Here is a 56,879-nt window from a genome sequence, read left to right on the forward strand (position 1 = left end):
TTCTCGGCCGATTCGATCGCGCCGTCGAAGCTGGGCCAGGTGCTCGCGATCGCCGAGCGCCTGGACACGCTGGCAGGCGGCTTCGCGGCCGGCCTCAAGCCGACCGGCAACAAGGACCCGTTCGCACTGCGTCGCAATGCCTTGGGCCTGGCGCGCACGTTGCTCGAAGGCGGGTTCGACCTGCTGCCGTTCGCGCTGCTCGAACACGCGGTGTCGGTGCAGCCCGTGAAAAACGATGACTTCAGTGCGTTCGAAGTCACGCAGTTCATCTACGACCGCCTGCGCAGCTATTACGCCGAGCGCGGCGTGCCGGCCGAGCAGTTCGCGGCGGTCGAAGCGGTCGCGCACGACTCGCTGCCGGATTTCGACGCGCGCCTGCGGGCGATCGGCGCATTCGCGGCGCTGCCCGACGCCGCTGCGCTCGCCGCGGCGAACAAGCGCATCCGCAACATCCTGCGCAAGGCCGACGAGCCGGTGCCGTCGCGCGTCGATCCCTCGCTGTTCGCACTCGATGCCGAGCGCGCGCTCGCCGATGCGGTCGACGCCGCGATCGAGGAGACCGAGGCCGCACTCGAGCAGCGCGATTACGTCGCCGTGCTGATGCGGCTCGCGCAGCTGCGCCCGCAGGTCGATGCGTTCTTCGACGCGGTGATGGTCAACGTCGACGATGCCGCCGTGCGCGGCAACCGCCTCGCGCTGCTGCAGCGGCTCGGCGACCGGCTCGGCAACGTCGCGGCGATCGAGCACCTGTCGATTTGACCGGCACGTAGCGCACACGCGGCGGCTGCGGTCGCCGCATGCGGTCGTTACCTCGTGCGCGGCCGTGTGCCGCGCGGACGCCGACGCTCCGCGGGGCGTGTGGCGGCAGCAGGCGCCGCGCAACTTGCAGGCGCCCCGGTCCGGCCCGCGCTGCGCGCTGCGTCCAGACCCGCCGGCCGATGGCCCGGCGCCCGTCCGGGCGCGGGCGGCGCAGACCCCGCCCTGCAGCGCGGCCTTAATCGAACGTCGACATCGCCTGCGTATGCTGCCGCGATGCCGCGCCTTCCCGCCTGTCTGATCGCCGCCGTGCTCCTCGCCGTTGCCGGCGCCGCCCAGGCCGCCCGCATCACGCGCGTCGACGTGCAGGGCCTCGACGAGGCGATGACCGAGAACGTCCGGCAGTCGCTGTCGGTCGTCGACGCGATCGACGAGGAGGTGTCCGAGCGCCGGCTCGAGTACCTCGCCGGCGAGATCGAGGAGGAGACCCGCGGGGCTCTGGAGCCGTTCGGGTACTACTCGCCGACCGTGCGCATCACCCGCAGCGGCGCCGACGGCGCGGCGGCGTACACCGTCAGCGTCGATCCGGGCGACCCGGTGCGCGTGCGCAAGACGACGGTGGCGATCGAAGGCGACGGCCGCGACGATCGCTACCTGCGCGAGGAGCTCGCCGAATTCGAGCCGTCCCAGGGCGAGGTGTTCGAGCACCCCGTCTACGAGTCGAGCAAGGCGCAGATCAGCAGGCGCCTCGCCGAGCGCGGGTATTTCGACGCGGACTTCGAGCAGCGCCGCGTCGAGGTCACGCGCGCCGAGCAGGCCGCGGACATCGACCTCGTGTGGAACAGCGGTCAGCGCTACGACCTCGGCGAGATCGATTTTGTGCAGAAGCCGGAGCCGGTCGTCTACGAATCGCTGCTCGAGCGGCTCGTGTACTGGGAGCCGGGCACGTACTACCACCAGCGCCGGCTCGATCGACTGCGCGAGGCGCTGGTGCGGCTGGATTACTTCTCCAGCATCGACATCCAGGTGCGGCCCGAGGACGCGGTCGGCAACGACGTGCCAGTGACGGTGCTGCTCACGCCGGCCAAGCGCAGCGTGTACACCGCGGGCCTCAGCTACGGCACCGACAGCGGCGGCGGTGTGTCGCTCGGCGCGGAGCGGCGTTACGTCAACATGCGCGGCCACAAGGCGCTCGCGCAGCTCGACTACCTGCAGCGGCGCAAGGCGCTCACGTTGCGCTACCGCATCCCGGCGTTCGCGTGGTTCGAGGGCTGGTACACGTTCAGTGCTCAGGTCGCGGACGAGCAGACCGATTACCTCGACAGCCGCCGCATCGAGTTCGTCGCCAGCCGCAGCGGCGAACTCAACGAGTTCCTCACCGCAACCGTCGCCGCACATGCGCTGCGCGAACGCTGGGCGTACACGGTCGAAGACGTCGATGCCGACGATGCATTCGTCGATTACCGCTATGCGACATTCACGTTTCCGTCGATCCGCGCCGAATACATCGACGCCGACAGCCGCCTCGAGCCGCGCAACGGCATCGGCGCGACGCTGATGCTGCGCGGCGGCGTCGAGGGCGTGGGCTCGGACGCGACGTTCGCGCAGGTGCACACGACCGCGCGCTGGTATCGCGAGCTCGACCTGCGCAGCCGTCTGATCCTGCGCGGTGAGCTCGGCCGCACGCTGATCGAAGATCCCGTCGGATCGCTCGCACCGAGCATCCGCTTCCATGCCGGCGGCGACCGCAGCATCCGCGGATACGCGTTTCGCGAGGTCGGCCCGCGCATCGGCCCGGAAGGGCGCCAGTACGCAATCGGCGCGCGCAACGTCGTCACCGGCAGCGTCGAGTACGAGCGCTACTTCACCGAACAATGGGGCGCGGCGGTGTTCGTCGACAGCGGCAGCGCGTTCAACGATTCACCCGATTGGCGCACCGGCGTCGGCATCGGCGCGCGTTGGCGCTCGCCGGTCGGACCGGTGCGCGTGGACATCGCGCGCGGGCTCGATGACCCCGACTCCTCGTTCCAGCTCTACCTGAGCCTCGGAGCCGAGCTGTGACGCTGCCCGACGCGAAGCACGATCCAGACGGCCTCTCGCCTGAAGAACGCGAAGCGCGCATCGCCGAGCTGCGCGCAAAGCGCCATGCGCGTACGAAGAAGCTTGCGATCCGCAGCAGCCTCGTCGCCGGCCTGGTGACGCTCGCGCTGGCGGCGTTTGCGTTCTGGCTGCTCACCACGATCGGCGGGCGTGACCTGCTGCTCGCGCAGATCCAGGCGCGGCTGCCGGAGGGGGCGACCCTCGAGTGGCGTGCGGCCGAAGGCCCGGCGTCGGGCCCGCTCACGCTGCACGACGTGAAGTTCGAGTTCGGCGACGTGCGCTTCGCGGCCGAGCGCGTGATGCTCGATCCCGCGCTCGGGCCGCTGATCGGCCGGCGCCTGCGCCTCGATGCGCTCGCGGTCGAAGACGCGCTGCTCGTGCTCCCGCAGAGCGACGAGCCGTTCGAACTGCCGCGCTGGCCCGAGATCCTGCCGCAGATCGAGCCGCCGATCGCGATCCAGGCCGACGACATCCGCGTCGACAACCTGCGCGTCGTGCGCGCGGGCGAGCCGGTCATTGCGATCGACCGCATGCGCGGCGGTATCACGGCGAGTTCCGGCCGGCTGCACCTGGAGCACGTGGTCATCGACAGCGACCGCGGCCGGTTTGCGGTGCACGGCGATTACGTGCCGGCCGAGCAGTACCGCATGGACCTCACCGCAAGCGCGGTGATTCCACACCCCGAGCGCCGCACGCCGATGCGGCTGGGCCTCGTCGCCCGGGGCGATCTCAGCCATCTCGACGCGGCGGTCGCAGGCGCCGCGCCCGGCCCGGTGCGCGCCACGCTCACGCTGCGCGCGCCCCCGCGCCCGGGCGACGACGACGAAGCCGACACCGAGCGCGCGCGCTGGCAGCTGCGCGTGGACGCCGACGCGCTCGACACCGCGCTGCTCGCCGGCGCCGACGTGGCGAGCGAAACGCTGATGTCGCTGCGGCTGCGCGCCGAGGGCGTGGGCGGCACGATGCAGGCGCAGGGCGAGCTCGAACAGGGTGCGCTGACCGCCCGCCTGCGACCCTCGGAGATCACGATCGCCGAGCAGGTGCTCGCGTTCGATCCGCTCATCGTCGACGTGTTCGGCGGCACCGTGACCGTGCGCGGGCGCGGCGACTTCGGCGACGCCGGCGAGCCCGGCGGGCGCGAGCTCAACTACGCGGTGCGCGCCGAGGGGCTGGAGTGGGGCGGCGACACCGGCCCCGCAGTGGCGGCGAGCGCGCGCTTCGACCTCACTGGCACGCAGGCCGCGTGGGCGGTCGACGGCACCGCGAAGCTGGCGCGCGACGGCGAGAACGCGACGCTGCGCCTGGCCGGCCGCGGTGCCGAGCAGCGCCTGCAACTGACCACGCTGCGCGTCGACATGCCGACCGGCACGCTCGACGTCGCCGGCTCGCTCGCCTGGGCCCCGCAGCTGCAGTGGGACCTGCGCGCGCAGCTCGCCGGGTTCGACCCCGGCTACTTCGCGCCCGCCTGGGACGGCGCGGTGCGAGGCCTGATCACCTCTCAAGGCCGCGCGCTCGACACCGGCGGCTTTGATGCGACCGCCGCGGTCCGCGAGCTCGGCGGCCGCCTGCGCGGTCGCGCGCTCGGCGGCGAGGCCGCGTTTGCGATGCGCGGCTGGCAGGGCGAGGCCGAGGCCGCGCTCGCGCTGGGCGATGGCTCGCTGGCGCTCGACGGCACGTTCGCGCTCGAGCCGCGCCTGCAGTGGAATGCGGAGGCCACACTCGACGACGTCGACCCCTCGCTCGTGCTCGACGGCTGGGACGGCGCCGTCGATGCGCGGCTCGCCACGCGCGGCCGTGCACAGGACGCCCCGCCCGGCGCGCCGCAGCCGCTCGACATCGCGGTGGACGTCGAACGCCTCGGCGGCACCCTGCGCGGGCGCGCGCTCGGCGGCGACGCCCGCGTCGCGATCGAAGGCCTCGGCGGCACCGCGCCAGCGCGCTACCGCGGCGATGTCGACGTGCGCATCGGCAACAGCGTGATCGACGCGGAAGGCACGATCGGCCGCACGCTCGACATCGATGCGCGCCTCGCGCCGCTGCAACTCGCGGATCTGCTGCCGGACGCCGAGGGCGTGTTGCGCGGCACGTTGCAGCTCAGCGGTCCGCGCACCGCGCCGAGCATTGCCGCGGATCTCGAAGGCCGCGACATCGCGATCGGCGCGCTGCAGGCGCAGTCGCTGAGCGCACAGGGCCGGTTGCCATGGGACGCGAGTGCGCCGGCGGGTTCGCTCGATGTACGTGCGCGCGGTCTGCAGGCCGGCCTGCCACTCGACACCTTCAACGTGCAGGCGCGCGGCGCCGTCGAGGCGCTCTCGCTCGAGGCGACCGCGAGCGGTGAGGCCGGCGAGCTCGCGCTCGAAGGCCGCCTGCGCCGCACCGCGCAGACTTGGGCCGGCACGCTCGCCGCGCTGCGCCTCGACCCCGAACCCGGCGGCGCGTGGGCGCTGCGCGAGCCCGCGTCGTTCCGTTTCGGCGGCGGCACCGTCGTGCTCGAACGCACGTGCCTGGCGGCCATCGACGGCGCAGGCGCGCTGTGCGCGAACGCGGACTGGCCGCGCCGCGGCGTCGACATCGACGGACAGGGCCTGTCGCTCGCGCTGCTCGAGCCCTACCTGCCGCAGCGCGACGACCGCTCGTGGCAGCTGCGCGGCGACCTCGCGCTCGATGCGCAGCTCCGCCCCGTCGGCAACGGCTGGCGCGGCCAGGCGACGCTGCGCTCACAAGACGGCGGCGTCGGCCTCGGCGACGGCACCCGCCCCGAGCTCATCGGCTACGACAACCTCGCGCTCGAGGCCGCGTTCACGCCCGAGCGCCTCACCGGCACGCTGTCGACCGCGCTCTCCGGCGGCGGCCGCGTCACCGCGCGCCTGGCGACCGGCTGGGATGCCACGTCACCGCTCGACGGTGCGCTCAACATCGACGTGAACGAACTCACGTGGATGGAGCTGCTGTCGCCCGACATCGTCGACCCGCGCGGGCGCATCAGCGGCGCGCTCACGTTCGGCGGCACGCGCGCGAACCCACGGATCGGCGGCCAGGCGCAGTTGTCGAGCTTCAGCACCGACGTGCCCGCGCTCGGGCTCACGCTCGAAAACGGGCAGGCGCGGCTCAACGCGCAGCCCGACGGCAGCGCCCTGATCACCGGTCGCGTGCAATCGGGCGAGGGCGTGCTGCGCGTCGACGGTCGCCTCGGCCTCGCCTCGGGCGCCGCGCCGCTGGTGCTGCAGGTCACCGGCGACAACGTGCTCGCGGCGGACACGCGCGAGCTCGAAGCGATCATCGAGCCGAACGTGCGCGTGACCGTGCCGCTCGCCGATCCGATCACCGTGACCGGCACCGTCCGCGTGCCGCGCGCGGAGATCAACCTCGAGCGGCTCGACCGCGGCGTCAAGGCGTCGTCCGACGTCGTCGTGCTCGACCCGATCGACGGCGAGACCAACGAGCTTGCGACGCCGGTCGTGCTCGACCTCACGCTGGTGCTCGGTGAGGACGTCGAACTCAACGGCTTCGGCCTAGCGGGCGGCCTCGACGGCCAGCTGCGCGTGCAGACCGCGCCCGGCAAGGACATGACCGCGCGCGGCCAGCTTGAGGTCGACGGCCGCTACGCCGCATACGGCCAGCGCCTGACGATTACGCGCGGGCAGCTGCAGTGGTCGGGCGGTCCGGTCAACGATCCGATTCTCGATATTCGCGCCGAGCGCGAAATCGGCGACGTCACCGCCGGTGTCGACGTGCGCGGTCGCGCTTCGGCGCCGCGCGCATCGGTGTGGTCGAGCGAAGGCGGTTCGCAGTCCGAGGCACTTTCGTATCTCGCGCTCGGCCGCCCGCTGTCCACCGTGACCGGCGACGAGGGTGAGCGGCTCAACGCGGCCGACGCCGCGCTGTCGGCCGGCGGCAGCCTGCTCGCCTCGCAGCTCGGCGCGCGCATCGGCCTCGACGACGCCGGCACGCTGCAGACGCGCACGCTCGGCGGCAGCGTGTTCGGCATCGGCAAGCACCTGTCCCCCAAGCTTTACATCGGCTACGGCGTGTCCCTGCTCGGCACCGGTCAGGTGCTCTTGCTCAAGTACCTCATCGGCCTCGGCTTCCTGCTCGAGATCGAATCGAGTTCGGTCGAAAACCGCGCGTCGGTGAATTACCGCATCGAACGCTGACCCACGCTCGCGGCACGCTTCACTGCCTGTGCGCGCGCGCGATGCTGCCATGGGGCCCCCCGATGCGGAGCCTCCCCATGAGCAAGATCGTCCCGAACGACGATTCTGACGACACCTCGCGCGGCGAGCTGCGCAAGCCGCTCGACTGGGCCAATCAGCCCGAGCAGGGCGGCGACCACACGCCGCCGAACCCCGGCCACGCAAACCCGCTGAACGACCGCGCGCGCCACGAGGAACTTCAACCGCCGCGCACGCCCGCGCCGCCGCACCTGTAAGCCGCGATGCGCATCCACCATCTCAACTGCGGCACGATGTGCCCGCTCGGCGGCCGGCTCATGGACGCGCGCGACGGCACGCTCGTCTGCCATTGCCTGCTCATCGAAACCGAATCGGGCCTCGTGCTCGTCGACACCGGCCTCGGCGTCAAGGACGTCGAGCACCCGCAGCCGCGGCTGAGCCGTGCGCTGCGCTCGCTCGTCCGCCCGCGCCTGCACCTGGCCGAGACCGCGCTCGCGCAGATCAAGGCGCTCGGCTACGCCGCAAACGACGTGCGCCACATCGTGATCACGCATCTGGACTTCGACCACGCCGGCGGAATCGAAGACTTTCCGTACGCGCAGGTGCACGTGTACGCGGAGGAACTCAACGCTGCGACGCATCGCCGCTCATGGCTGGCACGGCGACGCTATCGGCCGCTGCAATGGGACCAGGCGATCCAGTGGAAGACCTACATCGCGCACGGCGAGCCGTGGTTCGGTTTTCGCTGCGTGCGCGAACTCGAAGGACTGCCGCCGGAGATCCTCATGGTGCCGCTCGTGGGGCACACCTACGGCCACTGCGGCGTGGCGGTCCAGGACGGCTCGGGCTGGCTGTTGCACGCCGGTGATGCGTATTTCTTCCGCGGAGAGATGCCGCAGGGCGAGCACACCGGTGAGGCGCCGCATTGCACGCCGGGCCTGAGCTTCTACCAGCGCTTCATGGAGGTCGACCGCCGCTCGCGCCTGCTCAACCAGACGCGCCTCCGTGAGCTTGCGACCCACCACGGCAAGGACGTGCGCATCGTGAGCGCACACGACGCGGTCGAGTTCGAGCGCGCCCGCGACGCACGGCGCGGCCGGCACTGAGGCGCCGGCCGTCCGCTGCGGCGACCGGGCATCCCGGTCGCCGCCGATCGGCTTAGGACTGCGCCGGCGGAGTCGCTGCGGCGTTCGCCGCGCCGCCGAGCTGCGTCTGCAGCTGACGGGCCGCTTCGAGGTGCTTGGCGACCGCTTCACGTGTCTGCGTGAGGAACGTGCGGACGCCTTCGTTCTGCGCACCCGGGATCAGCTGCGTATCGAGCATCGCCAGCGTCTTCTGGTGGCCGTTGACCATTTCCTCGATGTACGCGCGCTCGTAATCCTGGCCTTCCATCGCCGCCAGACGGTTACGCGCGTTCTCCGACTCCGTGCGCAGCGTCGCGACCTGCGGGCCCGTGCCGATCTTCACGTTCGCGCTGCCTTCGAGCGCACGCGCCTTCTCGATGTTCGCGGTGTGCTCCTTGATCATCATGTCCGCGTACGCCATCGAAGGCGCGCTGACCTTCTTCGAACGCGCCTGTTCAGCCGCTGCGATCTCATGCTCGTCGACGACGATCACCATCCCGAGCGCGTCGCCTTCCACGACGGTCGCTGCGGGCGCCGGTGCGCCTTCCGCGAGCAGCGGATCGTTCTCGGTTGCCGTGGCGGTCGGATCATCGACCATCGCGTTCGCGTTTTCTGCGGGCGCGACGATCTCCTCGTCGCCGACGGCGTTGTTCTCGCCCTCGCGCTCGTTGCCGCACGCCGTCAGGATCGCAAGCGACAAGGCCGCGACGGTCAGGAAAGAAGTCTTCTGGTTCATTGCTTGGGTCTCCACTGCAAAAGCGCTCGCGCGCGAATCGCAGCACGCTAGGTCACGCGGTTGCGTACGCACCGTGAAAGCCGCGGGCGTGCGGTCGAGCTGCAAGGGCTGACGCCGCTGGCAAAACTTGCACGCGACACGGAGGTTTCGCGCGCCGATCGAAGGCTGTGATCCGTCTGCAGAAGCCCGCGCCCGACATGGCATGCCGTGTGCTTCGGCTGTGCGTCATCCGCGGGTTGCCGCGGCCGACCACCGCCCTTCGGAGACGTCCATGGCCCTGAGCCTCACCGACATCAAAGGCTGCCCACTCGACCGCCAGCGTTTTACGTGGCGCGACCTGGTGCAAACGCCGATCAGCAAGCTCGACGATGACGCGTTTACCCGCGTGCGCATCATCCTCATGAATGGCATCGAGTTCGAGGCGAACCGCTTCTCGCACGGTGCCGCGCGCATGAACCTTGCGTTGCGCGAGCCGCTCGCCAAGCTGCGCCGCGTCGAGCAGCACCAGGCCACCACGATCAACTGGCTGCTCGGCGCCGACCACTCTCCGCTCGAGACCACCATTGCCTACGAGCAGGTCGCAATCGAGATCACCGCCGCGGTCGCGCAGCGCGAGCCGGACCCATACCTCGCGCAAACCTACCGCTTCGGCTTGCTCGAGGACTTCGACCATCTGTACCGCTACAGCGCCATGCTCGACCGGCTCGAGGGCAAGGATGCGAACAACATCCTGCAGTGCTACACCGACATCCTTCCGGGCCGCCCGACCGTCGTCGAGCACCGCGCGCCCGAGGACGACCTGCGCCGTCCGATGGATGCCAAGACCGCGCATCCGCTGAGCAAGCTGCACGCGCTGACGATCATGGCGGCCGAGCAGCAGACTCACAATTACTACATGAACATCGGGCCGCTCTTCAGCGACCCTGTCGCGCGCCTGCTGTACGCGGAGATCGCCTCGATCGAGGAGCAGCACACCACGCAGTACGAGTCGATCATCGATCCGACGCAGACGTGGATGGAGCAGTGGCTCATGCACGAGGTCACCGAAGCCTACAACTACTTCGGCTGCGCCCAGCAGGAAAAGAACCCGCGCATCCGTGCGATGTGGGAACGCTTCCTCGATTACGAGCTGGGCCACGTCGCCTACGTAATGGAGCTGTTCAAGCAGCACGAGCGGCGCGATCCGATGGAGATCCTGCCCGAGAAGCTGCCCGATCCGATCCCGTTCGATTCGCAGCGCGACTTCGTGCGCGAGGTGCTGTCCGGTGAGGTGGACCTGCGCGCGAACGGGCCGGACTATGTGCCGCTCGACGAGGAAAGCCAGGCGTCGATCGATTACCGCGAGCACATGAATTCGCAGGGCTCGCCGACCGAAGCCGTCGCCGCCGGATACCGCTGGCGCCCCGGCACCGAGCTGTCCACGCGCGTCAACCAGATCGGCCACGCCTGAGCCCGCATTGAGGATCCGACCATGCAAGACAAGATTTCGATGGGCCTGAACCGCACCGGCCTCAAGGCCTCGCCGCTGATCGCCGACGAACTGCTCGAACAGTTCGACCTGCAGGACGACGTGCCCGCGCCGGCCATCGACGTGCATGCGCTGCGACGCGCGTACCGCGAAGACGCCGAGCCCGTCGGCTCTGTTCCGCCGCCGGCCTCGCTCAAGGGTGTGTTCGGCGCGGCGAAGGAGGCGCTGAGCGGCAACCGCATGCATGTGCTGCTCGACAAGCTCGGTGAGCGCCTCGCGTACGAGCGCGCGGGCGTGCGGCTGTACGAAGCGATGCTCGACAAGATCGTCGACGCGCCCGACCTTCCGCCGGGACTCACGATCCAGGCGCTGCGCGAGATCCGTGACGACGAGGCCGCGCACTTCGCGCTGCTGAGCGATGCCATCGAGCGGCTCGGAGGCGACCCGACGACGCAGACGCCGTGCGCGGACGTGACCGGCGTGCAGGGCCTGGGCCTGTTGCAGGCGATGACTGACCCGCGCACGACGACCGCGCAGGGACTGCAAACACTGCTTGCGGCCGAGCGCATCGACACCGTGTCTTGGGAATTGCTGGTCAGCCTCGTCGACGGGTTTGGCCACGACGACCTGGCCAGTGAATTCAGTCGCGCGTACGCGCGCGAGCTCGAGCACGAAGAGCGCGTGCGGGGGTGGCTGGCCGCGGCGGTCAATGAACGCGCGTTTGGCGAGCCCGAGCCGAAATCGTCTTAAAACTCCATCTATCGCATGCGCAGCCAGAGCGCCGCGCGTTGCTCGTAGACGACATGCGATGCCGTCGCCTCCCAATGACCCAAAGGTGAACGCGTTCGGCTATATGTTAGGAATTAATGAAATTTCAAGGCGTGGGTCCACGGGCCGGTAACCGTGTTCGTGGTCTTATGGACTCAACAAATTAGAAAGAGCAAGCCGGGCCCGCATAGGGCGGAGCCAAGAAAGCGCCTCACTGGCGCTCCGGTGCTGCCGTTGGCGCACCGTTCGTGAAGAAGAAAGGAGTACGCAATGAACAACAACAATGATCGTGACCAGAACAAGAACAAGAGCAACGTAAGCGGCCAGAGCCAGCAGAATCTGCAGGGTCAGCGCAACGAGTCCATGCAGGGCCAAGCGCGCGGTCAAGGCGATAGCTCGACCGGTTCGCGCGGCGGCAATGAGGTTTCGGGCAACGATATGTCCCGTGGCGACAGCTCGTCGAAGAGCAACCGGTAAGCACAATTGATGTGCCGCTTCAGCGCCCCCGCTTCGGCGGGGGCGTTCTCGTATGCGCCCCCGCGCAGCCGCAAACGCAGCACGCCGCAATCACATGGCCGCTGCGAACGTGTGCATCGGGTCCCAGCCATCGCCAGGAATCAAAAAATGGACGCCATCCAACTGCTTAAATCCGACCACGAGAAGGTCCGTGATCTGCTCACCCAGCTCAGCGAGAGCACGAGCCGCGCAGAGAAGACGCGCACGCAATTGCTCGAAAAGATCCAGACCGAGATCGAGGTGCACGCCAAGATCGAAGAAGAGATTTTCTACCCGGCGTTCCGAGACGCGGGCAAGAAGCAAGAGCAGGAGATGTTCTTCGAAGCGCTCGAGGAGCACCGCGCCGTCAGCGATCTCGTGCTGCCGGATCTGCTCAAGACCGAAGTGACATCCGACCAGTTCTCGGGCCGCGCGAAGGTGCTCAAGGAACTCGTCGAGCACCACATCGAAGAAGAAGAAACGGAACTGTTTCCGCAGGCGCGCAAGGTGCTCGACAAGGCGCAGCTGCAGGAGCTCGGCGAGCGCATGCAAGAGCGCAAGCTGGAGCTGCTTGAAGGCGGCATGCCGCTGATCCAGCAGCTCAAGCAGCAGAAGCCGTCGATGCAGATGCCGCGCAACCTGCACTGATCCAACCGCGTTCCGGCCCCGCGACGCGGCCGCTGCCTTCTGGTGGCGGCCGTGTTCGTTTGTGCGCGGTCCAAGCGCGCAGCGTGTCGCAGCGGCGGTCGGCCCACTGAACGGCGGTGGGCGTCGGACTCCGGGCAGGAGCCGTCAGCCGTCAGCGGGCAGCGACGGCCGATGGCGGGGTCACGGTCGACGTCGAGACTACCGCGCCTTCCAAGCGCGCTTCACCGTCCACCAGGTCCGTCCACACCGCGCGCATCCCGTCGCCATCGCGCACGAGCCGCGGAAACCCGGTGCCACGACCGCGACCTTGCAGGCTGGCAAGCACGATGCGCTGCGGCGTTGCGGTCGGTTCGTGCCCGTACCGCGCGAGGTGCAGCGTCTGCACCCGGTCGTCCTCGCGCAGCCACAGCAGCCAGGCGGCCGTGTCGCCCAGAGCCACATCGACACGGCCCAGTACGCCGGGGTCGCGCTCGGGCGTCACCGGCGCGCCGAACGTCGCACCGCCGTCGCTGGAGCGGGCAAACCGCAGCGTCGGGGTGTCGCCGGTGGCGGTGTACCAGCCCACGAGGACGTCGCGCGCGTTCGCGTCGATTGATGGGCCATTGACCGGACAGGCCGGCATCCGCCAGTTGTCGGCATGCACGAGGTGCGGCTGGAAGGTGTCGTCGAGCGCGGCGATGCGGATATCGCGGATCTCATCGGCCGTGCGGTCGCGGTACGCAAGCACCGGCCCGGTGGCGGCGACCGCGACATCGGTCTGGCAGCAGTCGCAGGTCGACAGGTCGAGCTCGCGCTCCTGCGTCCGGGCAAGCGCTGCATCGAACCGCGCACTGCGCAGCGTCATCGCGCCCGTGCCGTGGCCCGCGTGCGCCTCGTGTCCGCCCGCACCGGCCGTGCGGCGGCCGTCGAGCCAGGCGATGCCGAGCGTGTCGTGCGCAGCCGGCCACAGCGAGACGAAGCCGTGCTCGGTCGGTGTGCCGTCGTCGTTGACGCGCACCGGCGCGGACCAGGTGGCGCCGCCGTCAGCCGAGCGCACCAGCACCACGTCGTAGGCGTAAGGCGCGTCGGCGGTTTTTTCGAGCCAGTGCGCCCACAGCGCGCCGTCTGCGGTCTGGGCGACGTGCGGGGTGTCGGCCCAGTTCACGAACCAGCGCGTCCCGCGTGCGATGAGCTGCGGCGCGGTCCACGCACCGTCGCGCCAGCGCGCGAATTTCAGCGCGTGTGCATCGCCTTCGCGCTCGAGCCACGACAACAGCAGGCTGCCATCGGGCGCGCGCACAAGGTCGGGCTGCGCGGCGCCGGGCGGCGCGGGCAAGGTCCATTTGCTCGCGACGAGCGCGATGTCAGCAGGCAGTGCGGGCTCGACGCGCGCGGCGGGAGCAGCGGTGCCGGTGGACGGAGCGCCGCGTTCGCACCCGCTGAGCACGCAAGCGACGAGGGCGGCGGCGAGGAACGGGTTTTTCAGGTGCATGCGCGCACGTTACCCGAACGCCGTGGCGCAACCGTCACGTCGCGTCGGCGCGGCCAGGGCGCCGCGGCGCTCGCCGGGAGCGGGGAAGGCATCGGCGAGATCGAGCAGGCTGTGCGCTCGGGCCGACGCAGCCGCGGCCGCCGCGGTTCGGTCAGGCGACCCGGCTGCGCCGCAGTCGCGTGATGTGCACGAGCAGCAGCGAGATCGCGGCCGGCGTCATGCCCGGGATGCGCTGCGCCTGCCCGACCGTCTGCGGCCGCACGCGCTCGAGCTTCTGCTGCACCTCGGCCGACAGCCCGTGCACCTGGGCATACGCAAAGTCCGACGGAATCGCCGTGTCCTCGTGCCGGCGCGCGCGTTCGATCTCCTCGCGCTGCCGGTCCAGATACCCCGCGTACTTGACGCCGATCTCGACCTGTTCGGCGACCGCCGCGTCGTCGACGCCCGGAGCCAGCGCCTCGATCTGCATGAGCTTGGCGTAGTCGAGTTCGGGTCGCTTGAGCAGGTCGCGTGCGCTGGTCTCGCGCGTGATCTCGATGCCCAGCGTGTCGGCGATCGCGCGGCCGAGCGCGTTGTTCGGCGCGGCCCACACGGCTGCCAGGCGCGCGCGCTCGCATTCGATTGCCTCGCGCTTGGCCTCGAACGCCGCAAAACGCGCGTCATCGACGAGTCCGAGCGTGCGGCCGGCGGGCGTCAGTCGCAGGTCCGCGTTGTCCTCGCGCAGCTGCAACCGGTACTCGGCGCGCGACGTGAACATGCGGTACGGCTCGCTGGTGCCGTGGGTGATCAGGTCATCGACGAGCACGCCCAGATACGCCTCGTCGCGGCGCGGGCTCCAGCCGTCCTCGCCGCGCACGAAGCGCGCCGCGTTGACGCCCGCGAGCAGGCCCTGCGCCGCGGCTTCCTCGTAGCCGGTCGTGCCGTTGATCTGGCCCGCGAAGAACAGGCCTTCGATCGCCTTCGTCTCGAGCGTGGTCTTGAGCCCGCGCGGGTCGAAGAAGTCGTATTCGATCGCATAGCCGGCGCGCATGATGTGCGCGCGCTCGAAGCCGCGGATCGAACGCACGAGCTCGAGCTGCACGTCGAACGGCAACGAGGTGCTGATGCCGTTCGGGTAGATCTCGGTAACGTCGAGGCCTTCGGGTTCGACGAAGATCTGGTGGCTCGCCTTCTCGGCAAACCGCACGACCTTGTCCTCGATCGACGGGCAATAGCGCGGGCCGATGCCCTCGATCTGGCCGGTGTACAGCGGGCTGCGGTCGAGCGCGGCGCGGATGATCTCGTGCGTGCGCTCGGTCGTGTGGGTGATCCAGCACGACACCTGACGCGGGTGGTCGGCGTGCGAGCCCATGAACGAGAACACCGGGCGCGGGTCGTCGCCGGGCTGCTCGTCCATCTGAGCGTAGTCCAGCGTGCGGCCGTCGATGCGCGGTGGCGTGCCGGTCTTGAGGCGGTCGATCACGAACGGGCCTTCGCGCAGGCGCTGCGCCAGCGCGACCGCGGGCGGGTCGCCCGCGCGGCCGGCCGCGAACGTCGTTGGGCCGATGTGCACCTTGCCCGCGAGGAACGTGCCGGCGGTGAGCACAACGGCCGGCGCGTGGAAGCGCAGCCCGGTCTGGGTGAGTACGGACGTGACGCGGCCCGCATCGAATTCGATGTCGTCGACCGCGGACTGGAACAGCGTGAGGTTCGACTGCGCCTCGACCGCGCGACGTACGAACGCGCGGTACAGCGATCGGTCGGCCTGGCAGCGCGTCGCGCGCACGGCCGGGCCCTTGCTCGCGTTGAGGCGGCGCCACTGGATGCCCGCGGCATCGGCGGCGCGCGCCATGACGCCGCCGAGTGCATCGATTTCCTTGACGAGGTGTCCTTTGCCGATGCCGCCGATCGCCGGGTTGCAGCTCATCGCCCCGACGGTCTCGATGTTGTGCGTCAGCAAAAGCGTGCGCGCGCCCGTGCGCGCGGCGGCGAGCGCGGCTTCGGTGCCGGCATGGCCGCCGCCGACGACGATGACGTCGTAGCGGTAGAAAGAGTCGCTCATGGCGGGTGGTCTCGCGATCGGACGCGGATTGTAGGCCGCGCGTCGGAGGCCCGACATGCGGGTGGGTCACGCACGCAAACGCGCGTGCGCCGTGCCGGGGATGAACTAGTTCAGCAACATCGCCTGAGACGGCGGCCAAAGTTGGCACGCTTCCTGCGACATCTTCAGTGGCACCCAGCGGGGCAGGCGCTCAGCGCCGGCCGGAATTGGAACAGGGGCTGGCCAAGCGCTCGCGGGGGAAGCCGGGGGGTCGAATGTCGGGGGACATTCGACCCCTTTTTTTGTCTGCGCGCAGCGCAGCCGAGGCGCCGGTGCCGGGGAGAAACGGAACAGGGGGGATCCGCGGGTCTCACCGGACACCGGCATAGGCGCAGGCGGGTCAGGCAGCAGGCCGGCAAGGTCGAAAAGCGACGCAGCCGGTCAGGGGCGCTAGCTTGCTACCCGCGCCGGTGGCTTGGCAAGCGATTGCTTGCGCAAGCCGGGAGTGTGATCACGGTTCGACTTCGGTGTTCGCGCTTCCGCCCTCACGGCCACGACGGATCATCTGCTCCATCCGCGAGCCACCCCGGTCACCGCCATCGCCGATCGATCGCGTCGGGCGGATCGGCTCGGGCGCGCGCATCGAATCGCCGCTGTCGGGCACGGCCATGCGGCGGCGCGCGTTGAGGTCGCGCCACGGCGGACGACGATCGTTGTCGTCGCGGTCGACATGGCCGCCGTCCGGACGCGGCTGCACGATGACCACCGGCGGCCGGTACGGCACGCCGCCGTAATACGGATAGCCGTAATAAGGGTGACCGTAATAGCCGTAGTACGGGTTGCCGTAGTACGGATGGCCGTAGCGGCTCCAAGTGCCGAAGCGGACCGACGGTCCGTACGGGTAGTGGCCATACGGACCGCCGTGATGCCGGTAATCGACACCGGGCCGGCCGTAGTAGTAATCGCCACCGGTGCCGCCGTTGCGGTACTGGTAGTCGGACATCGTCGCGCAACCGCCGGCGAGGGCGACGGCAGCGAGCGGAAGCAGCAGTTTGCGCAGCATGGGTGAGTCCCCGAACGGTACGTTTGCAGCTTCTGCTTGGCGGATTGAACTCGCGCTTAACTTTTCAGGCATGCCCTAACCTCAGCTGAGCCGTTCAGTCAAGCGTGAGCGCGATGCGCATCGCATTCGGCCCAAACGCCACGTCGCGCCGTTGTCGCCCCTGCCGGGCGGTGCCAGCATGCGCGGCCCTGTTCCGCGAGCGCCGCGATGACGTCACTGCACCAAGCCTCGGGTCGGTGGCGGTTCGGCCTGCTGCTGAGCCTGGCGACCGCCGCGTGCTGGGCGACCTTGCCGATCGCGCTCAAGCTCGTGCTCGACGCGCTCGATCCGATCACGCTGACGTGGTTCCGTTTCCTCGTGGCCGCGCTGATCACCGGCGCCTGGCTCGCGGCGCGCGGCAAGCTGGGCGGCTACCGCGCGCTCGGCCGACGCGGCGCGACGCTGCTGCTCGTCGCCGGGCTCATGCTGCTCGGCAACTACGTGTTCTACCTGCTCGGCGTGCAGCACACCTCTCCGGGCAACGCGCAGCTGCTGATCCAGCTTGCGCCGCTGCTGATGGCGCTCGGCGGCATCTTCGTGTTCGGCGAATCGTTCCGCGCCGCGCAGTGGATCGGACTGGCCGTGCTCGTCGGCGGTCTCGCGCTGTTCTTCCACGACCAACTCGCTCAGGCCATGATCCTCGAGGCGCGCACGCCGGGCAGCTATGTGCTGGGCTCATCGCTGATCGTGCTCGCCGCGCTCGTGTGGGCGGTCTACGCGCTCGCGCAAAAACAATTGCTCATGCGGTTGAGTTCGATGCAGGTGCTGTGCGCGATCTATGCGCTCGCCGCACTCGCGCTGTGGCCGTTCGCCACGCCGTCCGCGCTGCTCACGCTCGATTCGACGCACGCGTGGCTGCTGCTGTACTGCGCGCTCAACACCGTGGTCGCGTACGGCGCCTTCGCCGAAGCGCTCGCGCACTGGGAGGCCTCGCGCGTGTCCGCGGTGCTCGCGACGACGCCGCTGCTGTGCATCGGCGCGGTCAGCGTCGTGCACGCGCTGTGGCCGGCGTGGCTCGCGCCCGAGCGCATCGGCACGTTCGGTTGGGTCGGGGCCGGGCTCGCGGTCGCCGGTTCGGCCGCGGTCAGCCTGCTTGGTCGTCGGGGTAGGATCGGCTGATGACCCAGCGCCCCACGAACTCATTCCCCGACGTTGCCGGCGCGCCCGGCTTCGACGACATCCTCGCTGCTGCCGCGCGCATCGCGCCGCATGCGCGCGTGACTCCGGTGCTGCACTCGCGCAGCCTCGACGCGATCGCCGGCTGCGAGCTGCATTTCAAGGCCGAGCCGCTGCAGCGCATCGGCGCGTTCAAGTTCCGCGGCGCGGCGAACGCGGTGTTCGGCCTCGACGACGAAACCGCGGCGCGCGGCGTCGTCACGCAGAGCTCGGGCAACCACGGCGCCGCGATCGCGCTCGCGTGCCGGCTGCGCGGCATTCCGGCCCACGTCGTCGCACCTTCGAACACGCCGCGCATCAAGCTCGATGCGATCCGCGACTTCGGCGCGACGCTGGTGTCGTGCGAGCCCACGCTCGCCGCGCGCGATGCGACGTCCGCGCGCGTGCTCGCCGAAACCGGTGGCGAGCTCGTGCATCCGTATAACGACGCGCGCGTGATCGCCGGCCAAGGCACGGCCGCGCTCGAACTGCTGCACGACGTGCGCGGGATCGATGCGCTCATCGCGCCGGTGTCCGGCGGCGGTCTGCTGTCGGGCACGGCCATCGCTGCGCACGGCCTCGATGCGTCGATCGACGTCATCGGCGCCGAGCCCGAACAGGCCGCCGATGCGCATGCCTCGCTCGCACGCGGCGAGCGCGTCACCGACATGACGCCCGACACGATCTGCGACGGCCTGCGCGCGCAGCTCGGCACGCTGACGTTCCCGATCCTCAAGGCGCACTGCGCCCGCATCGATCTTGCAAGCGAGGCCGAGATCGTGCGCGCGATGCGGTTGATCTGGGAGCGGCTCAAGCTCGTCGTCGAGCCCTCGGCCGCGGTGCCGCTCGCGGTCATCCTGCGCGAGCGCCAGCGGTTTGCCGGCCGCCGCGTCGGGGTGATCCTCTCCGGCGGCAACGTCGATCTCGACGCGCTGCCGGGGATGTACGCGCTGGCGCGCTGAGCCGTCCAGCGCAGTGCCGGCTAGGCGCCGCGATCGCCGCGCCGGGCCCGCAGCACGCGTGGCTTGCCGGACGTCGCGTGCGCCGCCGCCGCGCTGAACAGCACGATCCCGACGATCACCACGCCCGCGCCGATCAGCGCGATGCCGCGCGGCCACGCTTCGCCGAGCCACAACGCGCCGATCAGCGTTGCGAACAAGATCTCCGCGGCCTGCATCGCCTCGGCCGCCGCGAGCGCGGTCGGGTCGCGCCGCACGAGGCCGGTCGCACGGAAGAACAGAACCGTCGCGATCACACCCGCACCGAGCGCAACGCCGCCGGCGAGCGCCACCTGCTCGACGCCGGGCGGCCCCGCGCGCCACCAGGCGAATGCCGCGATCGCGAGCCACAGCGGCTGGCTCGCGAGCGTCATGCCGAACACGCGCTGCGTGGCGTCCAGCTCGACGCCCACGCGTTCGAGATGCAGCAGCAGGCCGCGGTTGCCGAGCGGGTACGCGAATGCGCTGACCGCGACGAGCGCGACCGCGAGCCACGCCTGCGCATCCAGCGCTCCGTCGGCTTCGCCGGCCTGCATGAGCGCAATGCCCGCGATCACGACCGCGCCCGCGAGCAGCGCCGGCATCGGCACGCGCGCGCGGACGTCGCCGCGCGGATACAGGAACGGCGCGCAGAGCATGCCGGCCACCACCGTGAGCTGGAACGTGCCTGCAATCAGCCACGACGGCCCGCTTGCGGCCGCCGCGCTCAGGCACACGTAGAACAGCACGAAGCCGATGCCGCTCCAGGCGAGCCACGGCCCCGGCGACGCGCGCAACGCCCGCCACACCGGTGACGCGCCTTGCGTGCGCAACAGCAACCACAGCAGCGGCAGCGTGATCAGGTAACGCAGCGACGCGATCCACGCCCAGTGCCCGCCGTCGACGGCCGCCGCGCGGTTGAGCACGTAGGTGCAGGTGAAAAACAGCGCCGACACCAGCGCGATGCCGACTGCGACCAGCGCGGTGGCGCGCGACGTGGCCGCCGGCGGCGCGTTCAACGCCGGCGCACCGGGATGTTCGATGCGGGCAGGCGCACCTCATCGACGCCGCCGACGCGGATCGGAGCACCCGGCGGGGGCGCCCAGGCGTGCGCGTAGACCACTTCCCACGTCGCCGGCAGCAGGCCGTTCGCATCGCGCATTGGCTCGTAGGCCTGCGACGCACGGGCGAAGCGTGCGCGACCGGTGAGGCTGCGACGGCGCGAGTCGAGCGCATTCGTCGCGCCGAGCGCGCGCAGTTCGCGCATCAGCGCGGCGAGGTCCGGATGGCCGAGTACGAACGTGTCCCGATCGAGCACCGGATCCTTGAAGCCGGCCGCGATGAGTGCGTCGCCGAACTGCGCCATCGGCGCGAACGCGCTCACGTGCGGCGCGTCGTCGGCATGGGCGAACGCCTCGCGCAGCTCCCACAGCGTGTCGGGCCCGAACGTGGACAGCAGCATGAGCCCGCCCGGCCGCAGCACGCGGCGAAAGCCGGCGAACACCGTCGGCAGCTCTTCGATCCACTGCAGCGCAAGATTCGAGACGAGCACGTCGACGCTCGCGTCCGGCAGCGGCAACGCGCGCGCGTCGGCGACGAGTGCCTGCGGTCGGCGTTTGAAATCGAGCAGGTGCGCGCGCGTGCCGAAGCGCGCGTTTGCTTCGCGCACCATGCCCGGCGCGAGGTCGAAGCCCAGCACCTGTGCCTTCGGCCAGCGGCCCTGCATCGCGAGCGCGAGCGCGCCGGTGCCGCAGCCGACGTCGATCGCGCGCTGCGGCGGGGTCGTGTGGTGGGCGGGATCGTCGTAGTACTCGAGCGACTCGGCAAGCCGCGCGCCGACCTCCCGCTGCAGTGCGGCGGCATCGTCGTAGTGCGCGGCGGCGCGCGAGAACGCGCGGCGGATCTGGCGGGGGTCGAAGAGGGGGCTCACGGGGCTGCGTAATCTTGGTTGTGCGACAGGGTTTGCGTCATGCATCTGCTTGCGCTGCCGCGTGTCCGCAACGGCAAGTGCTTCCGCCTTGCGGCGGGTTACTTTTCTTTGCTGGCCCAAAGAAAAGTAACCAAAAGAAACGGCCTTCCCCGACAAACCTCACGTTTCAACTTGTGCCGGCGACGGGATTTTTCGAAGGGACATCCTTGTCCCTTCGAAAAACGCTCGACGTCCTGTCGAGCGCCCTTTGGGTCTAGCGTGCTTTAAAGCACAGGCCGTTGGGGCTTGGAGGTTCAACGGCCTCAAACAACGCGGGCCGATGTTCTGCTTTGTTGATGTTTTTGCTCAGGCAGTAAGACGAGAGCTGTGTCGGAGCGTTTTGATCGGGGCGATGTGGTGCTGTCCGGGTCCGCGGCAGTCTCGTGGTCGAGCGTGGTACGCGATGGCCGGTGCGCTGGAGCCGCGGAATGAGTGCGGTGACGCGCCGACTGTCGTTCGCACGGAGCATCACTTCGAGCCGGCCTGCATGCGCATTCGCGCCGCGTGCGCCGATCCGCCTCATGCCGTGGTCGACGCGCTCGACACCTCGTCCATGAACCGCACGATCTCGTCGGCGACCGCATCCGCCGCGCCGAGGAACGGTGCGTGGCCGGCACCCGCGATCACGACACTGCGCGCGCTCGGCGCGAGCGCCGCCGCAGCCGGCATCGCGCCCGCAGGCACGAGGCGGTCGCGGCGACCGGACAGCCACAGTGTCGGCACCTGCAGGCGCGGCAACGCATCGCGGACGTCGAACGCATCGAGCAGCTTCAGGCCCTCGAGCAGCGCGTGCGGCGCGGGTTCGCCACGCGCGAACGCCTGCGTGCGCAGTTCGCGCAACTCGGCCTGCGCGCTTTCCGAGCCGAGCGCCTCGAGCGCGAGAAACCCTTCGAGTGTGCCGCGGAAATCGCGCTGCAGCGCATCGCCGAAATCGGAGAACAGCGTCGGGCTCACGCCGTGCGGCCAGTCTTCGCCGCGCACGAACCGTGGCGAGGACGCGACGAGGACCGCGCCGCGCACGCGCTGCGGGTGATCGAGCGCGGCGCGCAGCGCGATCTGGCCGCCGAGCGACCAGCCGAGCCACACCGCATCGGGCACGCGCTCGACGAGCTCGCGCGCGAGCGTGGCCGGATCGAGCGCGCGTGCGTCGTCGCGTGCGTGGCCATGGCCGGGCAGGTCGACGAGGTGCAGGGTGAAGCGATCGCGCAGGCGTTCGACCAGCGGGGCGAACAGGCCGCCATGCATCGCCCAGCCGTGGATGAGCCCGAGCGCCGGCCCGCGGCCGATCGTCTCGACGATCACGCCGGCACCGCGTCGCGGCCCGCGACGGCGGGGCCGCTGCCGGAGCCCGCGCTCAGATCGCGCGCCTTCGCGAGTGCATCGACGAGACCGTCGACATCGCGCGCCGAATGCAGCGCGGACAGCGTCACGCGCAGCCGCGCGCGGCCTTCGGGCACGGTCGGCGGGCGGATCGCCGCAACCCAGTAGCCCGCGCGTTCGACTGACGACGCCATCGCGAGTGCACGCGCGTCTTCACCGCACAGCACCGGCTGGATCGGCGTGTCGGAAGGCAGCAGTTCGAGGTCGTGGAGCGCAGCCCGTGAGCGGAAGCGCGCGACGAGCTCGGCGAGCTTCTCGCGCCGCCAGTGCTCCCGACGCGCAAGGCCGACCGCCGCCAACGACGAGGCGGCCTGCGCGGGTGGCATCGCCGTGGTGTACAGATACGGGCGCGCGGTCTCGGCCAGGTGCGCGATGAGATCCGCATCGCCGACGACCGCCGCACCGACGCCGCCGAGCGCCTTGCCGAGCGTCACCAGCCGCAACGGCACCTGCGCGGTGGTGAGGCCGGCCTCGGCCACGCTGCCCCGCCCGTCCGGGCCGCACACGCCGACGCCGTGCGCCTCGTCGACGTAGAGCAGCGCGCGCTGCACGCGGGTGACGAGCGCGAGTTCGCGCAGCGGGGCGACATCGCCGTCCATGCTGAACACGCCGTCGGTCGCGAGCAGCGCGCACGCGTCGGGTTCGGATTTGAGCTGGCGCAGCGCGCCTTCGGCGTCGTTGTGTGGATAACGGCGCAGCTTGCAGCCCGCCACGCGCGCGGCGTCGATCAGGCTGGCGTGGTTCAAACGGTCCTGCACGCACACGCCGTCGTCGCCGAGCACCGCCTGCACGACCGCGAGGTTTGCGAGAAAGCCGCTGCCGAACAGCAATGCGGCCGGCGCCTCGAGCCAGTCCGCCAGCGCCGCTTCGAGCCGCTCGTGCAGCGCGTGGTGGCCGCAGACGAGGTGGGATGCCAGGCCGCCCGCGCCTTCGCGCGCGGCCGCGTCCTGCAACGCGTTGACGACCGCGAAATGCTGCGACAGGCCGAGGTAGTCGTTGCCGCAGAAGTTCAGCAGGCGGCGGCCGTCGAGCTCGCAGTACGCGCCGTCGCGGTGGGTGACCGTGCGCCGCACCCGCGTGCGCGAGGCCTGGATGCGCGCGGCGCGCGCGGTGTCGATGCGCTCACGCCACGACGCGCGCGTCATGGCTCAGGCCCCGGCCTGCGCGCGCATCGCGCACGCATCGCTGTGCTCGGGCGCGGTCTCGACGATGTCCGCGTGAACGGTGCCGCTGGTCTCGACGAACGGCATCGGCCGCAACCCGAGGCGCGCGAACAGCGCCATGTCGCGCTCGGTGTCGGGGTTGCCCGTCGTCAACAGCTTCTCGCCGTAGAAGATCGAGTTCGCGCCGGCGCAGAAGCACAGCGCCTGCAACTCGTCGCTCATCGACTCGCGCCCCGCGCTCAGTCGCACCATCGACTTCGGCATGAGGATGCGCGCGACCGCAATCGTGCGCACGAACTCGAACGGATCGAGCTCGGCAGTGCCGGCGAGCGGCGTGCCCTCGACCTGCACGAGGCGGTTGATCGGCACCGAGTCCGGATGCGCGGGCAGGTTGGCGAGCGTCTGCAGCAGGCCCGCGCGCTGCTCGCGCGCCTCGCCCATGCCCACGATGCCGCCGCAGCAGGTTTTCATGCCAACGTCGCGTACATGGGACAGCGTGTCGAGCCGGTCTTGGTACTCGCGCGTGTGGATGATCGCGTTGTAGAACTCGGGCGCGGTGTCGAGGTTGTGGTTGTAGTAGTCGAGCCCCGCGTCCTTGAGCGCACGCGCCTGCTCACTCGAGAGCATGCCGAGCGTCGCGCAGGTCTCCAGGCCGAGCGCCTTTACTTCCGAGATCATCGCCGCGACCTTCGGGATGTCGCGATCCTTCGGGCTGCGCCACGCCGCGCCCATGCAAAAGCGCGATGCGCCGGCGGCCTTGGCCTGCTTCGCCTTCTCGAGCACGACCTCGGTCGACATCAGCTTCGTCGCGTCGACACCCGTGTGGTAGCGCGCGGCCTGTGGGCAGTAGCCGCAGTCCTCGGGGCAGCCGCCGGTCTTGATCGACAGCAGCGTGCTGACCTGCACCTCGGCGGGGTCGAAGTTCGCACGGTGCACGCTTGCGGCGCGATGCAGCAGCTCGGGAAACGGCAGGTCGAACAGCGCGCGCACTTCAGCGCGCGACCAATCGTGGCGCAGCGCCGACGCGGCGGTCGGCAGTTCACTGACAACGGGCATGCGGGAATTCCGACGGACGGGGCAGGGCGGAAGCGGCAGTCTGGAAACCATGCCGATGCCTGTCAACCAAATCGCCCTTCCGCCGGTTGACGGCGCCGAGTCGACCGCGCTGCGCGCACGACTTCGCTTCTGGTTGCGGTTGGATGCGGCGCGATTGCTCTGGCCGAGCCGCTGCCTGGTCTGCGACGCGCCGGGCGGCGAGGCGCTGGATCTGTGCGACGCATGCAACGCGGCGCTGCCGCACAACCGCAGCGCCTGCGGCACCTGCGCACTGCCGCTGCCGATCGCCGCGCCCGCATGCGGAAGCTGCCTCCAGCGCAGTGCGAGCCGTGCCCCGACGGCGGCCGTGCACGCACCGTTCGTCTACGCGGCGCCGCTCGACCGATTGCTGGTGCGCTTCAAGTTCCATGAGGACCTGGCCGCCGGGCGGCTGCTGTCACAACTCATGGCGCAGGCGCTCGCAGACGCGCCGAGGCCCGACGCACTCGTGCCGGTGCCGCTGCACCGAGCACGCCTGCGCCGCCGCGGGTACGACCAGGCGCTCGAACTCGCCAGGCCGCTCGGCCGCGCCCTCGATCTGCGCGTGGACGGCGACCTCCTCGTGCGCACGCGCGCGACCGACGCGCAGTCGCGGCTCGACGCCGACGCACGCCGTCGCAACCTCCGCGATGCGTTCGCGCTTCGTCCTGGCGCGGCAGTGCCGGCGCACGTTGCGCTCGTCGACGACGTGATGACGACCGGCGCAACGCTGCGCGCGGCGGCCACCGCATTGCGGCGCGCCGGCGTGCAGCGCGTCGACGCGTGGGTGTGTGCGCGTGCGCCGTGAGCGTCAGTCGCCTGCAGGCGGTTGCGATTCGGGCTTTTGAGCCGGACGCGGCGCGGGCTTTGCAATGTCCGCGTGCGGCCTCGCGCCCGAGCCGATCACCGCGACCGCGCGCATCTCGACCGGCGCACCCGGCTGCAGCAGCGCGGTCGTGCCGACGGCGCTCCACGCGGGATAGTGGTCGGGAAAATATTCGTGGTGGATCGGCGCGAAGCGCTCGAACTCCTTCTGGAACTTCTCGCTGCTGCGCGGCGCGGCATGGAACGTCGTGAGCTCGACGACGTCGGCGAGCGTGGCGCCCGCCGTCGCGAGATGCGCCTTGAGCGCCTCGAACATGTTCCGCACCTTTTCTTCGTACGTCTTACCGCGCCCGGCCGGGATGCCCGACACCGTGACCGTGTCGCCGACCTTTACGACCGGGCTGTAGTGCCAGTCGTGGTAGCTCGGCTCCATGCCGCGCGGCGCGAAGTGCTCGCGTGTCGGCGGTGCGCTCTGCGCATGCGCGAGTGACATGCACAGCAACAGCGGGATTGCGGCAAACAGGCGCATCGTCCGGCTCCGGGTCGGGAACGTGATTGAAGCGCGTCGTCGGCGCGAAGCCACGGGCCGGAAGTCACCGCGACCCGATGACGCGCTCAGCGCGCGGTCAAGCCGCGGTGCGGTGGCTGCAACCGCATTGCACGACGGTCGACGCCCGACGGCGTGGCAGGCGCAATTCGCGCGCGCCCGCGCTCGTGTCGCTCGTGTTTGCCGGTTCGCCTTCAGCGCAGCGCGAAGTCGGCCGCCAGCCCAGCGAACACCGCCGCGCCCACCCAGTGGTTGTGCAAAAAAGCGCGGAAGCACCCACTGCGCGTGCGGTCGCGCGCGAGCATGAACTCGTACACGATGAGCGCGGCCGCGACGCCCACGCCGAGCCACCAGTACGTCCCCAGCCCCGCGCGCTGGCCTACGAGCACAAGCGCGAACACGAACAGCGCGTACAGCACGCCTTGCGCGACGAGGTCCAGATCGCCGAACAGGATCGCCGTCGACTTGCTGCCCATGCGCAGGTCGTCGTCCCGATCGACCATCGCGTACCAGGTGTCGTACGCCGTCGCCCACAGGATGTTGGCCACGTAGAGCAGCCACGCGAGCACAGGCACCTCGCCGCGCACCGCCGCGAACGCCATGGGGATGCCCCAGCCGAACGCGAGCCCGAGGTAGACCTGCGGGAAATGCGTGTAGCGCTTGAGGTAGGGGTAGCTCGCGGCGAGCACGACACCGACGAGGCTCAGCAGCGCGGTGAGCCGGTTCAACGTGAGCACGAGGCCGAACGCGACGAGCATGAGCACCGCGAACACGATGAGCGCTTCGCGCCCGCGCACCGCGCCGGTCGCCAGCGGGCGGTCCTTCGTGCGCTCGACGTGCGGGTCGAGCCAGCGGTCGGCGTAGTCGTTGATCACGCAGCCGGCCGACCGCGTGAGCCACACGCCGAGCGAGAACACCACGAGCGTCCACAGCGGCGGCACCCCCTCGGCGGCGAGCCACAGTCCCCACCAGGTTGGCCACAGCAGCAACAGCCAGCCGATCGGCCGGTCGCCGCGGACCAGTTGCCAATACAGGGCGAGCTTGCGGCGCCACGTCGGGCGCGAATCGAGCGAGGGCGATGCGGCGGTCATCGCGTCAGCGTAGCAAGCGCGGTGTGGTGGTCCACCGCCCGCACAGGACGAGGCAACGTCCGCGAGAGGCGCAAGGTGCAGGCCGTTCCGCGGCCACGGCAACGCCGTCCATCCGCGCGGACGCTGCATCCGCGCACCACTGAGCGCAGGCGCAGCGCGCGCGGCGGACGCGTGCGGCGCGCCCGCGAGTCGCGGGACGGCCCTCAATCCGCACGCGCCGCATCGCATGCCCCGGCGGTTTCCGGCTAGAATGCCCGGCCGCGCGGTCACGCCGCGCGCGCCACGCGCCTGTAGCTCAGCCGGATAGAGTAGTGGCTTCCGAAGCCATTGGTCGGGGGTTCGAATCCCTCCAGGCGCGCCATCCATCGCCTCTCGCGATTGCGCGGCCCTCCACGCGACGGCACCGCGCACGGACTTCGTCACCTGCGTGTGCAGCCGGATGCATCGACCGTTGGCGGCGCGGCGACGGGTTGCGTCTCGGTAGGACGCGCCATCGACATCCGGTCGAATAATCCACGCATCGGCGGATGCATGGTGTTCCGCCGAGTCGGCTCAAGAGCGCGGGCAGCATCGCGGCGTGACCATCGCGCACCGCCTGCGAGGCAAAAAAAAGCCCGGCCGAGGCCGGGCTTTTCAAGCCATCGGGTCTCAGTCGACCCGGGCTTCAAGCGTCACGTTGCTGAAATCACCCGTGCCGTGGACGAGCACGTAGTACGTGCACGGCACCGGGCTGCTCACGCGCACGGTTTCGTTGTTGCCCGGACGCACCGAGCGCCAGCCGGCGTCGGACGTCGTGGGCTGTGCGTCGGCCTTGACGTAGATGCCCACGTTGCCGGTGCCGCCGAACGTCATGACGTTGAGCAGGCTCGTGCCGGCCGGCACCTCGATGCTGAACATCCGGCTGCTGCCGGCCGCGCCGCTGATGCCGGTCACGCGCACCTTGTTGGTCAGCGGCGTCACCGACGTGCCCGGCGGCGCCGTGGCGGCGTCGAGTGCGAGCTTCGCATCGAGCAGGCCGGTGCCGATCGGCGTGCTGGCCGGAATCGCGATCGGGAACGGACGCACCGCCTGCTTGAGCAGGGCTTCCATCTGCGCCGGGGTCTTCGGCGTCGTGGCCACGCTCTGCACCATGGCCGCGACGCCCGCCACGTGCGGCGCCGCCATCGAGGTGCCGGTGAAGCCGCTGTAGGTGTCGGTGCCCAGATCCGGCGACGTGGTCGAGGAGTTGCGCGCCTGCCACACGTAGCCGTTCGGGTTGCCGTCGACGCCACCGCCGCCGCCCGGCGCGGTCAGGTCGATCAACGTGCCGTAGTTCGAATAGCCCGCCCGCTCACCGGTGACGCGGCCTGCCGCAACGCTGATCACGTTGTTGCAGCTGGCCGGGCTGAAGTTCGCGACTTCGGAGTTCGAATTGCCGGCCGCCACGACGACCGTGGTGCCGCGCGAGACGGCGCTGTCGATCGCCGCCTGCGTGATCGACGGGCAGGCCTGGCCGCCGCCAAGGCTCATGTTGATGACCTCCGCCGGCGTGGTGTTCGTCGGCACGCCCGGGACTGCGCCGCCCGACGCCCAGACGATCGCGTCGGCGATGTCGGAGGTGTACCCGCCGCAGCGACCGAGCACGCGCACCGGCAGCACCTTCGCGTTGAACGCGACACCGGCGACGCCGATGCCGTTGTTGCTGACTTCCGCCACCGTGCCGGCCACGTGCGTGCCGTGGAACGAGCTGTTGCGCGCCGTCGAGGTGGCGCTGCATTCGCCGGCGGCAGTCCAGTCGCCGTAATCGTACGCACCGGGCACGCGCGCATTGGTGGCGCGGCGCGACACGAACGGATCGCTGATGAAGTCGTAGCCCTCGAGCATGTTCGCGTTCATGTCCGCATGCGGGACGATGCCGGTGTCGAGCACGGCGACCACGACGCCTGCGCCGGTGGAGACGTCCCAGCCGGCCGTCGCGTTCATGCCGCCTGCCGTGTTCTGCAGGTGCCACTGGTTCGTCGCGTAGCCCGGGTCGCTCGGCGCGAGCTGCGGGGCGGCGATGCCGGTGTGCTGCCACAGGCGGTCGACTTCGACATACGCCACGGCCGGATCGCTCTTGAGCTCGCGCAGCAGGGCGTTCATTTCGGTCGGGCTGAGGCGGCTGTCGAGCTTCAGCAGTTCGGCGCCCACGCCGAGCGTGCGCATGTGGCGTGCCTTCGGCGATGCGCGGCCGCTCTGCGCGGAGGCCGGGGTCAGCGCGCGGGCGCGCGAGGCCGCTGCGTCCACGGTGCGCGCCTTGGCGCTCGGCGAGAGCTTGCCGTCGCGGTACTTCACGATCAGGCGGGCGCCGGCTTCGCTTGAGGCGGCGGTCTGGTTCGAGGCGGGCTGCGAGCGCGGGGCGGCAATTGCGGCCGGTGCGGCCAGCGCCGTGGCGATCGTCGCGGCGAGCAGCGTCAGGCGCAGGAAATGGTCGTTGCGGTTCATGTGATTCCCTTGCTTACGAAGTGGTGTGGTGTGCGAAGTGATGGAAGAAGCGCGTGCGCTTACCAGCCGAAGCCGACGCCGGCGCCGATGGCGGTGTCATCGCTGCTGGCCGAGCCACCGATCGTGACCGTGGCGCGCTCGGAGAGCGCCCGCTGGTAGCCGATCGAGACCGCCGTGGCGCCGTTCTGGAAGCCGACGCCCACGCCCACGCGGTTCTGCGTGCGGATGCCCGCGGCGCTGGTCGCCATGTTGAGCATCGCGGCCGACATCGCGCCCTGCTGGTCGATGCGGTGGTCCTGCTGATCGAGGCGGTAGCCGACATCGCTGCGGAGCGACAGGAAGTCATCGCTCATGGCCGACATGCGGGCGTCGGTGTAGGCATTCGCGCTGGACAGGGTCTGGGCGGAGCGCGTGTCGGTGTACGTGCGCGCCGAGCTCAGCGTTGCGGCATCGCCGGCCTGCATCTGGCGAACGTTCGTCGCGTCCGTGGCGCTCGTGCCGGCGGCCACGTGGGTCACGCGCCGCTGGTTGTCGCTGGAGCCGACCGACACGGTGTTCGCCTGATCGGCGACCGAGTCCTGGCCCAATGCGACGCTGCCTTGCGCGGTAACCGTGGCGCCCTGGCCGATCGCGGTGCCGCCCGACGCGGTCACCGTGGTGTCGGCACCGACCGCCACGGCGTTGTCCGCCGTGTCCGCGATCGCGCTGTTGGCACCGATCGCCGTGCTGTTGGCCGCGTTGACCGTCGCATTGCGGCCGATCGCCGTGTCGGTGGTGTCGCGCGCGTGGCTGTCACCGCCGACCGCGAGCCCGTCGCCGGTGCCGGCGGCAATCCGGCTCGCCATCGTCGTGCGCAGGTCGCTCAGCTGCACGTCGACCGCCGCAAACGCCGCGCCGACATTGCCGAAGCTGCTGCCCTGGATCGAGTACGTCGGCGCGTTCAACACGCCGCCGGTGTAGCTCGCGCCACCGCCGAGCATGCGCGCCACCATGTCCATCTGCATGGTGCTGCTGATCGTCGAAGCCGACGCCAGCGCATTGAGCTGCGCGACGTTGACCGCGTCGGTGTCGGCCGTACCGGCGGCAACATTGACGATCTGGCGCTCGTAGCCGACCCGGCCGACCGAGACGCTGTCGGCGCGGTCGGCCAGCGAATCGGTGCCGAGCGCAACGCTGTTGGTCGCCAGTGCGACCGCATCGGCACCGAACGCCGCACTCAGCGCCGCAACGGCCGCGGAGCCCTGGCCGACGGCGCTGCTGCTCGCACCGGCCGCATACGCGAAGTTGCCGAGCGCAGTGCTGTTCTCGCCCGTGGCCCAGGTGCCGCCGCCGAGCGCGGTGGAGTTCACGCCCGATGCGAGCGCGGTGTCGCCGCCGGACATGCCCCCGATCGCGACCGAGCCTGCACCCGTCGCCGCCGAGCCTTGGCCGATCGCAATACTTTCATCGCCCGTCGCAGCGGCGTTTGCGCCCAGCGCAGTGCTGTTTGCACCGCCGGCGTGGGCATTCGCGCCGCCCGCGAGGCTGTTGGCACCCGTCGCGAGTGAGGCGCTGCCAAAGGCGGCGCTGCCGGCGCCGGTGGCGGATGCATTCGAACCGACGGCCACTGCATTGAGCCCGTCGGCGACGGCATTGAAGCCGGCCGCGAACGAGTAGTCACCGAGCGCGAACGCGCCGCTGCCGAAGGCCGAAGAGCCGAGGCCGAGCGCCGTGCTCGATGCGCCGAACGCGGTGCTGTAGTCCGCATCGGCCAACGCGTCCGAACCGGCGGCCGTCGCATCGAGTCCGTTCGCGAGCGCCGTGCCCTCACCGGAGGCGGTGAAGAACTGGCTCGTGGTCGACGCCGCGGTCGCAACGGCCTTGAGCTGCGCCAGGTTGACCGCGTCGGTGTCTTCCGTGCCGGCGGCGACGTTGACCAGCTGGCGCTGGGTGGTCGCGTTGCCGATCGAGACGCTGTCGGCCCGGTCGGCGCGCGAGCCCGTGCCGAGCGCGACGCTGTTCGTCGCAAGCGCCACTGCGTTCGCGCCAAACGCCGCACTGAGGGCCCCTGCGGCCCAGGACGCTTGACCCACCGCGGTGCTGCTCGCGCCCGCGGCAAAGGCGAAGTTGCCCAGGGCCGTGCTGTTTGCGCCGGTCGCCCAGGTGCCGCCGCCGAGCGCAGTCGAATTCACGCCCGACGCAAGCGCAGTGTCACCGCCCGACATGCCGCCGATCGCGACAGAGCCGGCGCCCGAGGCCTCGCTGCCTGCACCGATTGCGATGCTCTGATCGCCGGTCGCCGCGGAGTTCGCTCCGAGCGCCGTGCTGCTCACGCCGCCGGCCGACGCCGCGCTGCCGAACGCCGCGCTGTTGTCACCGCTCGCCGATGCATTTGCACCCGTGGCAACGGCGTTCAGACCTGCCGCGACCGCGTTGAAGCCGGCCGCGAGCGAGTAGTCGCCGAGGGCGAACGAACCGCTGCCAAACGCCGAAGAGCCGAGGCCCAGCGCGGTGCTCGATGCACCGAACGCGGTGCTGTAGTCCGCATCGGCCAGCGCATTCGAGCCGGCGGCCGTCGCGTCCAGTCCGTTCGCGAGCGCCGTGCCCTCGCCGGTGGCAGTGAAGAACTGGCTCGTGGCCTCGGCGGTGGCCGCAACGGCATTGAGCTGCGCCATATTCACGGCGTCGGTGTCGGCCGTGCCCGCGGCCACGTTGACGATCTGCCGCTCGCTGCCGACGCGGCCGACCGATACGCTGTCGGCGCGATTCGCGAGCGAGTCCGTGCCGAGCGCGACGCTGTTGACGGCCGTCGCTACGGCGTCCGCACCGAACACGGCGCTGAGTGCACCCACGGCCGCAGCGCCTTGGCCGACCGCCGTGCTGCTGACGCCCGCGGCATAGGAGAAGTTGCCGAGCGCCGTGCTGTTGTCGCCCGTGGCCCACGTGCCGCCGCCGAGAGCGGTCGAATTCATGCCCGACGCCAATGCCGTATCAGCGCCCGACATGCCGCCGATCGCGACCGAGCCGGCGCCGGTGGCCCGGCTGCCTTCGCCGATCGCGACGCTGTCGCTGCCGGTCGCCCACGAATTCGCACCGACTGCCGTGCTGTTTGCACCGTTCGCCTGCGCGTTCGCACCGGCCGCAAGGCTGTCGATGCCGGCCGCGAGTGCAGCGCTGCCGAACGCCGCACTGTCGCTGGCCGTGGCCTGAGCGTTCGCACCGGTGGCCACGGCATTGGTGCCGTTCGCCACCGCGTTGAAGCCCGTTGCGAGCGCATTGTTGCCAAACGCGAATGCGCCGCTGCCGAACGCCGAGGCGCCGATGCCGATCGCGGTGCTCGAGGCGCCGACCGCGGTGCTGTGATCGCCTTCAGCGTAGGCGTTTTCCCCGCATGCGAGTGCTTCCGTGCCGCTCGCGAGCGCGGGCCGCGTGGCGTCGCCATTGGTGGTGCACACCTCGGCAGCAAGGGCGGACGCGCTGGCAAGCGTGAGCGCGGCGGCCAACGCGAGGCACAAGGCAGACCGCCGCATGGGCGCTCCGCGGTGCGGTGTGATCGATGAGGCGTGCGTTCCGCGCGGCGCGCGGACAAGGTCCTGCTGGACTGACATGGTTAAAACTCTCTCGGCGTTTCCGTTCAGAGCCGCGCGTCGCGCAGGACTCCCCCTGGCCACCTCGCCGTTCGAGACGCAAGCCGCTGCCCTCCCGACGAAAAACGGGCGGTCAAAAGGGTCTGCGCTGGTGCCCGAATCCCCACCCGGGCTCGAAATCGAAGTGACGGCGGCCCGGATAAACCGGGGCGCGTGTCACATCGATAACATGAAGCTCGACCGTTTTGCACGACCGGTTTTCTTGAGTGCGCTTGAGGCACGCAGAACCGCGCCCGCGCGTCGTAACGCACCCGCCGCCAAGCTCTGTTTGCTGCGGTGCAGCAAGCGGGGTGCGATCTACTCGTCCAGCAACGCCCGGATCGCCGCGAGTCCCGCGGCCGCCCGTTCCTGCTTGCGCTCGGCATCGGCGACGGGATCGGCGCCGTCGCGCTGCAACTCGGACGCCGGCAGCTCGTCGAGAAACCGGCTCGGCTTGAGGCGCAGCGTGTCGCCCCACTTCTGCGCGACCTTCGAATACGACAGCCACAGCTGCTCTTTCGCGCGTGTGATACCAACGTACATCAGGCGCCGTTCCTCATCGAGGCGGCCTTCGTCGAGGCTGGCCTCGTGCGGCAGCGTGCCGTCTTCGAGGCCGACGATGAACACGTAGCGGAACTCCAGACCCTTCGAGGCGTGCAGGCTCATGAGCCGCACCTGGTTGCCGGCATCGCCCTTGTCTGCATGCGAGAGCAGCGCGAGCGAGGCGGCGAGCTCGCCCGGGCCCGCATTGCGTGCGCCGTCGAACCACTCCGCGAGCTCCTCGATGTTCTGCTTGCGGCGCTCGAACATCGCCTGGTCCTTGCACTGCTCGCGGATCGCACGCAGCAGGCCGCTGCGTTCGGCGAGCTCGCGCACGAGCTCGGCCGGCGACAACCTCGCGGCGTCAGCGCGGAGCTTGCGCACGATCTGCATGAAGCCGTCGAGCGCGTTCGCCGCACGCGGGGTGAGTTGCTTGAGCGCGCCGACCGATTCCGCAGCGCGCGACATCGGCATATGCGCGCCGTGCGCAAGTTCCGCAAGTTTGGACAGCGTCGTCGCGCCGACTTCGCGCTTCGGCGCCTGCACGGCGCGCAAGAATGCGGCGTCGTCATCGGGGTTGGCGATCAGACGCAGCCAGCTCAGCGCGTCCTTGACCTCGCCGCGCTCGAGAAACGCGGTGCCGCCGCTCAGGTGGTACGGAACGCGCAGAAGCTGCAGCGATTTCTCAAGCGCGCGCGACTGGAAATTGCCGCGGAACAGGATGCAGAAATCGCTCCACGGCGCGCGCTTGGCCGTGGCGATGAACTGGATTTCGGCCGCGACTTTTTCCGCTTCGTGCGTCGCGTCGCGACACTCCCAGATGCGGATGCGCTCGCCGTCGGCCTGGTCCGACCACAGCGTCTTCGGATGCTCGTGCGGGTTGTTCGCGATCAGCGCGTTCGCCGCGCGCAGCACGCGGTTGGAGCAGCGGTAATTCTGTTCGAGCTTGACGATGCGCAGCGTCGGGTAGTCCTTGCCGAGCTGCAGCAGGTTGTCCGGATTGGCCCCACGCCAGGCGTAGATCGACTGGTCGTCGTCGCCGACGCAGGTGAACAGCCCCTTCGGGCCCGCAATCGCCTTCAGCAGGCGGTACTGCGCGTCGTTCGTATCCTGGCACTCGTCGACGAGCAGGTAGCCGATGCGTTCGCGCCATGCGAGGCGCGTGTCTTCGCTGGCTTCGAGCAACTGCACCGGCAGCCGGATCAGGTCATCGAAATCGACCGCGTTGAACGTGGTCAGTCGACGCTGGTAGAGGTCGTAAACCGTTGCGGCCTCCACCTCGCGCGGGCTGCGCGCTTCCCTCATCGCCTCGTCGGGCGAAAGCCCCGCGTTCTTCGCACGCGAGATCAGGCCGCGGGCCGCATCGATCACATCGGGCTTGCTGCCGGCCGGCATCAGGTCCTTGATCTGCGCGTTCGAGTCGTCGCTGTCGAACACGGAAAACCCGCGACGCAAACCGGCCTTCTCGTGCTCGATCTGCAAAAAGCGCAGGCCGAGCGCGTGGAACGTGCACACGGTGAGGCCGTCGGCCGCGTCGCCCTTGATGCGCTTCGCCACGCGCTCGCGCATTTCCTTCGCGGACTTGTTCGTGAACGTGATCGCGGCGATGCGCTTGGCCGGCATGATCCGCGCGGTGATCAGGTGCGCGATTTTCTCGACGATCACGCGCGTCTTGCCGCTGCCGGCGCCGGCGAGCACGAGCAGGGGGCCGTCGGTGTGCAGGACGGCTTCGCGTTGCGGGGGGTTGAGGCCGTGCATGGCAACTGCGGGGCTGCGGCGCGCCATGGTAGCCGTCTTCGCGTCGCTCGACGCGAGGACGGCGCCACACTTGCAACAGCAGGCCGGAGGGTGTCCGCCCTCAGCGTGCCCGCTGCACCTTGCCCACCTTGACGTTGCCGACCAGCACCGCGCGCAGCGCGACGTCCTGCTGCTTCCAGTAGTCGGCAAAGTTCGTGCGCGCCCGCGCGTAGAAGTCGTTCTGTGACATGGCGGAATCGGGCTTGTTGCCCCGTTGCGGGCAGTCCAAGCGTGGCGGCGGCTGGCCGCCCCCAAAGCTCACGCTCATGATGCCGCTGTCCCCACCTGCGCGGCTGCCCGTCTTGCTCCTTGAGAAGCGTGCGATCTGGTGTTCCGTGCGACGCATCGCAACGGCGTCACCGTAGCGCTCATACACGGCCGGGCCCGCTTCAGTCACGCGCTTCTGCTCCTCAGGGCTCAGCTTGGCCCAGAGTTGCTCCCGATACGCGAGCAGTGGCTCGCTGGTGCCCCGCTCGGCCGCGAGGTCGGCCCAGATATAAGCGAGCACCGGATCGCTTGGGCCGCCTTCGCCGCTCTGGTGCATGACGCTCAACAGGTACTGCGACGGCTTGTCCCCGAAGTAAGCCGCCCGCTCGAAGTACTCCCGCGCTTCGGCATGCCGCCCGTTGCTGTAGGCCCACAACCCATGCCAGCGCGACCGCTCATTGGGGTGGCCGGCCGCGTGGCTGATCGCAGTTTGGTAGGTTTCGAGATCGAGGTGGATGCGTTCCTTCGCAGACGCAGCGGACATGCCGCTTCCGAACGTCACCGACATCAATACGCATACGGCGAGGGCGTGCTTCATGGTCTACCTTTCCTTGTAGAGTGATATTTCGCTTTACCTATAACTAATCGACGTGTCAACAGGGGGCTTTCGGCCGCATCGCGGAAGCGCGGTCCGCCTGGTGCAGACATGGCGGCTGGTGGGCTGCTGGACACACCTGGCCCATATAGCAAAGGGCGTCGGGCCTCTAGAATTTCGCTATGGCCAAGCTCTACTTCTATTTCTCGGCGATGAACGCCGGCAAGACCACGACGCTGCTGCAGTCGGCGCACAACTACCGCGAGCGCGGCATGCGGGCCTTGATCCTCACGCCGAACCTCGACGACCGGGCGGGCGTCGGCGTGGTCGCCTCGCGCATCGGCTTGCGCGCCGACGCGACCGCGTTCGCGCAAGCGCAGGATCTCGAGGCGCTCGTGCGTGCGAACGTCGACGCGCACGGCGCGCTCGGCTGCGTGCTCGTCGACGAGGCGCAGTTCCTCTCGCGCGAGCAGGTCTGGCAGCTCAGCGAGGTGGTCGACGCGTTGCATGTGCCGGTGCTGTGCTACGGGCTGCGCACGGACTTCCGCGGCGAGCTGTTCGAAGGCAGCCAGCACCTGCTCGCGTGGGCCGACGAGATCAGCGAGATCAAGACGATCTGCCACAGCGGCAAGAAGGCGACGATGACCGTGCGCGTGGACGCGCAGGGGCGTGCGGTGCAGGCCGGGCCGCAGGTCGAGATCGGTGGCAACGAGCGTTACGTGTCGGTGTCGCGCGCGGAGTTCAAGAAGGTGACGCGCGGCGAGGGCGCGATTGCGCCGCTGCAGCCGGACCTGTGGTGAGGCGATAGGCCGGCGCGGCCGCGGGGGACCGCCGTGGCGCGGGCGGTGCGCGCAGCGCTTCCGGCCCGACATGCGGGCCCCGGGATTACGTCATGCGCTTGGCTCCCCGCCAGTCGATCGACCATCGCGCTGCGGTCCGCAGCGACCCAGGGGCCGACAGCACGGACTTACGAGCCCCGCGCCTCGACACCTTCCAGCGGCGAATCGACCGCGGCCCGCGCGGTGCCGAGGCTCGCATCGATCTCAGCGAGCAAGCGCCGTGCGGCCACCGTCAACGCGTGCTTCTCGCCGTGCCGCGCACGACGCAGCGCCACCGCCTGCTGCACGAGCGGGCGCGCCAGTGCGTCGCGGCCCGTCGCGTGCAGCAACTCGCCCAGTTCGATCTGCACTTCGGCGACTTGGTCGGGATCGCCGCCGCGGCGGCTGATCGCGAGCGCCTCGCGCAATGAGGTCTCCGCCGCGCCGACTTCGCCGCGCTGGCGCTGCACGCGCGCGAGCGCACGGTGGCTGTTGCGCAGCTCGGCATGGCCGGCGCCGTGGCGTGCCACGAGGGCGCGGTGGTAGCCCTCGAGCTCGCGCGCGGCCGGGCCGTAGCGGCCCTGCACGAGCAGCACGTCGCCGAGTTCGTGACGCACCGCGAGCGTGGTCGGGTGCCGGTCGCCGCTGATGTCGGTGGCGAGCGCATACGCGGCGCGCAGCTCGCGCTCGGCGGTGCAGACCGGCGAGGCGCCGGGCGATCGACACCAACAGCGGATGCCGCTCGCCGGCTTCGCTCAGCAGCTGCTCGCGCGCGGCCTCGTAGGCGCGGATCGCCGCCGCGGTGTCGCCGGCATCGGCGCTGAGGCTGGCCAGATCGAGCCGGCTGTCGACTTCGCCAATGGCGGAGCCCGTGTCGCTCTTGCGCAGCGTGAGCGCTCGTTCGAACAGCACGCGTGCGAGCTGCCGTTCTCCGACGAGCTGCCGGCAGCGGCCGAGCTGCGAATAGAACTCCGCGGCCTGCGGCGGCAGCTGCGCCTGTTCGCGCCGTGCGGTCGCGAGCTCGGGCGCCATGAGGTCCACGCACGCCTGCGGCTCGCCGAGCCGGCGCAGCATTTCGCCGCGCAGCGCGAGCGATTCGAGCTGCAGGCTCACCGGGATGTCCTCGGTGATGTCGATGATCGCCGCCTGCCGATCGAGCAGCGCATGCGCCTGTCGGTAATCGCCGAGCCCGGCGCGCAGGCGCGCGACCACGCCGAGCAGTTCGGCGCGCGCGCGCGGCTGGCGGGCAAGCTCGCGGTCGCCGCGCTCGACGGCGGCGTCGAGCAGGCTCGGCAGGTCGATCGCGCCGTCCTCGGGCATGCCGCCGGCGTGTTCGAACAGGCCGACCATGAAGTCCTGCATCGCCTGTGCACGCGCCGCCTCGGTGACGGCTTCGCGCGCCTGCCACGCGACGATGCCGAGCGCGAGGCCGAGCACGGTGGCGGTCATCGTGCCGGCCGCGAGCGCCCAGCGGTGGCGCACTACGTACTTGCGCATCCGGTAGCCCAGGCTCTGCGGGCGCGCATGCACCGGTCGTCCGGCCTCGAAGCGCTGCAGATCGAGCGCGAGCGCTTCGACGGAGGGGTAGCGGTGCTCGGGCCGCTTGGACAGCGTCTTGAGCACGATGTTGTCGAGATCGCCCGACAGGTAGCGCGCGAGCCGCCGCATCGCGGTCGGGTCCGCGGTCTCGCCCTCACCGCGGCGAAGCACCGTCTGCGACGGGCGCAGCGGGTCGACCGCGAGAATCGCCTCTTCCCACTCGGCGTCGGTGTTGCGCTTGAGGCGGTACGGCTTGCACTCGGTCAGCAGCTCGTAGAGCACGACGCCGAGCGAATAGACGTCGGTCATCGTAGTGACCGGCTCGCCGCGGATCTGCTCGGGCGCGGCGTAGTGCAGCGTGAACGCGCGCATGCCGGTGCGCGTTTGCTCGATCACCGGCGCTTCGCCGTCGAGCAGCTTCGCGATGCCGAAATCGAGCAGGCGCACTTCGCCCGCGGGCGTCACGAGGATGTTCGACGGTTTGAGGTCGCGGTGGACGATGAGGTTCGCGTGCGCGTGGCTCACCGCGTCGCAGATCTGCTGGAACATGCGCAGGCGCGCATCGACTGGGGTGCCGTGCCGTTTGCAGTAATCCGTGATCGGCTCGCCGTCGACGTACTCGAGCGCGAGGTAGGGCACGTTTTCGGCGATGCCCGCATCGAGCAGGCGCGCGATGTGCGGGTGCGCGAGCCGCGCAAGGATTTCGCGCTCGCGAGTGAATCGCAGCCGCAGGTTCGGGTCGGCGATGCCGGGGCGCAGCAGCTTCAGCGCGACCCGGCGCTGGTACAGCCCGTCCGCGCGCCCGGCGAGCCAGACCTGGCCCATGCCGCCTTCGCCGATCATCCGTTCGAGCCGGTACGGGCCGACGACACTGTCCGCGCGCAGCCCGGCGGTGATCTGCGGGACGATCGGTTCTTCGAGGAAGTCGCTCTCCGATTCCTCGAGCGCGATCAGCGCTTCGAGTTCGGCGGCAAGCGCCGCGTCCTCGCGACCGATCTCGGCCAGGCGACGCACGCGCGCGGCCGCTTCGAGCTCGATGAGCTCATCGAGCAGCGGAGACAGGCGTTGCCAGCGTTCGGCGTCCATGGCGTGCGGTCAGCCGACCGGTGCGGTCGTATGCAGCATGCGCGCCCGGCGCGCGTCCAAGGCACGGGCGTTCTGTCGCGAATCGGCCCGGTGCGCAGTGCGTCCGACGAACGGCGCCATGGCGCGTTTCAGCCGGCCGGTTCGTCGCGCAGCGAGGCGAGCAGGAACATGCGCGCCTTCTGCCAGTCGCGTCGGATGCTGCGCTCGGAGCGCTTGAGCAGCGCCGCGATTTCGAGCTCCGACAGGCCGGCGAAGTAACGCAGCTCGACCACCTGCGCGAGGCGCTTGTCGACCTGCGCGAGGCGCGTCAGCGCGGTGTCCAGGCCGAGCGTTTCCTCGTCCAGGCGCAGCCCGCCTTCGATGTCTTCGGGCAGGTCGGTCACGCGGTGCAGGTCGCCGCCGCGCTTTTGCGCCATGCGCTGGCGTGCGTAATCGACGACGACCGAGCGCATCGCCGACGCGGCGTACGCGAAGAAGTGCGCGCGGTCATCGAACTGCGCCTCGCGGCGGCCGATGAGCTTGAGGTAGGCCTCGTGCACCAGCGCGGTCGCATCGAGCGTGTGCCCGTGTTGGCCGGCCAATTGGCGCCGGGCCATTGAATGCAGCTCTTGGTACAGCGTCGCGAGCACGCGATCGAGGGAGCCGCGATCACCGCCGCGGGCAGCGTCGAGCAGCATCGTGATGTCGGCGCTGGCGGTGGTCATAGGGGGGTCCTGCTGCAGTGTGGCGCGGACTATAGCGCGCAAATTTTTCCTTCCCTATGCATGAGCTTCACGCATGGCCGGGCTTGAACGCGTTCAGCGTTGGCAGCGCGCGCACCACACGGTCGCGCGTTGCGCGAGCGGCGCATGGCGCAGTGCAGCGCCGCAACGACGGCATGCCTCGCCCTCGCGGCCGTACACGAGCAGCTCCTGCTCGAAATAGCCCGGCGCACCGTCGGGGCTGATGAAATCGCGCAGCGTCGTGCCGCCGCGTTGAATCGCATACGCGAGGATGCGTTTGATCGCCTGGGCCAATGCGACGTAGCGCTCGCGCGAGACGCGCCCGGCCGCGCGCGTGGGTGAGATGCCGGCCGCGAACAGCGCTTCGGCCGCGTAAATATTGCCGACGCCGACGACAATCGCCTGGTCCATGAGGAACACCTTGACCGGCGCGCGTCGGCCGCGGCTGCGCACGAACAGATAATCGCCGTCGAACGCATCCGACAACGGCTCCGGCCCGAGCCCGGCGAGCAGCGGGTGGACGGTGCCCGTCGGCTGCCAGAGCAGGCAGCCGAAGCGCCGCGGGTCGTTGAACCGCAACACCTCCGGTGCGTCTCCCCGCGGCTCGAGCGCGAGGTCGACGTGGTCGTGCGTGCGCACCGGCGTGGCCGCGGGCAGCACGCGCAGGCTGCCGGACATGCCCAGGTGCAGCAGCGCGCTGCCGGCAGCGGTGTCGAGCAGCAGGTATTTCGCGCGGCGGCGGACCGCGTCGATGCGGTGGCCGGGCAATACGGCCGTGATTTCCGGCGGGATCGGCCAGCGCAGGTCCGGCCGGCGCAGCGTCGCGCCGAGCACGCGGCGTCCCGTCAGGTGCGGCGCGAGGCCCGCGCGCGTGGTTTCGACTTCGGGCAGTTCAGGCATGGGCCGATGCTAGGCGAACGCGGCCGGGCGCACGTCGAGATGCCGCCGCTGCCGCGCCAACCCTCACATAGCTGAGCGCCGCCCGGTGGCGTAACACGCTTTTGAGAGTTGCGATGGCATCATCCTTCACGCACGCGCCATCGCGCGTCGCCCTGTCTCCGGAGTCACGTAATGCCCGCTTCCCTGCTCGACTTCCTTGCCGGCGGCCTGCTTCAGGCCGGCTGGGGTGCGTTGTTGCTGTACCTGCTCGTCGTCACGCAGCTGACGATCTTCTCGGTCACGCTCTACCTGCACCGCAGCCAGGCGCATCGGTCGGTGGACTTCCACCCCGCGCTTGCGCATTTCTTCCGCTTCTGGACGTGGCTGACCACGTCGATGATCACGAAGGAGTGGGCGGCGATCCACCGCAAGCACCACGCGAAGTGCGAAACCGAGGAAGACCCGCACAGCCCGCAGATCAAGGGCATCAAGACCGTGTTCTGGCGCGGCGCCGAGCTCTACCGCGGCGCGCGTGCGCAGCGCGAGGACATCGAGAAGTACGGCAAGGGCTGCCCGGACGACTGGATCGAGCGCAAGCTCTACACCCCGTACGCCACGATGGGGCCGGTGCTGCTGCTGTTCGTGAACTTCGCGCTGTTCGGTTTTGCCGGCGTCGCAATATGGGCGATCCAGATGGCGTGGATCCCGTTCTGGGCCGCCGGCGTCATCAATGGACTCGGCCACTGGTGGGGCTATCGCAACTTCGAGACCACCGACAAGGCGACGAACATCTCGCCGTGGGGCATGTGGATCGGCGGCGAAGAGCTGCACAACAACCACCATGCATTCCCGTCGTCGGCGAAGTTCGCGCTGCGCAAGTTCGAGTTCGACATCGGCTGGTTCGCGATCAAGTCACTCGAAAAGGTCGGCCTGGCCAAGGTGCTGCGTGTCGCGCCGGCGCTCGACGTGCGTCCGAACATTGCGATGCCGGACGCCGAGACGCTCAAGGCGCTGCTCGCGATCCGCTTCCAAGCGATGACCGACTACTACCGCACCGTCACGCTGCCGGCGCTGCGCTCGCAGCACGAGAACCTGCCGCGTGCGCTGCGGGCGGCGCTCGCTGACGGCGGCCGTTGGCTCGACGACGACAAGCGCGCACGCCTGCAGGCGTGGCTCGACGAGCGCCCGCAGATGGCGACGCTCGCCGAGTACCGCGCCAAGCTCGCCCAGGTGCTCGACGAGCGCTCGAACGATGCGCAGGCCACGCTTGCGAAGCTCCACGCCTGGTGCGCCGAAGCCGAGGCATCGGGTATCCGCTCGCTCGAGGCGTTCTCGCAACGCCTCAAGGGCTACCGTCTCGCGCCGACGCATGCGTAAGCGCATGCCGGCTCGACGGGCACCGGAACCCGCGCGGCGACGCGCGGGTTTTTTCTGCGCGGTCGTCTGCCTGTGCTTGGGGATGTCCTCCGCAGTGCAGGCACAGGTGCGTGGCACGGCCGACTATCTCGCGCGCATGGACGCCGACGCCGACGGCCGCGTGTCGCTGCCTGAATACCAAGCCTGGCTCGGCTACGCGTTCGAGCGGATGGACCGCGACGGCGACGGCGTGCTCAGCGCGGGCGAGCTGCCGGGCGGACGCGGTGAGCCCGTGCGCCTCGACGCGCACCGGCAGGCGCTCGCCGAGGCATTCGCACGGCAGGACCGCGACCGAAGCGGCTTTCTCGACGCTCGCGAGCTGGCCGCGCCGCCGCGTTAACCGGCCGGGCGCGGCGCCCCGGGCACGCGACGTAACGTCGCTGAATCATCAGCGCCGCGTGAAATGTTGCAGCACGGAAACATCGTGCTCGGAAGTGTGGGATAAACGAGGCACGCGTCGCCTTTTCGGGCGCGCCTCTACCCCACGCAGGAGTGTCGAATGAAGCGTTCGTTTCGTACGGGTTTGCTCGCAGGCGCTGTCGTTGCATCGTTGGGCCTGGCCTCCACGGCCATGGCCGGGGGACGTCCGGATCTCGTGCTGGCCGGCCTGAAGGCCGGGCGCGCGCACCAGGCGCAGGAACTGATCGTCCAGTACCGCGACGGCGCGAGCGCCTCGAGCCGCGAGGCCGTGCGCCAGGGCGTCGGCGCGGCCCGCGTGGCCACCCTGCGCGGCGGCAGCGACGTGCGCACCCAGACCGACCTGTGGAAGCTGCCGGCCGGCGTGAGCGTCGCCGCCGCCGTGCGCGCGCTTGCGGACGATCCCGCGATCGACTTCGTCGAGCCGAACTGGGTCTACACGCACCAGGCCGCCTCGAACGACTCGTATTACACGAACGGTTCGCTCTGGGGCGTCTACGGCGACGCGTCCTCGCCCGCGAACGTGTACGGCTCGCAGGCCGCCGAGGCCTGGGGCCGCGGCCACACGAGCTGCGACAACGTGATCGTCGGCGTCATCGACGAGGGCATCTTCTTCAACCATGAAGACCTGACGCCGAACATCTGGGTCAACCCGTACGACCCGGCCGACGGGCGCGACAACGACGGCAACGGCTACGTCGACGACGTGCGCGGCTGGGACTTCGACGGCAACAGCAACAATGTGAACTCCGGCGGCGCGAACGACGACCACGGCACCCACGTGGCCGGCACGATCGCGGCGGTCGGCGGCAACGGCAAGGGCGTCGCCGGCATGTGCTGGAGCGGCATCAAGCTCATCAGCGGCAAGTTCCTCGGCAACCGCGGCGGCACCACGGCAAACGCGATCAAGGCGATCGACTACTTCACCGACCTCAAGACGCGCCACGGCCTCAACATCGTCGCGACGAACAACTCCTGGGGCGGCGGCGGCTTCTCGCAGGCGCTGCAGGACGCGATCGGCCGGGCCGACCAGGCCGGCATCCTGTTCGTCGCCGCGGCTGGCAACTCGGCCTACGACAACGACACGCAGGCGAGCTACCCGTCGAACTACCCGAACCCGAACATCATTGCGGTCGCGTCGACGACGAACACCGGCGAGCTGTCGAGCTTCTCGCAGTGGGGCGCGACCACGGTCGACATCGGCGCGCCGGGCTCGGGCATCTGGTCCACCGTGCCGAAGAGCTCCAAGGGCAAGGTGATCTCCGGCTACGCCAGCTACAACGGCACGTCGATGGCCACGCCGCACGTGACCGGCGCGGCCGCGCTGTACAAGTCCTCGTTCCCGGGCGCGAGCGCCGCCGACGTCAAGAAGGCAATCCTCGACGCGGCCGTGCCCACGCCGTCGCTGCAGGGCAAGGTCGTCACGAACGGACGGCTCGACGCCAGCGGATTCTGATCGCCCGTCCATGCTCCATCGAAGCCCGGCCTACGCCGGGCTTCTTTTTTTGCGGGAGACGAAACGCTCACAGGCCGAAGCGGGCGGCAGGGCCATCGTGCAGCGCCGAGCGCGGTGATCCGCACTTCCTGTCGAGCGGCCCCGCTGGCAAGCGGGCCAGCCGCGGCCGCACCGCTCGTGCGGGCATGCGGCAGACTGGCTCTCCCCAGCCGCCGGCCCGGAGCGCCACGCCCATGCCCACCGCCGCCCACCCGCCCGCCCGCATCACGCGCGACGACTACGAGCGCCTGTACGCCGACTCCGTGCGCGACCCTGACGCGTTCTGGGGTCGCATCGCGCAACGCATCGACTGGATGCGCGCACCGACGCAGGTGCGCGACGTGAGCTTCGACGTCGCTGACTTCCGCATCCGCTGGTACGGCGACGGCGAACTCAACGCGAGCGTGAACTGCCTCGACCGCCACCTCGACACGCGCGGCGACAAGCCCGCGCTGATCTTCGAGCCCGACGATCCGTCGCAGCCCGCGCAGCATGTGAGCTACCGCGAGTTGCATGCCCGCGTGTGCCGGCTCGGCAACGCGCTGCGCCACCTCGGCGTGCGCAAGGGCGATCGCGTGACGATCTACCTGCCGATGATCGTCGACGCTGTGGTTGCGATGCTGGCGTGCGCGCGCATCGGCGCGGTGCACTCGGTCGTGTTCGGCGGCTTCGCCCCGCAATCGATCGCCGACCGCATCGCCGACTGCGGCAGCAAGCTCGTGATCACCGCCGACGAAGGCCTGCGCGGCGGCAAGCGCATCGCGCTCAAGGCAAACGTCGACGCCGCGCTCGCGATGCACGGCACCAACTCGGTCGAGACCGTGCTCGTCGTGCGCCACACCGGCGCCGGCGTCGACATGCAGATGCCGCGCGATCGTTGGTTCGATGCCGTCGTCGACAGCCAGCACGCGCATTGCGAGCCCGAGCGCATGAACGCCGAGGACCCGCTCTTCATCCTCTACACCTCCGGCAGCACCGGAAAACCCAAGGGCGTGCTGCACACGACGGGTGGGTACCTCGTCTATGCGAGCTACACGCACGAGTGCGTATTCGACCTGCGCGAGGACGACGTGTACTGGTGCACCGCAGACGTCGGCTGGATCACCGGCCACAGCTACATCGTCTACGGCCCGCTCGCGAACGGCGCGACCGCGCTCGTGTTCGAGGGCGTGCCGAATTACCCCGACGTCTCGCGCTTCTGGAACGTCATCGACAAGCACCGCGTCACGCTGTTCTACACCGCGCCGACCGCGATCCGCGCGCTGATGCGCGAAGGCGACGCGCCGGTGACGTCCACCTCGCGCGCATCGCTGCGCCTGCTCGGCACCGTCGGCGAGCCGATCAATCCCGAGGCATGGCGCTGGTACCACGACGTCGTCGGCGACGCGCGCTGCCCGATCGTCGACACCTGGTGGCAGACCGAGACCGGCGGCATCCTGATCTCGCCGTTGCCGCATGCGGGCACGCCCAAGCCCGGCTCGGCGACAAAGCCGCTGCCCGGCGTGCGGCCCGCGCTCGTCGATGCGAACGGCGAGCTGCTCGACGGCGAAGCCGAGGGCAACCTCGTGATCCTCGACTCGTGGCCCGGCCAGATGCGCACCGTCTACGGCGACCACCCCCGCTTCATCGACACCTATTTCAAAACGTACCCGGGCATGTACTTCACCGGTGACGGCTGCCGGCGCGATGCCGATGGCGATTACTGGATCACTGGCCGCGTCGACGACGTCATCAACGTCAGCGGCCACCGCATCGGCACGGCCGAGGTCGAGAGCGCGCTTGTCGGCCACGCCGGCGTGGCGGAGGCGGCGGTCGTCGGCTTCCCGCACGATCTCAAGGGGCAGGGCATCCATGCATTCGTGACGCTAAAAGCCGGCATCGAGCCGAGCGACGCGCTGCGCAGCGAGCTCGTGCAATGCGTGCGCACCGGCATCGGCCCGATCGCCACGCCCGACCGCATCCAGTGGGCGCCCGGCCTGCCGAAGACGCGCTCGGGCAAGATCATGCGCCGCATCCTGCGCAAGATCGCGGAGGGGGCGACGGAGCAGCTGGGGGATACGTCGACGTTGGCGGATCCGGGTGTGGTCGAGTCGCTCGTGGCCGATCGAACGGCGAGTTAGCCGAAGTCCGCTGCTGATGCATTGCATCGGCGTGCCTCGACTGCAGTGCCATGCCGGCGGCGTCAGCCAAGTGGAGCGCAAATCGCCTGGGCTGAGACAAACCGCGACAGACCGCGCGAGTGCGACGGCAGGGGCGCCCTCAATGAGGCTCCCGCACGTCACATTTTCTATGCCGCCTCCCGCAGGTGTCGGTTCGTATAGGCGAATCAAAGCGTCGTGGCATACGCTCCACCGCCGGCTTCGTGTTGATTCGCTCGTGGACAAGCACGCTTTGGATACGCCGCGCATGCGCCTGCGACTCCTGCATCGGGGGAGTGCAGATCACGGCTTTGTATATCGGACGCTGTACACGTGTCCAAAGGTCATGACTACGATCAGGCCGCCGTTGACGGACGAGGCCGCGGACGCGGCATTCGAGCGCATTTGCCGGCATAACGCGTGTGGGCTGCCGGGGCATCGGTACTGGGCCCTGGAGCGGCGCTCGAACGGAGCACCGATTGGAATCTCGGGATTCAGGCGCAAAGGTGATCGCGGTGAAATGGGGATACTGCTCGTCGCGGATGCGTGGCGGCAGGGCTTTGGTGGCGAGACATTTTCCGCGCTTATACCGCATGCCTTCGATGGCATCGGCCTCGCCCACATCGATGTCGAGCGTGCCGACGACGAGCGGGCGGCGGTGCTCTGGCGACTGCTCGCGCCCTACGGCTTCCACCGAGTGCCCGCCTCAGAGCCGACCCGCGTGCGCTGGACCCTGAGCCACTCCGCATGGATCCATCGCCGAGGAGGAGTTGGAATCGAGCGCGCCGTCCCGTAGTGTGGTGTCTTTCCGAAGGGGAGTTCGGGATGGCGGCGCCTGCCACGCAATCGGGCAGTCTTGTGTGTGTCGGCTTGGGGATGCTGCTCGGTGCGCACCTGGGCCCTCGGTCGCGCAACCAAATCGAAGAGGCCGATGTGGTCTTCGTGGCCGCATCCGACGCCCTGGTCGAACTGTGGGTGCAGCAGATCCGTCCGGATGCGCGCAGCCTGCAGCCCTTTTATGCGGACGGGAAGTCTCGACGCCGGACGTATGCCGAAATGGTCGAGGCCATGCTAGTCGAGGTGCGGGCCGGTCGACGCGTCTGCGCCGCCTTTTACGGCCACCCGGGCGTGTTCGCGCGGGCGCCGCATGCTGCCGTCGCTCGAGCACGCGCGGAGGGTTTCGTCGCGAGCATGGAGCCGGGCATCTCCGCCGAGGACTGTCTGTATGCGGACCTCGGAATCGATCCGGGCGAATTCGGCTGTCAGCACTTCGAAGCAACGCAGTTCCTACTTCATCGCCGACGCGTTGACCCATCAGCGCACCTTGTGCTGTGGCAAGTCGCGCAGGTTGGGGATCGGAGTCTGGGGCGATTTGAAACAGGCGCGCCCTACCGGCGACTGTTGGTGGAGCGCCTCGCGAAGGACTATCCACTCGAACACGAGGTCATCATTTACGAGGCTGCGACGCTGCCCATTGATGCGCCGCGGGTCGAGCGCCGGAGGCTTGACTCTCTCCCAAACGCTACCCTGCACATGCACTCGACGTTGGTCGTGCCGCCTTCTCAGCCGCTGGAAGCCGACACGGACGTGCTCGCAAAGCTGGTCGAACTCGACGAGCCCAGTCGTGCATCCGCGGGTAAGCCCTCGCTCTTTCTCGTCTCTTCCTGATACTGCCCGGAGAAAAATGAATGTCCCATCCAATCGCCTTGCTTGAGCAACTCGCGTGTCACGCCACTTCGCTCCCATGCGACGTCCAGCCCACTGCTGTTGCCGGGTTTAACGAGGTCGTTCAGAACGCGATGCTCTCGCGCGACATCCCCACGCTGGTCGGAGCGCTTGGCGGTCGGGCCCGGATGTTCTGTTGCGTCTGGGCGCCTCTGGACGATGAGCCTGTGCCTGCCGAGCAGCCGGTCGTGCCGGATGATGAGCCCGAGTCACAGGAAAGGCTGGTCGCCTGAAGCCCGCCGCGGGTTCATTCGGGCTGATCGGCGCCCGCAAGAAGCTTTAAGTCTGGAGCACGGGGCCAAGGATGAAGAATTCGATAAAGGCGGTTTGCTGCGTCGTGGGCATTCTGCTGCCGTCGCTAGTGCTTGCATCTGAGTTCTCGGAGCTTTTGCATCGCGCGGACGCGGTTCGCTCGTCGGACCGCGCTGCGTTCGATAAAAGTCTCGCTCGGCTTGAGGCGCTCAAGGGCGAGGCCAATGCGGTGGAGCGAGCGCATCTGGAGCTGTTGCTCAATTATCAGAAGGTCATCCGAGGCGACTACCAGAGTGCGCTTGGGAGCGCTTCGGTCATGTTCGATCAGGTGCAGGAGCCGCAGTTGAAGTATCGCTCCGGCCTGCTGGTGGCGAACATCGCCGCGCTGACGCGCGAGTTCTCACTGGGCTTGCGCTTCCTCGAGAGTGCGTTGGAACTGCGGGAGAAGATCCACGACGCTGACATTCGCCACGGCGGCGATGTCGTGGCCGGCAATCTCTATAACCAGTACGGCCAATACGCGCTGGGGCTTGAGCACGCCGAGCGGCTGCTGTCCGATGCGCCGTCGGCACGGAACCGTTGCTTTGCGGACAAGGTGCGTTTCGAGGCGATGAGTGGCCTGGGGCACTTGGTCGAAACGCGGCCCCACATCCTGACGTCCATCGCGCGATGCAGCGAGCAAGGGGAAGTGCTGTCCGCCAATGCGATCCGCAGCGTACTCGCGCAACGATGGGCCGCCAATGGAAAGGTGAGGCAGGCCATCGCATTTCTCGAGGCGAGCCTTCCGGAAGTCGAGGCCACCGGTTACACCCGGCTTATCGGCGAATATCGGGCGCTTCTTGCGACCTATCAGCTTGAGCTCGGCAACGAAAAGACGGCCGAGATGCATGCGGTCGCCGTCACCGAGTTGAAGGGACAGGACTCGGGCTCGCTGCCGAACGTCATGGCGCGTCACGTGCTCTATCGGGTCGCTTTGGGACGCGGAGACACCCGCGCCGCGTTGAACGAGTACCGCCTGTATGCAGAAGCCGACAAGGCACGCCTCGACGACATCAAGGCGCGCGAATACGCGTTCCAGCTGAGCCGCCACGAGGTCGCGCAGAAGAATCAGTCGATCGAACTGCTGAAGAGCCAGAACCAGCTCCTGCGTCTCGAGCAGGAAGTCGCGCACAAGGAACAGTCCAACTCGCAACTGATGATTGCTCTGCTCTTCGTGCTCGCCTCGTCGCTAGGCTACTGGGGCTGGCGCGGGCGGCGCATGCATCGCACGCTGCGGCAGCTCGCGCAGACCGATAGCCTCACGGGCCTAGCGAATCGCCGGCATTTCCGGGCGCAGTCCGAAGCACTGCTGGCGCAGGCGCGCCAGCGCGGGCGGCCGATGAGCCTGCTGCTGTTCGACCTCGACCACTTCAAGCAGATCAACGACCAGTGCGGCCACGCGACCGGCGACTGGGTGCTCAAGGAAGTCGCGCGCGTCGGACGCGTCCACTGCCGGCCCGGCGATGTGTTCGGCCGCATTGGCGGTGAGGAGTTCGCCGTCGCGCTCGTTGACTGCGACCTGGGCGACGCCGAGATCATCGCCGAGCGTATGCGCGAGGCGATCGCTGTCATCGACGGCCGGGCGAGCGGCTGCCCGTTGCCGGTCTCGGCGAGCGTCGGGTGCGTCGCAACCTCGGTGTCCGGCCACGAATACGAAACGCTCGTCGCACACGCGGACGCAGCGATGTACCGCTCGAAAGTCGGCGGGCGCAACCGCATCTCGCGCTACCAGACCGCGTCGGCGACGCCGGTGCCGGTGCCGGTGCGCATCGAATCGGTTCCTGTCGCCGCTGCACCGGAGGCAATGCGCGCGTCCTGATCGCCTGCGTACGCGATCGTCGTTCGCCTCTCTGACCATCGCGGAGCGACGTGTTCTGTCGCTGCGTCCTTCTTGGCACGCGTGAGCCACTAGTGCCGATGCCACGCAGTCAATGCCGTCGCGCTGCGGCCGTTCGCAGAAATCGGACTCGCCTCGCCCGCCACTACACCCTTCGTTCCGAGCAGAGCGGCTTCGCCCCGACGCTCTTTCTTGCTGAACGCATTCAGCCAGATTTTGTTTAGCCGAACCAGGCGGGTCGTGAAGTTCGTGTGATGATTCGCACGCGCAACGCGGTGCATGCATCGTGGTTGAGGATCGGACGCCCCGACGTGGGCGGTGCAAGACAGGACAGGTTGAAGCGTGTGAGCGGGCAGGGTGTTCGGAAATGGCTGGCGGCGGCGGGCATGGCCCTGTGGCTGCCATGCGTCGCGTGGGCGGCGGACCTTCAGCCGCTGCTCGACCGCGCTGACGCGGTGCGCAGCTCCGACCCAGCGCAGTTCGAGGCGCTGCTGAGTGCGATCGACGCCGCTGAGCCACAGGCGACTCAGGCGCAGCGCGAGCATATTCGACTTCTGCGCGCCTACTTCACGGCTGTCCGCGGAGAGATGGATCACGCAGCGACGCAAGCCGAGAACCTCTTCGCCACTGCTCAGCAGCCCACGATCCGGTTCCGGGCCGGGATGCTCGCGGCGAACACCGAAGTGATTACACGGGACTTCCCCGAGGCGCTTCGGTATTTGGACCAAGCCCTTGCGCAGATGGACTCAGTCACGGACGAGCACACTCGCGAAGAAGGGCAGCGCGTCGCCGCAACGGTCTACAACCTGGCCGGGCGCTATCAGAAAGGGCTCGACCATGCGCGGAGCGTGGTGGCCTCTCCGTTGTCCGAAAAGTCCCTGTGTGTCGCACGGCATCTCGAAGTCGAGGCGCTCCTGCATCTTGGGCAGCCCGCCGAGGATGCATACGTGCAAGGTGCGATCGCACAATGCGCGATTCAGGGCGACCTGGTCGCGGCCGGACTGCTGCGTCGCGACCTTGCAATCAAGTGGGCGGGAGAAGGTCGCACGGCCGATGCGGTCTCGATGCTGGAACGGCACTGGAGTGACGTCGAAACGACGCGCTATCCACTGCTCGCGGCGATTACCCGCGCTCTGATCGCTGACTACCGTCTGCAGCTCGGCGACGTCGCTGGCGCGCACGCGCAGGCGCGAACAGTGCATGCGATGCCGCAACTCGATCCGCACTCCTTGCCCATCATTACTGCGCACCGCGTGCTCTACGAGGTCGCCAAACGCCGCGGCGATGCCGCCACCGCGCTCGCCGAGCACGAGCACTATGCGGTCGCCGATAAGGCCCGGCTCGACGAAGTCCAGGCACGCGAAGTGGCGATCCAGCTCGGCAAGCTCGAACTGACGACGAAGAACCAGTCGATCGAACTGCTCAGTGAGCGCAACCGGGTGCTGCAACTTCAGCATGAGGTCGCGCGTGCCGACATGTGGAACGCGCGGTCGGGCATTGCGCTGCTGGCGCTGTTCGCGCTTGCGCTCGCGGCGTGGGGCTGGCGCGGCCGGCGCATGCAGACTGCGCTGCGTAAGCTTGCGCAATCCGACCCGCTGACGGGCGTCGCGAACCGGCTGCACTTCCGCGCGCAGGCCGAGGCGTCGCTGGCGCGCGCCGCCCAGCACTCGCGGCCTGCCAGCGTGCTGATGTTCGACCTCGACCACTTCAAGCGCATCAACGACTGCTTCGGCCACGCGGCGGGCGATCGTCTGCTCGTCGACGTGGCGCGCGCCGTGCAGGTCCATTGCCGTCCGGAGGACGTGTTCGGTCGCCTCGGCGGCGAGGAATTCGCGGTGCTGCTCGCCGACTGCGACCTCGAGCAGGCCCGTAAGGTGGCGCAGGCGATGCGCGAGTCGATCGCGGTGATCGACACGCGTGCGCTCGGCTGTCCGCTGCCGATATCGGCCAGCTTCGGGTGCGCGTCGACTGCGCTGTCGGGCTCGCATTTTGAAACGCTCGCTGCGCACGCGGACGCGGCGATGTACCGCGCCAAGACGGGCGGCCGGAACCGCGTTGTCGTGCATCGCGGCGCGCCCGACGACGCGGGTATCACAACGTCACCGCCGGTTGTCGTTGCGCCCGATGCGCGCTCGCCACGGCCGCGCCTGCAACGCACGGTCTGACTTCACCACGGCCTGGTCAGCGCTGCGGCCGGGCAACAAAAAACCCGCCTTTCGGCGGGTTTCTTGTGGAAGCAATCAAGGTGCCGGAAGGCTCACTTGATCTTGCCTTCCTTGTACGGCACGTGCTTGCGCACGACCGGATCGTACTTCTTGATTTCCATCTTGCCGGGCGTGTTCTTCTTGTTCTTGTCGGTCGTGTAGAAGTGACCGGTGCCGGCCGTCGAGATCAGACGGATCTTGTCGCGCTTGGAAGCCATGATTCAGTCCTCAGATCTTTTCGCCACGGGCGCGCAGATCGGCGAGGACGGCATCGATGCCGTTCTTGTCGATGGTGCGCAGGGCATTCGCGGACACGCGAAGCTTCACCCAACGGTTTTCGGAAGCGACCCAGAAGCGGCGCTCATGCAGGTTCGGCATGAAACGGCGGCGGGTTTTGTTCATGGCATGCGAGACGTTGTTGCCGGTCGTCGTTCGCTTGCCCGTTACTTGGCATACGCGGGACATTACGCACCTCGAGAGGTATTGGGCTTCCCTTGGCCAGGGAGGCGGCGGCCCCGCCACCGCCCGAAGGCGACAGCACGCGATGCAGGCTGGAAATCCGCAGCAGGCTGCGGGGACGCTGCACCATGGCAGGCCGGAATCGCGTTTCCGGCGGTGCCCGGACGCCCACAAGGGACGCGCCGGACGCAGCGAGCCGGGCATTATGCCGACCGTGGCGCGGCGCCGCAAATCCGGCTGCGGAACGGCGGCTCAGGTCGCTGAACACATCGGCTTTCGACGCCATTCGGACGGTCGCTCGGCGGAGCTCGGGATCGCAGTCCTGATGGCAGGCCCGCCGCTGCGGCGATGCATGCGTCGGGTTCTATTCGAGCCGGCAGGCGAGGGGCCCGATCCGGGGCGGGAGGGCGCGCAACGCCGACCTGCCCGTGGCGGACCTGCGCTTCGGCGGCAAGCAGAGCACCGAGGCCGGCCGTGCTGCCAACGCGGGCCGCTGATCGACAGCCGGGTTTGCCCGCCTCGCGCATCGACGGGTTGGGGCGGCGCTGCAGCGCCTGCCGGTTGGTCTGACGCCTTTCGGAACGCGTCGCGTCAGTCGACGCGACCGCGCAGCTTCTCGAGCACGCCGTCGAGCGAATCGAGGTCGGTGTAGTGGATCACCAGCCGGCCCTTGCCGCCGCGGCCGTGCATCACGTTGACCTTGGTGTTGAGCGACTCCGACAGCTCGCGCTCGAGGCTGGCGATGTCCGCCTGCGGCGCGGGCTTGGCCGCGCGCGTCTTGCCGCGCACCGGCGCGACCTGGCCGGCGACGCTCTGCTGGACGCGGTGCTCGACCTCGCGGACCGACCAGCCGTGCTCGGCCGCCTGTCGCGCGAGCGCGATCGCCGCCTGCGGCACGAGCGCGAGCAGCGCGCGCGCATGGCCCATCTCGATCGCGCGTGTCTCCACGAGCGTGCGGATCTCGGGCGGCAGTTCGAGCAGGCGCAGCAGGTTCGACACCGCGGCGCGCGAACGGCCGACGGCTTCGGCGGCCTGCGCATGCGTGAGGTCGAACTCGTCGATGAGCCGCTGCAGCGCGTTCGCCTCTTCAAGCGGGTTCAGATCCTCGCGCTGGATGTTCTCGATCAGCGCCATCGCGACGACCGTGCGGTCGTCGACTTCGCGGATCACCGCGGGCACTTCGAGCAGGCCGGCGAGCTTGGACGCGCGCCAGCGGCGTTCGCCGGCGATGATCTCGTACGTAGCGTCGCGCGCGATCTCGCGCACGACGATCGGCTGGATCACGCCCTGCGCCTTGATCGATTCAGCGAGCTCGGCAAGCTTGTCCTGGTCCCAGTGCTGGCGCGGCTGGTAACGGCCCGCCACGAGCGATTCGACCGGCAGCGTGCGCAGGATGTCGCCGGGCTGCGCCTCGACGATCGCCGGTGCCTCGGCGGCCTTCGCCGGGCCGAGCAGGGCCTCGAGCCCGCGGCCGAGTCCGCGCTTCTTGACGTTCATGCGACGCCGCTCCCCATCGGCAGGTGCTTCGCCGTCTGCTTCGCCTCGGCGTCGCGTTCGCGCTGGCGGCGCAGCACTTCACCGGCCAGGCCCAGGTATGCAATGCCGCCGCGGCTGCCCTTGTCGTAGCCGACGATGCTCTGGCCGTGGCTCGGCGCTTCGGCGAGGCGCACGTTGCGCGGCACGATCGTGCGGAACACGCGGTCGCCGAAGTGGTTGATGAGTTCGGCCGACACCGCGTTCGCGAGGTTGTTGCGCACGTCGAACATCGTGCGCAACACGCCTTCGATCTCCAGCTTCGGATTCAGGCGCCCGCGGATCGCCTCGATCGTGTCGAGCAGCGCGCTGATGCCTTCGAGCGCGTAGTACTCGCACTGCATCGGCACGATGATCGAGTCGGCCACGGTCAGCGCGTTGAGCGTGAGCAGGCTCAGCGCCGGGGGGCAGTCGATGAGGATGAAGTCGTACTCGTCGACGAGCGGCGCGAGCGCGGCCTTGAGGCGCTGCTCACGCTCGTCCTGCGCCATGAGCTGGATTTCGGCCGCGGTGAGGTCGATGTTGCCCGGCAGCAGGTCGAAGTCCTCGGCGGTGCGCACGATGGCCGTGCGCACGTCGCTCTCGCCGAGCAGCACGTCGGTCACCGACGTTTCGATCTCGCGCTTGTTGACGCCGCTGCCCATCGTCGCGTTGCCCTGCGGGTCGAGGTCGACCAGCAGCACGCGCTTGGGCGTGCGCGCGAGCGCGGCGGCGAGATTGACCGCCGTGGTGGTCTTGCCGACTCCGCCTTTTTGATTGGCGACGGCGATGATGCGGGCCATGCGGCTCGTCCTGCGGGCTGGAAACGGGAAGGCCGGCCCCGGGCCGGACCGGGGATTATGCGGCATCGTGCCCGCGGCCCGGCCGTGACGCGCGCCGCCGTTGCCGGCAACGCGCTCAGTGCGCGCGTTCGACGATCACCAGGTGGCGCTCGGCGTCGAGGCCCGGCACGCGCAACGGATGTGAGGCTTCCAGACGCCAGCCGGCGGGCAGCGCGGCGATTTCGTCCGCCGGGTGCACGCCTTTCATCGCGAGCAGCACGCCGTCCTCGCGCAGCAGGTGGCCGCCGAGTTCGACGATCAGCGGCAGCGTGGCGAGCGCGCGGGCAGTGATTGCGCCGTACGCGCCGGGCTCGTCGAGGGCCTCGATGCGCGATTCGGCCACGCGCACGTCGCGCAGGCCGAGCTGGCGGACGGCTTCGCGCATGAAGCGCGCTTTCTTGCCGGCGCTCTCGACGAGCGTGACGCGCAGGCCCGGTTTGACGATCGCGAGTGGGATGCCCGGCAGCCCGGCCCCGGTGCCGAGGTCGGCGAGCGCGCCGCCGGACTCGACGAGCGGATCGACGTAGCGGTGCATCGCGAGCGAATCGAGCAGGTGCTTGTCGACCATCTCGGCCGGGTCGCGCACCGCGGTGAGGTTGTAGGTCTTGTTCCAGCGCGCGAGCAGCGCGAGGTAATCGAGCAGCGGCGCGACGAAGCGGCGGTCGAGGCCGAGCGCGTCGAGGCCGGCGGCGAGCCGTGCGTCGAGGCCGGCGGGCAGGGCAGGGGTGTTCATGCGGGCGCAGTATGCCCGCGGCCGCTCACCACGGGCGCCACGCGAGCGCGGCGAGGTAACCCGGATCGGGCGTCCACATCCGGATTGCCCAGTGCGTGGGATCGCCGAGTGCGGCGTCGCACGCCACGAGGCGTGGCCCGGGATCGAGCGCGAATTCGAGCCGGTGCAGGCCGAACGAGAGCCCGTGCCCGTGGGCCTTCAGCACGGCCTCTTTCGCGCACCACAGCCGCACGAACGCCGCCTCGCGCGCGTCGGCCGGCAGCGCGGCGAGCGCATCGGCCTCGGCGGCGCAGAAGAACCGGCGCGCCAGTTCGAGCGCGCGCGGCCGCGGGCGCAGCCGCTCGAGGTCGACGCCGATGCGCCCGGCCGGCGCGAGCCCGACGAGCAGGCGCTCGCCGCTGTGGCTCCAATTGCAGTCGCGCGTGCCGTGGCCGCTCAACTGCGGCCGGCCGCGTGCATCGCGATCTAGCCCGATGCCGGCCGGCGCGACGCCGAGCGCCTGCGCCAGCCACTCGCGC

45 protein-coding genes, 1 tRNA gene and 3 pseudogenes (2 of these 49 only partly in view) are annotated in these 56,879 nt (G+C 69.6%); 23 read left to right on the plus strand and 26 right to left on the minus strand.

Annotated features, from left to right (window positions below; genetic code table 11):
• The 5 genes from glyS to IE075_RS13720 all read left to right on the plus strand — a co-directional run.
• Nucleotides 1-759, plus strand: partial view of a glycine--tRNA ligase subunit beta gene (gene glyS / locus IE075_RS13700; protein ID WP_189457592.1) — the final stretch only. Its footprint begins 1,317 nt before the window's first position; the window shows 759 of its 2,076 coding nt (coding positions 1,318-2,076); the start codon falls outside the window, past its left edge; it ends in the stop codon at nt 757-759.
• Between the two features lie 273 nt (nt 760-1,032).
• Nucleotides 1,033-2,817 carry an autotransporter assembly complex protein TamA gene (locus IE075_RS13705; RefSeq protein ID WP_189457594.1) on the plus strand — a complete coding sequence of 595 codons (1,785 nt, stop codon included), beginning with the start codon at nt 1,033-1,035 and terminating at the stop codon, nt 2,815-2,817.
• The gene (locus IE075_RS13710; RefSeq protein WP_189457596.1) at nt 2,814-7,010 is read left to right on the plus strand and encodes a translocation/assembly module TamB domain-containing protein; all 4,197 of its coding nucleotides are present in this window, start codon (nt 2,814-2,816) and stop codon (nt 7,008-7,010) included. The genes IE075_RS13705 and IE075_RS13710 overlap by 4 nt, the downstream gene beginning before the upstream one ends.
• 77 nt (nt 7,011-7,087) lie before the next feature.
• A complete protein-coding gene (locus tag IE075_RS13715) occupies nt 7,088-7,285 on the plus strand; it encodes a hypothetical protein (RefSeq protein ID WP_189457598.1) in 198 nt (65 codons plus the stop codon).
• Between the two features lie 6 nt (nt 7,286-7,291).
• Nucleotides 7,292-8,134: an MBL fold metallo-hydrolase gene (locus IE075_RS13720; RefSeq protein ID WP_189457600.1), complete on the plus strand. Its 843-nt coding sequence runs from the start codon at nt 7,292-7,294 to the stop codon at nt 8,132-8,134.
• 52 nt (nt 8,135-8,186) lie between these two features.
• On the opposite strand, the gene IE075_RS13725 is transcribed toward IE075_RS13720, so the two are convergent.
• On the minus strand, nt 8,187-8,888 hold the full coding sequence (locus tag IE075_RS13725) for a DUF4142 domain-containing protein (protein WP_189457602.1): 702 nt from the start codon (nt 8,886-8,888) through the stop codon (nt 8,187-8,189).
• Between the two features lie 271 nt (nt 8,889-9,159).
• Between IE075_RS13725 and IE075_RS13730 the strand changes: the two genes are divergently transcribed.
• The 4 genes from IE075_RS13730 (at nt 9,160) to IE075_RS13745 (ending at nt 12,267) form a co-directional block, all read left to right on the plus strand.
• Complete coding sequence (locus tag IE075_RS13730) at nt 9,160-10,338, plus strand: hypothetical protein (protein WP_189457604.1); 1,179 nt, start codon at nt 9,160-9,162, stop codon at nt 10,336-10,338.
• Between the two features lie 21 nt (nt 10,339-10,359).
• Complete coding sequence (locus tag IE075_RS13735) at nt 10,360-11,106, plus strand: ferritin-like domain-containing protein (protein WP_189457606.1); 747 nt, start codon at nt 10,360-10,362, stop codon at nt 11,104-11,106.
• 288 nt (nt 11,107-11,394) lie between these two features.
• Nucleotides 11,395-11,601 (plus strand): hypothetical protein, encoded by a 207-nt coding sequence (locus tag IE075_RS13740; RefSeq protein WP_189457608.1) that lies wholly within the window; start codon nt 11,395-11,397, stop codon nt 11,599-11,601.
• 147 nt (nt 11,602-11,748) lie between these two features.
• Complete coding sequence (locus tag IE075_RS13745) at nt 11,749-12,267, plus strand: PA2171 family ribosome-binding persister protein (RefSeq protein ID WP_189457610.1); 519 nt, start codon at nt 11,749-11,751, stop codon at nt 12,265-12,267.
• A 151-nt stretch (nt 12,268-12,418) separates the two neighbouring features.
• On the opposite strand, the gene IE075_RS13750 is transcribed toward IE075_RS13745, so the two are convergent.
• The 3 genes from IE075_RS13750 to IE075_RS13760 all read right to left on the minus strand — a co-directional run bounded on the left by IE075_RS13750 (nt 12,419) and on the right by IE075_RS13760 (nt 16,821).
• Nucleotides 12,419-13,738, minus strand: a complete 1,320-nt coding sequence (locus IE075_RS13750; protein WP_189457612.1) for a sialidase family protein — start codon at nt 13,736-13,738, stop codon at nt 12,419-12,421.
• A 151-nt stretch (nt 13,739-13,889) separates the two neighbouring features.
• Nucleotides 13,890-15,779 carry a tRNA uridine-5-carboxymethylaminomethyl(34) synthesis enzyme MnmG gene (gene mnmG, locus IE075_RS13755; protein ID WP_189457615.1) on the minus strand — a complete coding sequence of 630 codons (1,890 nt, stop codon included), beginning with the start codon at nt 15,777-15,779 and terminating at the stop codon, nt 13,890-13,892.
• A 490-nt stretch (nt 15,780-16,269) separates the two neighbouring features.
• The gene (locus IE075_RS13760; protein ID WP_189457617.1) at nt 16,270-16,821 is read right to left on the minus strand and encodes a hypothetical protein; all 552 of its coding nucleotides are present in this window, start codon (nt 16,819-16,821) and stop codon (nt 16,270-16,272) included.
• Nucleotides 16,822-17,028: 207 nt separating this feature from the next.
• Between IE075_RS13760 and IE075_RS13765 the strand changes: the two genes are divergently transcribed.
• Both IE075_RS13765 and IE075_RS13770 read left to right on the plus strand, forming a co-directional pair.
• On the plus strand, nt 17,029-17,979 hold the full coding sequence (locus IE075_RS13765) for a DMT family transporter (RefSeq protein ID WP_189457619.1): 951 nt from the start codon (nt 17,029-17,031) through the stop codon (nt 17,977-17,979).
• The gene (locus IE075_RS13770; protein WP_189457621.1) at nt 17,979-18,977 is read left to right on the plus strand and encodes a pyridoxal-phosphate dependent enzyme; all 999 of its coding nucleotides are present in this window, start codon (nt 17,979-17,981) and stop codon (nt 18,975-18,977) included. The genes IE075_RS13765 and IE075_RS13770 overlap by 1 nt, the downstream gene beginning before the upstream one ends.
• Before the next feature lie 20 nt (nt 18,978-18,997).
• Here IE075_RS13770 and IE075_RS13775 read toward each other — a convergent pair whose 3' ends face one another.
• The 5 genes from IE075_RS13775 to bioB all read right to left on the minus strand — a co-directional run bounded on the left by IE075_RS13775 (nt 18,998) and on the right by bioB (nt 24,560).
• Complete coding sequence (locus tag IE075_RS13775; protein ID WP_189457623.1) at nt 18,998-20,011, minus strand: multidrug resistance efflux transporter family protein; 1,014 nt, start codon at nt 20,009-20,011, stop codon at nt 18,998-19,000.
• Complete coding sequence (gene bioC / locus IE075_RS13780; protein ID WP_189457625.1) at nt 20,008-20,922, minus strand: malonyl-ACP O-methyltransferase BioC; 915 nt, start codon at nt 20,920-20,922, stop codon at nt 20,008-20,010. The genes IE075_RS13775 and bioC overlap by 4 nt, the downstream gene beginning before the upstream one ends.
• 558 nt (nt 20,923-21,480) lie before the next feature.
• Nucleotides 21,481-22,263, minus strand: a complete 783-nt coding sequence (gene bioH / locus IE075_RS13785; RefSeq protein WP_189457627.1) for a pimeloyl-ACP methyl ester esterase BioH — start codon at nt 22,261-22,263, stop codon at nt 21,481-21,483.
• Nucleotides 22,260-23,486 (minus strand): 8-amino-7-oxononanoate synthase, encoded by a 1,227-nt coding sequence (bioF, locus tag IE075_RS13790; RefSeq protein WP_189457629.1) that lies wholly within the window; start codon nt 23,484-23,486, stop codon nt 22,260-22,262. The genes bioH and bioF overlap by 4 nt, the downstream gene beginning before the upstream one ends.
• Nucleotides 23,487-23,489: 3 nt before the next feature.
• Nucleotides 23,490-24,560, minus strand: coding sequence for a biotin synthase BioB (gene bioB / locus IE075_RS13795; RefSeq protein WP_189457631.1), 1,071 nt, complete (start codon nt 24,558-24,560; stop codon nt 23,490-23,492).
• A gap of 55 nt (nt 24,561-24,615) precedes the next feature.
• On the opposite strand from bioB, the gene IE075_RS13800 reads away from it, so the two are divergent.
• Nucleotides 24,616-25,386: a ComF family protein gene (locus IE075_RS13800; RefSeq protein ID WP_189457633.1), complete on the plus strand. Its 771-nt coding sequence runs from the start codon at nt 24,616-24,618 to the stop codon at nt 25,384-25,386.
• Between the two features lie 3 nt (nt 25,387-25,389).
• Here the strand turns inward: IE075_RS13800 and IE075_RS13805 are convergent, their stop codons facing one another.
• Both IE075_RS13805 and ubiA read right to left on the minus strand, forming a co-directional pair.
• A complete protein-coding gene (locus IE075_RS13805; protein ID WP_229792535.1) occupies nt 25,390-25,932 on the minus strand; it encodes a Rid family hydrolase in 543 nt (180 codons plus the stop codon).
• 212 nt (nt 25,933-26,144) lie between these two features.
• Nucleotides 26,145-27,041 carry a 4-hydroxybenzoate octaprenyltransferase gene (gene ubiA, locus IE075_RS13810; protein ID WP_189457635.1) on the minus strand — a complete coding sequence of 299 codons (897 nt, stop codon included), beginning with the start codon at nt 27,039-27,041 and terminating at the stop codon, nt 26,145-26,147.
• A gap of 284 nt (nt 27,042-27,325) precedes the next feature.
• Between ubiA and IE075_RS13815 the strand changes: the two genes are divergently transcribed.
• Nucleotides 27,326-27,402, plus strand: a tRNA-Arg gene (locus tag IE075_RS13815).
• A gap of 287 nt (nt 27,403-27,689) precedes the next feature.
• Here IE075_RS13815 and IE075_RS13820 read toward each other — a convergent pair.
• From IE075_RS13820 to IE075_RS13835, 5 genes and pseudogenes are all read right to left on the minus strand, one after another.
• A complete protein-coding gene (locus tag IE075_RS13820; protein WP_189457637.1) occupies nt 27,690-29,504 on the minus strand; it encodes a S8 family peptidase in 1,815 nt (604 codons plus the stop codon).
• A gap of 59 nt (nt 29,505-29,563) precedes the next feature.
• Nucleotides 29,564-30,355 (minus strand): annotated as a pseudogene (locus IE075_RS16020) (YadA family autotransporter adhesin); the annotation flags it as partial.
• A 177-nt stretch (nt 30,356-30,532) separates the two neighbouring features.
• Nucleotides 30,533-33,091, minus strand: a pseudogene (locus IE075_RS13825) (ESPR-type extended signal peptide-containing protein); the annotation flags it as partial.
• A gap of 336 nt (nt 33,092-33,427) precedes the next feature.
• Nucleotides 33,428-35,407 (minus strand): UvrD-helicase domain-containing protein, encoded by a 1,980-nt coding sequence (locus IE075_RS13830; RefSeq protein ID WP_189457641.1) that lies wholly within the window; start codon nt 35,405-35,407, stop codon nt 33,428-33,430.
• 100 nt (nt 35,408-35,507) lie between these two features.
• On the minus strand, nt 35,508-36,251 hold the full coding sequence (locus tag IE075_RS13835) for a sel1 repeat family protein (protein WP_189457643.1): 744 nt from the start codon (nt 36,249-36,251) through the stop codon (nt 35,508-35,510).
• A 179-nt stretch (nt 36,252-36,430) separates the two neighbouring features.
• On the opposite strand from IE075_RS13835, the gene IE075_RS13840 reads away from it, so the two are divergent.
• Complete coding sequence (locus tag IE075_RS13840; RefSeq protein ID WP_189457645.1) at nt 36,431-37,048, plus strand: thymidine kinase; 618 nt, start codon at nt 36,431-36,433, stop codon at nt 37,046-37,048.
• Nucleotides 37,049-37,215: 167 nt separating this feature from the next.
• Here the strand turns inward: IE075_RS13840 and IE075_RS16025 are convergent, their stop codons facing one another.
• From IE075_RS16025 to mutM, 4 genes and pseudogenes are all read right to left on the minus strand, one after another.
• Nucleotides 37,216-37,683, minus strand: a complete 468-nt coding sequence (locus IE075_RS16025) for a tetratricopeptide repeat protein (RefSeq protein WP_425489383.1) — start codon at nt 37,681-37,683, stop codon at nt 37,216-37,218.
• A gap of 964 nt (nt 37,684-38,647) precedes the next feature.
• A pseudogene (locus tag IE075_RS16030) lies at nt 38,648-39,691 on the minus strand (serine/threonine-protein kinase); the annotation flags it as partial.
• Between the two features lie 128 nt (nt 39,692-39,819).
• The gene (locus IE075_RS13850; protein ID WP_189457650.1) at nt 39,820-40,395 is read right to left on the minus strand and encodes an ECF-type sigma factor; all 576 of its coding nucleotides are present in this window, start codon (nt 40,393-40,395) and stop codon (nt 39,820-39,822) included.
• 93 nt (nt 40,396-40,488) lie between these two features.
• Nucleotides 40,489-41,313 carry a bifunctional DNA-formamidopyrimidine glycosylase/DNA-(apurinic or apyrimidinic site) lyase gene (gene mutM / locus IE075_RS13855; protein ID WP_189457652.1) on the minus strand — a complete coding sequence of 275 codons (825 nt, stop codon included), beginning with the start codon at nt 41,311-41,313 and terminating at the stop codon, nt 40,489-40,491.
• Nucleotides 41,314-41,484: 171 nt separating this feature from the next.
• On the opposite strand from mutM, the gene IE075_RS13860 reads away from it, so the two are divergent.
• The 9 genes from IE075_RS13860 (at nt 41,485) to IE075_RS13900 (ending at nt 52,776) form a co-directional block, all read left to right on the plus strand.
• Nucleotides 41,485-42,669 (plus strand): DesA family fatty acid desaturase, encoded by a 1,185-nt coding sequence (locus IE075_RS13860; RefSeq protein ID WP_189457654.1) that lies wholly within the window; start codon nt 41,485-41,487, stop codon nt 42,667-42,669.
• 82 nt (nt 42,670-42,751) lie between these two features.
• Complete coding sequence (locus IE075_RS13865) at nt 42,752-43,048, plus strand: EF-hand domain-containing protein (RefSeq protein WP_189457656.1); 297 nt, start codon at nt 42,752-42,754, stop codon at nt 43,046-43,048.
• A gap of 159 nt (nt 43,049-43,207) precedes the next feature.
• Complete coding sequence (locus IE075_RS13870) at nt 43,208-44,581, plus strand: S8 family serine peptidase (RefSeq protein WP_189457657.1); 1,374 nt, start codon at nt 43,208-43,210, stop codon at nt 44,579-44,581.
• 233 nt (nt 44,582-44,814) lie between these two features.
• The gene (gene acs / locus IE075_RS13875) at nt 44,815-46,740 is read left to right on the plus strand and encodes an acetate--CoA ligase (RefSeq protein ID WP_189457659.1); all 1,926 of its coding nucleotides are present in this window, start codon (nt 44,815-44,817) and stop codon (nt 46,738-46,740) included.
• 286 nt (nt 46,741-47,026) lie between these two features.
• Nucleotides 47,027-47,554 (plus strand): GNAT family N-acetyltransferase, encoded by a 528-nt coding sequence (locus IE075_RS13880; protein ID WP_229792543.1) that lies wholly within the window; start codon nt 47,027-47,029, stop codon nt 47,552-47,554.
• A gap of 29 nt (nt 47,555-47,583) precedes the next feature.
• Nucleotides 47,584-48,426 carry an SAM-dependent methyltransferase gene (locus tag IE075_RS13885; protein WP_189457664.1) on the plus strand — a complete coding sequence of 281 codons (843 nt, stop codon included), beginning with the start codon at nt 47,584-47,586 and terminating at the stop codon, nt 48,424-48,426.
• A gap of 20 nt (nt 48,427-48,446) precedes the next feature.
• Nucleotides 48,447-48,716 (plus strand): hypothetical protein, encoded by a 270-nt coding sequence (locus tag IE075_RS13890; RefSeq protein WP_189457666.1) that lies wholly within the window; start codon nt 48,447-48,449, stop codon nt 48,714-48,716.
• A gap of 71 nt (nt 48,717-48,787) precedes the next feature.
• Nucleotides 48,788-50,593 carry a sensor domain-containing diguanylate cyclase gene (locus tag IE075_RS13895; RefSeq protein WP_189457668.1) on the plus strand — a complete coding sequence of 602 codons (1,806 nt, stop codon included), beginning with the start codon at nt 48,788-48,790 and terminating at the stop codon, nt 50,591-50,593.
• 404 nt (nt 50,594-50,997) lie between these two features.
• Nucleotides 50,998-52,776, plus strand: a complete 1,779-nt coding sequence (locus IE075_RS13900; RefSeq protein WP_189457670.1) for a GGDEF domain-containing protein — start codon at nt 50,998-51,000, stop codon at nt 52,774-52,776.
• 92 nt (nt 52,777-52,868) lie between these two features.
• Here IE075_RS13900 and rpmG read toward each other — a convergent pair whose 3' ends face one another.
• From rpmG to IE075_RS13930, 6 genes are all read right to left on the minus strand, one after another.
• Nucleotides 52,869-53,036, minus strand: a complete 168-nt coding sequence (gene rpmG / locus IE075_RS13905) for a 50S ribosomal protein L33 (RefSeq protein WP_425489384.1) — start codon at nt 53,034-53,036, stop codon at nt 52,869-52,871.
• Between the two features lie 7 nt (nt 53,037-53,043).
• Nucleotides 53,044-53,280, minus strand: coding sequence for a 50S ribosomal protein L28 (gene rpmB, locus IE075_RS13910; RefSeq protein ID WP_115860425.1), 237 nt, complete (start codon nt 53,278-53,280; stop codon nt 53,044-53,046).
• Between the two features lie 585 nt (nt 53,281-53,865).
• Complete coding sequence (locus IE075_RS13915) at nt 53,866-54,771, minus strand: ParB/RepB/Spo0J family partition protein (RefSeq protein ID WP_189457672.1); 906 nt, start codon at nt 54,769-54,771, stop codon at nt 53,866-53,868.
• Complete coding sequence (locus IE075_RS13920; RefSeq protein ID WP_189457674.1) at nt 54,768-55,589, minus strand: ParA family protein; 822 nt, start codon at nt 55,587-55,589, stop codon at nt 54,768-54,770. The genes IE075_RS13915 and IE075_RS13920 overlap by 4 nt, the downstream gene beginning before the upstream one ends.
• Nucleotides 55,590-55,704: 115 nt before the next feature.
• Nucleotides 55,705-56,361: a 16S rRNA (guanine(527)-N(7))-methyltransferase RsmG gene (gene rsmG, locus IE075_RS13925; RefSeq protein ID WP_189457676.1), complete on the minus strand. Its 657-nt coding sequence runs from the start codon at nt 56,359-56,361 to the stop codon at nt 55,705-55,707.
• A 25-nt stretch (nt 56,362-56,386) separates the two neighbouring features.
• A protein-coding gene (locus IE075_RS13930) for a 4'-phosphopantetheinyl transferase family protein (protein ID WP_189457678.1) crosses the window boundary here: on the minus strand, nt 56,387-56,879 show its 3' portion. Its footprint extends 77 nt past the window's final position; 493 of the gene's 570 nt are visible here — the last part of the coding sequence; its start codon lies beyond the right edge, outside the window — the gene reads right to left on this strand; the stop codon is at nt 56,387-56,389.

The organism is Cognatilysobacter bugurensis, from assembly GCF_014652095.1.
Taxonomy (GTDB): Bacteria; Pseudomonadota; Gammaproteobacteria; order Xanthomonadales; family Xanthomonadaceae; genus Cognatilysobacter; species Cognatilysobacter bugurensis.

What these genes read in the sequence shown, in the direction of transcription:
- IE075_RS13705 (WP_189457594.1), top strand. Translation starts at nt 1,033, where the DNA reads ATGCCGCGCCTTCCCGCCTGTCTGATCGCCGCCGTGCTCCTCGCCGTT.
- IE075_RS13715 (WP_189457598.1), top strand. Translation starts at nt 7,088, where the DNA reads ATGAGCAAGATCGTCCCGAACGACGATTCTGACGACACCTCGCGCGGC.
- IE075_RS13720 (WP_189457600.1), top strand. Translation starts at nt 7,292, where the DNA reads ATGCGCATCCACCATCTCAACTGCGGCACGATGTGCCCGCTCGGCGGC.
- IE075_RS13725 (WP_189457602.1), bottom strand. Translation starts at nt 8,888, where the DNA reads ATGAACCAGAAGACTTCTTTCCTGACCGTCGCGGCCTTGTCGCTTGCG.
- IE075_RS13730 (WP_189457604.1), top strand. Translation starts at nt 9,160, where the DNA reads ATGGCCCTGAGCCTCACCGACATCAAAGGCTGCCCACTCGACCGCCAG.
- IE075_RS13735 (WP_189457606.1), top strand. Translation starts at nt 10,360, where the DNA reads ATGCAAGACAAGATTTCGATGGGCCTGAACCGCACCGGCCTCAAGGCC.
- IE075_RS13740 (WP_189457608.1), top strand. Translation starts at nt 11,395, where the DNA reads ATGAACAACAACAATGATCGTGACCAGAACAAGAACAAGAGCAACGTA.
- IE075_RS13745 (WP_189457610.1), top strand. Translation starts at nt 11,749, where the DNA reads ATGGACGCCATCCAACTGCTTAAATCCGACCACGAGAAGGTCCGTGAT.
- IE075_RS13750 (WP_189457612.1), bottom strand. Translation starts at nt 13,738, where the DNA reads ATGCACCTGAAAAACCCGTTCCTCGCCGCCGCCCTCGTCGCTTGCGTG.
- mnmG (WP_189457615.1), bottom strand. Translation starts at nt 15,779, where the DNA reads ATGAGCGACTCTTTCTACCGCTACGACGTCATCGTCGTCGGCGGCGGC.
- IE075_RS13760 (WP_189457617.1), bottom strand. Translation starts at nt 16,821, where the DNA reads ATGCTGCGCAAACTGCTGCTTCCGCTCGCTGCCGTCGCCCTCGCCGGC.
- IE075_RS13765 (WP_189457619.1), top strand. Translation starts at nt 17,029, where the DNA reads ATGACGTCACTGCACCAAGCCTCGGGTCGGTGGCGGTTCGGCCTGCTG.
- IE075_RS13770 (WP_189457621.1), top strand. Translation starts at nt 17,979, where the DNA reads ATGACCCAGCGCCCCACGAACTCATTCCCCGACGTTGCCGGCGCGCCC.
- bioF (WP_189457629.1), bottom strand. Translation starts at nt 23,486, where the DNA reads ATGACGCGCGCGTCGTGGCGTGAGCGCATCGACACCGCGCGCGCCGCG.
- bioB (WP_189457631.1), bottom strand. Translation starts at nt 24,560, where the DNA reads ATGCCCGTTGTCAGTGAACTGCCGACCGCCGCGTCGGCGCTGCGCCAC.
- IE075_RS13800 (WP_189457633.1), top strand. Translation starts at nt 24,616, where the DNA reads ATGCCTGTCAACCAAATCGCCCTTCCGCCGGTTGACGGCGCCGAGTCG.
- IE075_RS13805 (WP_229792535.1), bottom strand. Translation starts at nt 25,932, where the DNA reads ATGCGCCTGTTTGCCGCAATCCCGCTGTTGCTGTGCATGTCACTCGCG.
- ubiA (WP_189457635.1), bottom strand. Translation starts at nt 27,041, where the DNA reads ATGACCGCCGCATCGCCCTCGCTCGATTCGCGCCCGACGTGGCGCCGC.
- IE075_RS13820 (WP_189457637.1), bottom strand. Translation starts at nt 29,504, where the DNA reads ATGAACCGCAACGACCATTTCCTGCGCCTGACGCTGCTCGCCGCGACG.
- IE075_RS13830 (WP_189457641.1), bottom strand. Translation starts at nt 35,407, where the DNA reads ATGCACGGCCTCAACCCCCCGCAACGCGAAGCCGTCCTGCACACCGAC.
- IE075_RS13835 (WP_189457643.1), bottom strand. Translation starts at nt 36,251, where the DNA reads ATGAAGCACGCCCTCGCCGTATGCGTATTGATGTCGGTGACGTTCGGA.
- IE075_RS13840 (WP_189457645.1), top strand. Translation starts at nt 36,431, where the DNA reads ATGGCCAAGCTCTACTTCTATTTCTCGGCGATGAACGCCGGCAAGACC.
- IE075_RS13850 (WP_189457650.1), bottom strand. Translation starts at nt 40,395, where the DNA reads ATGACCACCGCCAGCGCCGACATCACGATGCTGCTCGACGCTGCCCGC.
- mutM (WP_189457652.1), bottom strand. Translation starts at nt 41,313, where the DNA reads ATGCCTGAACTGCCCGAAGTCGAAACCACGCGCGCGGGCCTCGCGCCG.
- IE075_RS13860 (WP_189457654.1), top strand. Translation starts at nt 41,485, where the DNA reads ATGCCCGCTTCCCTGCTCGACTTCCTTGCCGGCGGCCTGCTTCAGGCC.
- IE075_RS13865 (WP_189457656.1), top strand. Translation starts at nt 42,752, where the DNA reads ATGTCCTCCGCAGTGCAGGCACAGGTGCGTGGCACGGCCGACTATCTC.
- IE075_RS13870 (WP_189457657.1), top strand. Translation starts at nt 43,208, where the DNA reads ATGAAGCGTTCGTTTCGTACGGGTTTGCTCGCAGGCGCTGTCGTTGCA.
- acs (WP_189457659.1), top strand. Translation starts at nt 44,815, where the DNA reads ATGCCCACCGCCGCCCACCCGCCCGCCCGCATCACGCGCGACGACTAC.
- IE075_RS13880 (WP_229792543.1), top strand. Translation starts at nt 47,027, where the DNA reads ATGCGCCTGCGACTCCTGCATCGGGGGAGTGCAGATCACGGCTTTGTA.
- IE075_RS13885 (WP_189457664.1), top strand. Translation starts at nt 47,584, where the DNA reads ATGGCGGCGCCTGCCACGCAATCGGGCAGTCTTGTGTGTGTCGGCTTG.
- IE075_RS13890 (WP_189457666.1), top strand. Translation starts at nt 48,447, where the DNA reads ATGTCCCATCCAATCGCCTTGCTTGAGCAACTCGCGTGTCACGCCACT.
- IE075_RS13895 (WP_189457668.1), top strand. Translation starts at nt 48,788, where the DNA reads ATGAAGAATTCGATAAAGGCGGTTTGCTGCGTCGTGGGCATTCTGCTG.
- IE075_RS13900 (WP_189457670.1), top strand. Translation starts at nt 50,998, where the DNA reads ATGGCCCTGTGGCTGCCATGCGTCGCGTGGGCGGCGGACCTTCAGCCG.
- rpmB (WP_115860425.1), bottom strand. Translation starts at nt 53,280, where the DNA reads ATGTCCCGCGTATGCCAAGTAACGGGCAAGCGAACGACGACCGGCAAC.
- IE075_RS13915 (WP_189457672.1), bottom strand. Translation starts at nt 54,771, where the DNA reads ATGAACGTCAAGAAGCGCGGACTCGGCCGCGGGCTCGAGGCCCTGCTC.
- IE075_RS13920 (WP_189457674.1), bottom strand. Translation starts at nt 55,589, where the DNA reads ATGGCCCGCATCATCGCCGTCGCCAATCAAAAAGGCGGAGTCGGCAAG.
- rsmG (WP_189457676.1), bottom strand. Translation starts at nt 56,361, where the DNA reads ATGAACACCCCTGCCCTGCCCGCCGGCCTCGACGCACGGCTCGCCGCC.